Source organism: Sporosarcina sp. YIM B06819 (assembly GCF_033485175.1).
GTDB lineage: Bacteria > Bacillota > Bacilli > Bacillales_A > Planococcaceae > Sporosarcina.
On sequence record NZ_JAWLIQ010000012.1, the window covers coordinates 1 to 57,671 of the forward strand.

Sequence of the window (57,671 nt, forward strand, 5' to 3'; positions counted from 1 at the left end):
ACTTTCTAAGACCGTACGGCAAAGGCGGCTTTTACTTTAAACATGATACCTATAAGGTTTTTGAGTGAACATCATCCTGGAAAGGGTGGTGTTTTTTTGTTGTGAAAAGGGCGTTGTTGTACAAATTCTTCGTGACTAATGCTACTGATTTCTCTCAATACATACACCGCACTCTTATAATATCCACAACAGACAATCTGTCCTCACCAAACGGTCCATCCATCGAAATACCATTAAGCCGATGATCGAGTTCGAATATTTTACCGATGTACGTAAATTCTTTACCATTTCGCCATGTCGTGACGCTAGCTTCGCATTGCCGCTTATATGCCGATTCAATTTCCATCTGAATGGATTCTAATTCCCAATCATCCAGTATGGGACGCTCCATTTGGCCATCCTCATCCAACCAATCCCTTACTGCTTGTGCATGCTCCGGCAGCATCATGCCCTGCCATTTTATATTACCTCGGTCCTTTATCATACTTCTCCACCTATCCCTTGTGTCCGCCCACCAAGTCAGAGCGTTTAATTGCCGTACCTGCATCCGTTAATGAGATTGCCCGCAGTATCGCCGTAGATCCGTAACGATTCCGAATGCTATCCATCACCTGACCAATTTCCCGGCTACGCCAATTGTCCTTTTCAAATAGACTTAGCTGTATAGATTGCTCATCTTCCAACTTTGTTATCGATAAGGATATCTGGCGCACTGGTCGGTTATCATAGTTTTCACTCAGCAGCTCTTTACAGACCGCGTAAATTTTCATCGTTTCGTTAGTCGCTTCAGCAATTGTCCGCGAGCGCTGGAATCCGCCGCCATGCACATTCTTGCTGTATCCAATGCCTAAACTTATTGTTCGTCCTGCTTTCCTTGCATCTCTTGCCCTTTTGGCTACATCTTCGCACATTTCAAGCATGACAACTCTCACCTCGGCCATCGTGTTGTAATCACGCATCAAGATCTGACTTTTCCCGTAGCTAACCTGACCTCCCGATACTGGCGCACCCACTCTAGACAGATCAATCCCCCACGCATGATGGTAAAGTTGGTTACCCATGACTCCAAATTTCTTTTCAAGGCTTTGTAGATTAGCATGGGCCAAGTCACCAATTGAAAATATCCCCATGTCGTTTAGCGACTTCTCTGTCCGCCTGCCAATTCCCCACATTTCACTCAATGGCGAAACAGGCCATAATTTAACTGGCACGTCCGCGAATGTCCATTTCGCAAACCCTGTTTTCTTAGCTTCTACATCAAGGGCAAGTTTTGCCATTAACATGTTTGGCCCCATTCCAGCGGTGCTCGGTAAACTTAGCGTGTCATATATTTCCCTTTGAATTTCTCTAACAGTCTGCGCAGGATCTCCCCAAAGTTTTTCCGTTCCAGTTAAATCGATAAAAGACTCATCGACCGAGTAAACATGTATAGACTCTGCAGGAACATATTTGTGGAGGATACGCGTAATAGCCATCGACATTTCGAGAAAGTACGCCATTTTCGGCTCAAAGAGTCTAATTTCGGGGTGTTTGGGTATTTCATACAACCGATTACCCGTCTTGATTCGAAATTGCTTTTTCATAGCAGGCGATGCGGCAAGCACAACGGATCCTTTCTGTTGAAGGTTCCCAACCACCGCTACCGGCACTTTACAAACGTCCAAATTGTGTAACGAAGCCATGCAACTGGCATAAAAACTCATCATATCTACACAGGCAACTTGTCGATTTGGAATGTGGTCATAGGTTATTTGTTGGCATTCACTCATGAACTAACAGCCCTTCAGTATATTTCACAAAATAAACACCCATCAATTCTTCCGTTCGATTGCGCAACCGGATGTTTAAGTATTTCCGGTGATTTTCATAGCCCTTGTACTGAAACAAATATTCCGTGAACGTTCCATCATTAAGTCTTTTAATCACATTCATATTGTTACGCTTCAAGTAAATAGTCGTTTGCTTCATTTCATTCCTTGCAGCCTTTAGTGCCCCTTCAATCATATCGAGATAAGGCTTTTTCAATTTGAATGAACCAATCTCAATTTCCCCTCGGTCTCTCTCTAAAATTTTAATAATCATTGGCAAATAAATCATATTCTCGAAATGTGGTATTGCCTCTTCTGGAATTATCGACACGTTAAATCACCAGACTTTCTTTCGCTATTACAGGGACAAGTGCGAGCACATTATCGATTAAGAAAGTTCGCTTTGATTGACGAAGGTGACAGTACGCACGGAATGACCCTTCGCCTACCTGAATGACCTTTATTCTTCTTTTGCTGACTGCCCCGTTTTTATCGATATACATCATATCCAATAACTCGGCATATTCCATCGACCTAACCAATCTAATGCGCACACTCGTTCCCTCCTCTTTGTTTATAGTATGCAGAATAAACGTTCGCTATGCAAGCGGCAAATAACAATTATTAAATATTACCAAATAACTTAGGTTAGGCTCATAGCACATGAATCAGATTCATGCGCTATGAGCCTATTTTAAAAGCCTCTTTCATTATTAAAATGAAAGAGGCTTGGGCTTGGCCTACACAACTATCAACTGGTCCGTGTGCTTCCTCTTGACAAGGGCTTGAGTGAGTGATTTCAAAATTAGCAACCACAGCCGCCCACAATCGTCACACTTGCGCTTGCCGCACCTGTCACCATTGCCGCCACATCGCCCGCGGATCCAGACATTGTATATACCATTATCAAACGATCGCCTGCTGCTACAGCTACTGGTGGAACAATCAACTTCGTTCCAGTAAGTGTCGTACCTGCAGGTAAAAGACTTGTTAAAACTGGAGCTAGGTCTACACTTGCGGTAGTAGGACTGAAGACATTGCTTCCTGCTGGCGCGCGGTAAATTGTAGCGGTGACTGTTTCATCTTGTCCTGCAACATCCAGTGGAGTCGTTACTGTAAAATATGCAGTAATAGCTGTTATTTCACCTGCTTTTCGTACGCACTGGGCTACTTTCGCTGAGCATGGCAAGATGATATTGCCATCGGCACCAATGACTCCAGCAACAGCTGTGCGACATCCAATGATACTAGCAGCACCCACCACTCCATTAGCTAGACTAGTCAAAACGACGGGTGTATGACCCGAAGAGAACCGGAAATCACTAATCGCGTGCTGGCTTCCACTATGCCTAAACATACCAGGATAAAACCCTACATGATGATGTCCATCATGATGATGACACACACCAGGATGAATCCTTACATGATGACCTCCTGCATGATGATGATGACCTCCACCACAGCAACCTCCTGTAAAATGAGTAAAATTCATATTAACACCTCCTTTCTCTGCTATTCTATTCAAAACAAGTGCAAGGCGGACGGGCTATCAACTATTTATATAAAACAACTTTTCATTTTTTCATTGGCATACGGATTCTATAGGACAACTGTCTATCTATCGAAACACATGTATGAAATAACTGAATCGCACTCTCCTTCTCATCTATATAATGAATACATTAAAAAACAACCACCCTAATACCAAGTCAGAGTGGCTGTTTTAAATGAGATAATTTGTTATGATTCAAACAAACATGTTTATTTGAACAAACGCATTTTTTTGAGTGACTGGCACCTTACACGTAGTTAAAGAGGCATGTATTGAAACAGGTGAGATTACACCTAACAATAAGGTTTACTCGAATGGTATGCATCTAAGTCCGAGGGGCGCAGAAATTGTGTTAGAAGAGATAGCGAAGTATAGCTGAAGTGGTCGATTCTAAAGTTCCCAACTATTTCATTTGAAAACAAATTACAATTGATGTACACTATATTTAGAAGCTGTGTTGTTCGTATCAACATTAAGTTTTAACCTTTAAGCTGTAAACGGGAGTTTTATCTAGAAATAGGAATGGCACGCTTCGTTCTTTCGATAACGAGGACATACAGGAATATTTCTGCGAACACCCACTTTGAGGAGTGGTGGTTTAAAACTTTCTAAGACCGTACGGCAAAGGCGGCTCATAATACAAACCCTTATGGAACGAGGGTTTATAGACTAACATCATCCTGCAAAGGGTGGTGTTTTTTTGTAATGAAAATCGAATTGATGTAAAACTGATGTAAAAATTCATAGCAACCGACGCTAAATCGAAGTAAACAATTGTTTGAGTGACTGGCACCTTTAAAACTTATTTACAAATGCCCATGAATTGGGTTTCGGGGTAATTTTAATATTAAGTTCTATTGGTGCGTCATCTGTTATACTCATTCTGTTCTTCCTCCTAAACGGAATTGCAAAACTAACCGGAAGAAGTTTATGGGGCTCCACAAAGCCTGATGGCACTTTATTCGAAAAGCATCCTTCTTTAATGATTATCCACATTATACTGATATTCATTTCTCTTATAGGGGCATCGATTCAATTAAGTAACACACATCTCAGTTGGGCTATTGAAGGTTTTTGGTGGGCTCTGCCTGTTCTTTATTTGCTAGTTGGCTGGTTATTTTATAGAGACTTCAAGTGGAAATGGTTTCAAAAATTAAAACTAATAATTATTAAGAAAAAAGTACATGAAGATACAGTGTAATTAGCAGACGACATCTTACATAGAAATTAAAATGGCGACCGCTCAATGAAGAGTAGTCACCTTTTGCATGTGCGTAATAAGGCCACCATCAATATACAATCCCCTTTTGTTCAACTAACCAGCACCTGTTAGTTGAATATGCCACTTAATTTATCTTTGTCTAAGACATCATCAAGTGAGCTAATTTCATAATTCAGAGCCCTTGGGGCTCAAGGGTTTCAATCAAATAAAAATGAGGCACCTCCCCAAATCCGGTATAATGGTAGTGACCAAACAACCAATATCGAATGGAGTGAATGCCTCATGACCATTATAAAACAAATTAGCCTGTTTGACATCCAACAATTATTCGAAATGGAAAGTTCGCACCGTTTTGATACGATCTTCGCCACTTTCGATGTACAACCAATCTTTCATCTCTTTTCTAAAAAAACGCTGCGTGGTGCTCCACGTGAATGTAATTACGGTGCGATGATTCAATCATTGATGATTCGTATTGTCGAACGTATCCCAACCGTAAAGGATTTAAGAAAACGTTTAGTCAACGATTCTTTATTCCGTCTAGATTGCGGGTTTCTTGTCTCAGACTCAGTCCCTTCGGAGGCTACTTATTCACGTATAATCAGTGTGATTAGCCAGTCTGATGTGCTTGATAACATGCAGGATGAACTAATTCAAACTGCCTTTTTAGAAGGCTTTCTTTGTGATGAACACCTTGCCTTCGATGCGACGCATTTCGAAGCACGTGACGCATCAAAACCTTCCGAGAAAAAAGAGGCTAAGCCACCGAAGAAACGTGGACGTAAAACAAAAGAAGAACAGGCAGCTTGGCTCGCTGAACAAGCAGAAATCGAAGCGAATTTAACAACCTACGAAAAGAAATTGGAGGCACAATTGTCGATTTCAGCTGAAACACTTTGGCGGGACATACCGATTGAGCCCAAGTGGGGCATCAAGAAAAATAGCGACGGAAAAAACACGTTCTGGTACGGCTTTAAGGGACATCTGGCTGTTTCATCGAAAAGCCAGTATATTGTAGGTCGCCTCATGTCGTCAGGTAATTTATCTGACAGTAAAGCGGCCATTCCACTGCTAAAAAAGGTAGATACCTTTTTTTCACACCATTTTACGACAGCGTTATTCGATGCAGGTTATGATTATGAAGCGATTTATAAACAAGCATTGGCGCAAACAATGGATGTCGTGATTCCATACAATGTTCGGAATGAAGGCGAATATATTGGATTTGATGACCGTTTTCGCCCAACTTGTGTACGTGAGCACAGCTACTGTTACGATAGCTTCGATGAAAAATACCGTACATTAAAATTTACCCATCCGAAGGAATGTATAACATGTCCATTGCGAGAGGATTCACTCTGTCAAAAGGTGTTTAAAATCAAATGTGAAACAGATATTCGGAAACACACGTATCCAGCACGCGGCTCAGAATTATGGAAGAAACTTTATAAAGAACGTACCGCAGTAGAACGCGTTAACGCCTATTTAAAAGAATACTTTCAATTAAACAACGTCCGTCACCGTACAGGTAAAAAAGCAAAACTGCACTTCAACCTTGTGACATTTATTTACAATTCCTGCAAATTGGCAGTGGATCGAATGAATGCCTTATTACAGATACAAAACAAAGCTGATTTATGAAATTGATTCAAGTATATACTTTTTATCTTCTTTAACTGCATCCTTTGTTATTTTCTTCAGACGCAAAGAATTGAACGAGCAAATCTTCCTTAAGGATTGACCCCTACTGAAAATGGACGAGCTCCGACTGATATCGTAGCAATCACCGTATTGGTTACGCCATTAATCACGGAAACAGTATTATCATCCTGGTTAGTAATATAAATTAAATTGGTTAATGGATTGACTCCAACACCATTTGGATTATCCCCAACTGGAATAGTAGCAATCACTGTATTGGTTGCTCCGTCAATCACGGAAACATTATCACTATCACGATTTGGTACATAAATTTTATTACTAGCTATGTTAACTGCCACTTCACCTGGAGTAGTCCCGACAGGAACAGTAGCAATCACTGTATTGGTTGCTCCATCAATCACGGAAACAGTGTTACTAGTGAAATTTGATACATAAATACGATTAGTATTTGGATTGACCCCTACTCTGAACGGATTAACTCCGACTGGAATCTGAGTAATCACAGCATTAGTAAACCCATCAATTACAGAAACGATATCAAAATTAAAATTGGCTACATAAATAATATTGGTTAATGAATTGACTCCTACTCCGGTTGGAAGAGACAAACCTCCGACAGGAATAATGGTAGCAACCACAGTATTGGTAAAACCGTTAATTACGGAAACCGTGCTATCATTAAAATTGGCTACATATATGACATTGGTAGCGGTATTGACCGCAACCGCACTTGCTCCATCCCCAGCCGGCACAGTAGCAATTATTGTATTAGTTGACCCATCAATTACGGAAACATCATCACTATTTAAATTCCCCACATAAATTCGGTTGGTTAAAGGATTGACTGCTACCCCTGCCGGATTGACTCCAACTGGAATGGTAGCAATTACTGCATTGGTTGCACCGTCAATTACAGAAACAGTATTATCATTAAAATTGGCTACATAAATACGATTTACAGATAATAGTTCCGTGGGTCCGGTAGCTCTGAATGGTCCTATGTGTACTCTAGGTAGTCTGCAAACTTTTTTGCAAGAGCATGCATTGACATTACATTTAAGACATCTACAATTTGAGCAGTAGTTATAAAAATTCATTTTCTCACCTCCATCTGTATTATTCTATTCGAATAATAGCTGGGGGGGACGGGCTATCTCCTATTTGACTTTCATGTTGATTAATCGCGGATTGTATAATTAAGCGAGACGCAAAAAAAAGACAAGACATGATACACTCAATTTATTACTCAACTTTCGCACCCAATAAAACAGCTCATCAAGAAAAAAAGAGAGTTTTCCGGCATTTTTTTGCTAAGTCCGTGTACTACTTTACCTTTCCAATATTTCGTTTCCACAATAAAGATATTTGTAGGAAGCAATACGATATGATGAATCTGTCGAACTTGATCGTGATTATTTTCGATATAAGGAATAAATAGGTTACTAGCTAGTTAAAATGTTGATATATAAGGATTCATAACACTTCCTATTAAACTATAAAAAGCCAGACTTCACATTTGAGGAGTGGTGGTTTAAAACTTTCTTAAACCGTACGGCAAAGGTGGCTCACAATACAAACCCTTATGGAAAAAGGGTTTATAGACTAGCACCACCCTTTAGGGGGTGGTGTTTTTTGTTGTGAAAATGCCTTAGATGTAAAATCGGGCTTGAAATTATTTGTAACTATTTTAATTAATTGCGATTTCCCAATAATCTTGTCATCCACCTATAGCTAATTCGTAAATGGAAAGGTCGTTTTTATTTCCTGTTATCACCGATTCAGTCCTCACCCTCAAATTTATTTTTAATACGTCTATTGAAATCCATGAATTCTTCATTTGCAGCAAGATCAATCTCTGGTTTATTTTTTTAGTAATACAAGTAGTAATTGCCCTTCACTCCCTCTGTTGCTCGAATATGATACTACAGAAGGGGGTGAAAAAATGGATTTTACTAATCAAATCTCTAATCGTAGATGTACTACTTGTAAAAGCAGTACATGCTCTTGCAAAAACGTATGCGGAGTACCAAGAGTACCCATAGGACCAATCATAGCAACCGGACAGGGTGTACCTACTATTCCCCCCGGAGGCACTTGTGGCTTATGCGAATACGGGTATATTTACAACCTAACTCCTCAAACGGTAGCAATAGAAGCAGATGTCTTGTTTGATTCAAATGGAGTAATAACACCTGGAATTACGCATACCCTTGGATCCTCTCAAATTATAGTTAGCGTTCCAGGAGACTACGAGGTTACTTTCTCTGTGTCAGGTACAGAACCCAACCAATTCGCCCTGTTTTTAAATGGCTCGGTGGTTCCGGGAACAATCTACGGCTCAGGTGCTGGCACTCAGCAAAACAACGGTCAGGCTATATTCACCATACCAGCAGGCGGTGTTCTTACACTTCGAAATCATTCTTCTGCTGCAGCAGTTGGCCTTGCCTCTGTGATAGGGGGCACACAAGCAAACGTAAATGCCTCTATTGTCATTAAATTGTTGAGTAGCATTTGATAAGGAAATACTCAGTATAAATCTTCTTGGTTTCACTTGATTTTAATAGAGGCATCAATAATCCGATAATGCAAAACTTCTAAAAAAGAAAACGATAAGGCAGGGATTAATCAACTTTTAATGAAGTAACTCAAATCGAGTAGGAGGCTAATCATTAGTTGATTAGCCTACCTCTGACACCGCAGTGCCTACGGTTCCGTATGCGGCGGTTCAACATTTTTAGTATCATAAGCTCATAAAGTTGGGAGAAGACTTTCAGTCCCCATCTTGTGAGCTTATCTTTTGTTATTCACAAGGCAGAATCTCGCTTCGAGATATACAGTTCCTATTGCCAAGTCTGTAGTGGACTTTCACCACCTAGCGATTACCCATGCCGGGCACACAAGAAGAACGATTGTCGGTGGAACAAGCAATACTAAAAATGGTTCTAAAACAACTTCAAAATTGTTTTAGAACCCATTTTTCACCAAGCATGGTTACTTACTCAATAGTAATACCTGCAGCAGCGTTACCTAAAATGGTAGCGGCCACAGCTGTGCTTGTAGCGGCTGAAAATACCATTAATAAACGGTCGCCTACTGAAACTGGTACAGGAGCGAAAGACGCATTACCAGTCGCAATAGCGCCTATTGCAATTGGACCCGGTATTGGCGGCACTAAATCTACGAATGCATTTGTTGCGGTAAAGACAACACTTCCTTGCGGTGCACGATAGATTTGTGCTCTGATTGTTGTAGCTCCAGTTAATGCCGCTACTGCGGCTGTTGCAACGAAAGTTGCAGAAAGAGCTGTAATGCTTCCATCACGTGGAACTGTAAAGGCTTCGCTTGGCAAAGTTCCTCCTAAGGTAATTGTGTTTCCAACAATGGTAATACCAGGGACGGAAGTACCAAATCCAATTGCACTAGTTGTGCTAACTAACCCGGTAGCAAGAGTAACCAATGATGCAGGTACAATACCAGAACTGAACGGGATAATTGAACCTGTGTTACGCGGTGGGACAATACAAGCCGCGTCAATCGCATTGAACGGTCCAAAATTCTTACAATTAACTGTTTCATTGCTGAGAGCTGGACGACAACAGCCTGCTTGATTAAATCCATGATTAAAATTCATATTAACACCTCCTTTCTCCATTATCCTATTCAAGCCAGTAGCAGGGCGGACGGGCTATCAACTACTTGTGTTTAGTGGTTTTTATTTCGTTGTAGCATAACGCAAATTCCACGGAATATCCGCCTAACTAGCTGAATTTACTATCTATCGTAGCCCCATAATCTTCAAGAAAAAACAACCATCCTGACACTCAGTCAAGTGGTTGTTGAAAATGGAGTAAAACGATTTTTATTTTTGCTACTTTATCTAATTTAAACTTAAGGTTTCCTCCGAAAAAAATTGAACAGTGATAACGTCTCTTTGTTTTTATGTTGTTGACGCTTCATTTCATTAGAAATTTCAATCGAAGCTTCTGGATTCATCTCCCTCTCAATTTTGTCTACGTGCTGTATTTTTTCCTCAATTTTTTCTATATGAGGCACTTTCTCTTCAATTGTAGCTAAATTGGGCAATTCCTCAAGAGATACTGTCACTACCTCATTTTTTTCTGGCTCTGTAGTCGCTTTCGGTATAGAGGGGACCAAATTATCACTTCTGGTTGGACTGGCTTGTTTTGTCGAAATATTATTAAAACGAACGGTGGATTTCATATTTATATTCCTGTTCAGCCCATTATAGATTTGATTTGGATGACTACCAATCGAAGGAAAACTTGGTTTCCCAGCTTTTTGATGGATACTTGCAGTTGGCGTTACAGTACCCGGGACTTCTTGGATATCATGAGGCCTCGCTATAAGACTTTGCAAATATTTATATGAGGGTGGACGATTAGGCTGTTGAATCGAAGATATGGGTATTTTCTCTTCCAATTGGGAAGTTACTTCTATAACATCCCTCTCATCAGCATTATGCTTAGTATTCACTGAATCCTGCATATCGACAGAAGTATTCACGTTTTCTGTACGTTCATTTATTAATTGATCCATAACTACTGAAAGATCCTTGTTCAACTCCTCGACAGTTTGGTTAAGTGAGCCTATCTGTTTTGAAACAGTTTCAATTTGTTGCTCATACTCCTCTATCTGCATACTTCGTTTGTCATTCAGTCGTCCCATTACCTCTTCTAAATGCGAGGCTTGCATTTTAAAGCCGGTCAATTCACTTTTCATGAAAAGATAGTCATCAATTGTATTTCCCGATTTCAATGTCGTTAAGGTATCTCTATAAGTTGCGATTTTCTGTTTTAGATTTTCAATGTCTTGAGCGGAGTATAACTTAGCATCTGCCATCACTATTCCCCCTTTACAGTACATACCTATTCTATTACCGATGTTTTCATTACGTGACAAATTGTCACCTTTAACACTGAATATAAATAAGATAAAGTGCCTGATTCTTAGGAGGCGCTATCTCTCCTGAAATAATGTTTGTACCAATTTCTTTTCTACTGAATGAAATTCGAAAAATATCCTGATAAGTTATTTCTCCGCCCAGACACTCAATTTTCCACATCATATGCTACGGATGAAAGAAAAAAATTTGGAGGTGTCTGCAAAAATGCAAGAAAAAAAGCCGTTTGATGGCAAAGAACTAATTTGTATTAATGTCGATAAGGTATATGATTGGATTGTTAAAGAAAAGTCGTTTGATATTTCTCCAACAGGAGCAATTACTTTTCCAGGAGTTACAGCAGCGACAAGTTTAACCGGTGCAATTGTCACATGTGACGTAGCCCCAGCCGCGACGAATCCAGTCGTTATCCTACATCGCGAAGATCGACCATTCTGCATTGATGGAACAAACGTATGCCTTCAACAGCTTACTATTCAAAAGAATTTCGTCGTGAAAATTATCCTTACTTTTCCAAATGGGACGACGTTAACAAGCGCGAATATCCCGGTTTCCCGTTGTGAACAAGTCACCTTGTGTGCGCCTGAAGGAACAGACGTTGAGGTTAGGTACACTAATTTAGACTGTTTCGTATGTACGACTGGGACACTCACTGCTGGCGCAGGTACAATCACCTTCTCTGCGCTAACCATCTCAGTGGCTACTTGCCAAAGCATCCAATCGACATTCCCAGTTACTGTTGAATTCTTAGCTGATTTCTGCGAACCAAGGGCAGATATAGTATCGGGTTGTGCTCCACCAACACGTCCACAACAATGCTCTGTTGTTTTCCCTGACGCTGGCGGCAATTGCTGCAACTAATATCGGCTGATGGTGATAATGAGTAAACATCAAACATATTATAAAGAGAGGATTTTCCTCTCTTTATTTTTTGTAGAAAAGGGGTAAAAATCATGAACAACGAAGTGGAAGCAAAGATTACGCAGCTTCAGCAGCAAACGCAATCATACATCCATGACATTAAACAGTTGGTCCAAGCACTTCATGACCCTGACAGAATGGCAATTATCAGCTATTTTACATATTCATTAAACATTTCTCACGTTCCTGAACAGGAAAACTTTTGTCTCGGATCTTACCATGTAACAAATACGGGGACTCGCCCCCTCACTAATCCTTATATATGTATAAAACTACCTCCAGAATCACCTTTCTCTTTTTCAGGTAAATATGTCTATGCAAATTTCAAACAGTCCCTGAAGAATGCCGATGGCTGGGAACGTATCAATGAAAAAACGAACCGTGAGGAATTTTGGCTAAAACCTTTAGGTAAATCGTCCATTGAACCGAATGAGACCCTTTCCTTTTCAAATTTCCAGCTCAACTGGTCGCCAACAGAAGCTTATGCGGGCAGTATTATGGCATTTACGTATAGCGATCAATTGAAAGAGGGCGTCGTTGTGCTCAATCCTATTAATCTCAATGGAACTGTGCATGTACAGGGGGATGACAATGAGTGATCAAGATGAAAAAGACTGGTTGATGAAGCATGGTATCCGCCAATTTATGAAGGATCAGCTGAGCGGCCGTAAAGAAGACACACATGACCATGATAATAGCTTTATTTTTTTAGAAAAAAGCACATTGAACATGTTTTTGATGTCGATGTTGGCGAATGGAGAACATCGAACTTCTGAAGACGTGATTGAGATTGATTACAAAGAAATCGTAGAGCAACTTGAACAGGTCATCGCAGCGAACAAAAAGGACTTCGAAGAGCTTATTACGTTACTCAAAAAAGAATAATGGGAGGTGGACGGACTTGATTAGTGACAATGTCAAAAATAATGATACGTTGCAACTGCAACAAATAATTATCTTTTTAAAGGCGGAATTAGCGAAATATAAACACGAAGTACGAAAATATCAAGAGGGCTATCTCCAATCATTGATCGAAAACCTAGAGCACGACAATGTCCAATTGATAGAAGAAAAAAACGAACTTGCTGAGGAGCTATTTAGATTAAATAAAGAATTGGTGAAGCGGACGAGTGATTACAAAGAACGTATCCAGTTCCATGAAACGCAAAGCAAAAAACAGCTTATGTCCATTGATACTTTACAGCAGGCCAAAAATGACTTGTGGACAACGAACCAACAGTTGACCGACGTAATAAAAAAATTAAAAGTCGGACTTGAAACCAAACAATATAATGACCAGCAAGCCTATTCCCTCCATAGTAAGATCGAGGAGTATAAAACAACAATCGAACAGCTCGAATATAAAATTGTGGATCATATGCATGATGCAAACAAACATCTTCAGTCAAAAATAGATAAATTTGCTACGACCTACCAACAACGCAATAAATCCGACAAAGTAAAACAGCTTTTATTAAAAGAACTTGCCAAAAAACAGCATACAATCGATAAGCTACAGCAAGAACTAATTGATGTAAAAGCACAACTTGATAAGCGCGCCTTCGAAATAAGCTTAAAAAAAGATCAGCCCACAACGAGCGCCTCGACACCTGCATTAGATCCTGAAATACTTAGTCAATTAGACCAGCAAATCAGAAAGATACTGGCCCAATCGTTGGACTACGAGGAACAACTAGCTACCAAGCAACTTGTCCTTCATACGTTGGAGCAAAAATTAGATCAGCTTACGGTAGAAGTCGATGACATAAAAATCTTCGGCGTCAGTGGACAGATTGTAAAGGAAAGTTGAAGTGCTATCTGCTACACTAAGGTCAGAGGCACATGCATGAAACGCACATCAAAACCAGTTTCCACTGGAAGCTGGTTTTTTCATACTGTATACAGTTGTCGGAGGTGAAACAACATCGTAAAACGGTTAGTCGTGACAGGCTATAAACAACATGAACTCGGCATATTTGATGACAAACATCCTGGCATTCGATTCATTAAAAAAGCACTAGAAAAACGACTTGTAGCCTTGATTGATGAAGGATTAGAATGGGTCATTATCAGTGGGCAGCTAGGCACTGAAACATGGGCTGCGGAAGTCGTGATCGACCTAAAAAAAGAATACACCGAGTTAAAGTATGCCGTCATCACCCCCTTCCTTGAACAAGAGAAAAACTGGAATGATATGAGAAAAGAAACGTATCATCGGATTGTGGCCCTCGCAGATTTCCATACAAGCCTGACGAAAAGACCCTATGAAGCCCCTTGGCAATTTATCGAAAAAGATAAGTTTTTCATGCGCAATTCGGATGGAATATTGATTGTTTATGACGAAGAAAACGATGGCTCACCAAAGTTTGTTAAGAAAACAGCAGAAAGCTATGCCGAACGTTCCGATTATCAAGTGTTCACCATTACCGCCGATGATTTGCAGGTCATTGCGGAAGATGAACAGCTGAGTGAGTGGCAGTGAATCTCCAAATTAATTGACAGCCCAACCTCTTCATGATATAGTTAATCAGTTAACAAATAGGTAACTGTCAAGACTTGAATATCTGGCATTCTACAAATGTTTTTGAGAATACTTATTCACACTGGCGCGACTAAAGGGTCGCAAGGACGCAAAAGTAGGTAGGGTTTGCGTTGCTTAGGTTAGAGAACACCCAGTGGAACAATGACCGCGGCACTGAAAGCTTATCCTTTCTATGGAAATTATTCCCCGATGATTCGGGATGAAAAATTACATTCAAAACTTTAATGTTACCGACAAAATAAAGGGGTGTTCTCAAATTGAGAGCATCCCTTTTCCAATGGTTATTTGCTTCGATTTCCATTACATATTACAATAAAACAAAAGCAATAAGGTGGTTAATATATGGATATTTACGCGCACCGCGGTTCATCTGGCACACATCCAGAAAATACAATCGCTGCTTTCACAGAAGCCGCGCGCCTCGCTGTACACGGTGTTGAATTTGATGTTCATCTTACAAAAGACGGCGAACTCGTCGTCATCCATGATGAAAAAATCGACCGGACATCAAATGGAACTGGCTTCGTTAAAGACATGACACTAGCGGAGTTACAAGCTTTTGATTTTGGCAGCTGGTTTTCTCCAAACTTTAAAGGACAAAGCATTCCTACGCTACACGAAGTACTTCAAGTGTTTGCCAATACAACGCATCATTTGAATATCGAACTGAAATCCGATATTTTTCCGTATGAAGGCATGGTAGAAAAAGTCGTAGCGATTATAAAGGAAATGGGTCTTGATTCGCGCGTAGTCTTGTCGTCTTTTGATCACGAGGCTATCCGAACGGCAAAACAACTTGCACCACATTTAGAAACAGCGGCTTTGTTCATGGAAGTATTGGTGGAGCCGCTCGATTATATGCGTGCCATTCCTGCGGATGCATTGCATCTATTTTTCCCAACAGCACTTCGCCCATCTATTCGACAAGTGTTAGAAGCTGGTACGATAGTACGGACTTTTACTGTCAATGAAGAGCAATACACCCAAGCATTACAAGATGCCGGTGTTAGTGCAATTTTTACGGACTTTCCGGAGAAAATGCAAACTTATTTGAATGAAAAAAACTGAGCGCACGATGGCTCAGTTTTTTCATTTTACACAGGCGCTCAAAAATCTTTCAAATATCCGCAAAGAAACCGTATCCCCTGTCATTGCCAACCGTTCTGGATGCCACTGTACACCGAGTACAAATTGATGAGTGACACTCTCAATCGACTCTATAATGCCATCACTGGCAACACCAGTAACGTTGAACACAGCAGGTACATCCTTCACCGATTGATGATGAAATGAATTCACTTGAATACGTTCACTACCCGCAATTTCCGCAAGCAAACTCCCCTTTTCCAATTGGACAAAATGGGATGGATGAGCATTCGGTGCTTTTTGTAAATGTTGCAGCATTGGCCCCTCATTTTGTTGATGAAGATCCTGATACAATGTTCCTCCCACCGCAACATTCAACACTTGAAGCCCTCTACAAATGCCCAAAATCGGTTTATCCCCTACTAACATTTGACGCGCCAGTTCGAGTTCAAACAAATCCCTACTTGGTGAAACCTCCCCAAGATGTGTGTGCGGTTCTTCATTGAACAATATCGGATTAATATCATTTCCTCCGGTCAATAAAAGGCCATCCATTATGCCAACTATCTGCGCAATGTCTGCCGCATGACCTATCGGTATAACGAAAGGCAATCCCCCCGCTCGGATAATCGCTTGCACATAATCATTTCGTAGGAAATGATTATCATCTTGCTCCACATCTGGTGTAATCCCAATAATCGGTTTCATTCGCAAATCCCCTTTAGGTTAAGCTGTCAGACTATTAATAAATTCCTCAATCTCCGCCTGCGTTTTGCGATCCTTGCTAACAAATCGGCCTACTTCTACGCCACTATGGAATCCGATGAAGCTTGGAATACCAAAAATATCAAGTTCTCCACATAGATCGATAAACTCATCGCGATCCACATACATAAATGTATATTCCGGATAATCGGCTTCAATGCCTGGTAAAAACGGCTCGATGACGCGGCAATCCGGGCACCAATCTGCAGAAAACATAAAAATAGTGCGCTCCTCATTTTTTAGCTGTTCAAATTGCTCCATTGATTGTAGTTTTTCCATTTAAAATCACTCCTGTTTTTTCAAGTTCATAAAGACAATCTAATTGTATCATTTCCAGAACGATTAGTTCATATTTTCAGTGAACTCGACTTAAAAAAAATCCCATTCATAAAAAATTTTGATTGGGGAATTATATCTAAACGGATTAAAGGAGGTTTTTTCGTGCGTCATTGGGTGTTATTACCGACGTATATCATCATGTTATCGTTACTATTTTACACAGTTGTGGCGGCCAAAGAAGAAACAATGAACGAACAGCGCATGCAGCTTTATTTACAATTTGACAGCATGGCTGTTCCTTGGTATAACTTGGCGGCCATCGATCAGTTTGAGCGCAATATCCAACAAGTGCGCAATGATATTCCTAAAAGGGATGGACCGATTGCCATCCAATATTCTGAAGAGTACTGGGCGGGCGCACTTAATCCCAATAAAATGGATACCTCTCCTACCTCGATTACATTCTTCGAAGGACAAGGGGAGGATGGAGACGGTGACGGCATTGCTGATCCAGATAATCCACAAGACGTGCTGGCTACGATGGAATCTTTTTTAAGCGAATACGGACAATCGGAAGCAGATTTCAAATTAGCGTTATGGGATTATTACCAAAGTGAAGAAACCGTGAACCAAATCATGACCATCGCCAAATTGTATCAACACTTTGAAACGTTGGAGTTGGACGAGCATGCCTTTCCTGTTCCCACGAATTACGATTATAGTTACAGAGGGACCTGGGGAGCGAGCAGGGGCTGGGGTGGCCGTAGAATTCATGAAGGTACAGACATCTTTGCGGGATATAGCACTCCTGTCCGAGCAACATCCTATGGCGTCGTTGAAATAATGGGGTGGAATGAATTCGGCGGCTGGCGCGTCGGCATTCGCGACAATCATAATACGTACCATTACTTTGCCCATTTAGCTTATTTTAATAAGGACATTAAAGTCGGCGATATCGTTGAACCAAGGACCATTATCGGTTTTGTCGGCAGCTCAGGCTATGGTAAAGAAGGTACTTCCGGTCGATTCCCTCCACATCTTCATTACGGTATGTACAAATATAACGGGCGCACAGAATGGGCTTTTGATCCGTATCCATCGCTGAGAATTTGGGAACGACAAGATAGGGCGAGATAAGGGGGAATTTGGGGAGTATGCAACGTTTTTAACAAACTAGACAACAAAATCAGCCAACTATGCGACGTTTCCATGAAACCTAACAACGCCAGCGCAAAACTAGACAACGTTTGTGGAACTAAACAACGTAATCAGATAACTATGCAACGTTTCCATGAATCCTAACAACGCAAGCACAAAACTAGACAACGTTTGTGGAACTAAACAACGAAAGCAGATAACTATGCGACGTTGCCATGAAACCTAACAACGCCAGCGCAAAACTAGACAACGTTTGTAGAACTAAACAACGTAATCGGCCAACTATGCTTCCATAAAATCTAACAACGTCAGCACAAAACTAGACAACGTTTGTAGAACTAAACAACGTAATCAGCCAACTATGCGACGTTTCCATAAATCCTAACAACGCCAGCGCAAGACTAGACAACGTTTGTATAACTAAACAACGTAATCGGCCAACTATGCAACGTTTCCCATAAACTAAACAACGGCCATATGCTTACTAATGAAAAAAACATCCGGCACCCAATCCCTTCAGGTGCCGGACATTGTTTACCCTAATGTTTTAAACAAAAACGAATACATATCCGTTTGTTCTTCAATAATTTTCACAGTCGGTTTGCCCATTCCATGACCTGCATTTTTCTCAACACGCAAAAGAATTGGCTGTTCACCTTGCTGCGCTGCCTGCAATGTTGCCGCAAATTTCATAGCATGCAATGGCACAACTCGGTCATCTGTATCCGCAGTTGTCACAAGCGTCGGCGGATAGGCAACGCCTTCTTTGACGTTATGCAGAGGAGAATACTTGTACATAAACTCAAAATGCTCTGGATTCGCTTCCGCGTTGCCATAATCCGTCACCCAGTAACGGCCAACCGTGAACTTATGATAGCGCAGCATATCCGTAACAGGAACTTGACAAAGTGCCGCTCCATACAGCTCTGGACGCTGTGTTACACAAGTTGCTACAAGCAATCCGCCATTACTGCCTCCCATAATCGCAAGCTTTTTGCTGTTCGTATAGTTTTGTTCAATCAACCATTCCGCCGCTGCAATAAAGTCATCAAAGACATTCTGCTTATGCTCCAGTGTTCCCGCCTTGTACCATTCCTCGCCAAATTCTCCACCTCCACGTAAATTGGCAACGGCATATACGCCACCAGCCTCAATCCACATGCGCTGTGACGGCGAAAACGACGGTGTTAAATTGACATTAAAACCACCATAGCCATACAACAACACGCGGTTATCGCCCGTTAATTCCAACCCTTTACGATGCGTTAAGAACATCGGAATTTGCGTACCATCCTTCGAGGGATAAAATACTTGCTTCGTTTCAAAACCTTCCGTATCAAACAGCACCGACTGCTGGAATACAGGCTCAAGCGTATCCTGCTCAAAATCATAGCGAGCAATCGTCGTCGGTACTAAGTAAGACGTATACCCAATATACATCGTTGTCGCCGTCTTCTTACCAGAACCACCTACTAGCGAAACATAGCTTGGTAGCGGTATTTCTTTAAGGAATGTCCCATCCAAATCGAAGACACTCAACTGATCATGCGCATTATGCAAATGGCAAACGACGAACTGTTTGTTAATGATTTTCGCGAATGTCAACACATCCTCGCGTTCAGCAACGACATCCACCCAATGCTCTTTCCCAGGGTTATCCAACTGTACCGCAATAATTTTCTCTTTCGGTGCCTGATAATTCGTCGTGAAATAAAACAGCCGTCCCTCATTGCCGATAAAGGTATATTCCCCGTCATCATCTGCCAATAAATGTACAAATCCCTCATCAGATTGCTCATCACGATAATAAATACGACTCTTATTTTCTGTCCCTTTCCATACTGATAAAATCAAATAACGATAATCATCAGAGAACAACGGATTGAAAGACAGCTCCTTATCCACAGTGTCTTCATACGTCAACACATCTTCTTGCTGCGCAGTACCCACAGAATGCCAATAAACGCGATTATAATTGCTTTCATCTTCTGGATCCACAGTGCCCGGCTCTGGAAAACGATTATAATAAAAACCGCTTCCTTCTTCATTCCAAGCAATGCTGCTGAATTTACACCACTTAATCACATCTGGCTCATCTTTTCCCGTTTGCAAATCGCGCACACGAATTTCTTGCCAGTCACTGCCATTCAATGAAATTCCATAAGCTAACCGATTGCCATCCTTCGTGAATGCCAAATTGGTAATCGCAGCCGTCCCTTCATCATTCAACGTATTCGGGTCAATAATTACTTCTAATTCATCAGTGTCCAAATCCTTTGTCCGATAAAAAACAGCTTGATTTTGCAAGCCATTATTTTTATGAAAATAGTAATAATCCCCTTCTTGTTGCGGAACAGAGTATTTCGGATAATTCCAAGACTTCGTCAATCTTTCCTTGACAGTTTCGCGCTCTGCATAAGTCGCTATAAAAGCCTGTGTCTTGTCATTTTGTGAATCCACCCAGTTTTTCACTTCTTCTGTCTCTGGATTTTCCAACCAGCGATACGGATCTGCCACATCCGTCCCGTGATAATTGTCAATAACAATTTCTTTTTTTGTCAAAACGCTCATTTCATTTCCCCCTTGTACCAATAGACTTCAACTATATTTTACCACATCACTAACTTACTTAAATAACTTTTCTGAATTAATCACACAAATAAGAACCGCAATTCTACGACGAATTCAGTTCATTCTCTCTTTTTTCGATTAAATTCGCTATAAAGCGCTTACAAAAAACTTTTTTAGTGATTTACCGCACTAAAGGGAAATAGACGCTTGACATTTGTTTTTCATTTGTTATGATAAGTTCTAAATTCAATAACAATTCCAACTGTAATGATGGAGATAGGCTTTAAGTTATGAAATCTTAAGAGAGCTGATGGATGGTGCGAATCAGTGATTTCAACGTAAAGTAGCACTCCGGAATAGAGAGGCTGAAATTCACAGTAGGCCGATCCGACCCATGCGCGTTAAGCATGCTAACGAAGACTGTCGTAATGTAGGCAGTAAATCAGGGTGGTACCGCGTGAGCTAATCTAGCTTTTCGCCCCTTACAATTATTTGTAAGGGACGGAAGGCTTTTTTTGATTTCAATAAAGAATTTATTTAGGAGGAGAAAATTATGTTACAAGACCAACAATTTCTAAGAATTCCAGGACCGAGTCCAATTCCACCAAGCGTGCAGCGGGCAATGAGCCAGCCAATGCTTGGTCACCGTGGGAAAGAAGTATCTGCAATCGTGCAGTCTATCAAACCCGGCCTACAACAAATCTTTGGTACAGCACAAGATGTGGTAGTCATTACAGGCAGTGGAACAGCAGGCTTAGAAGCGGCTGTTGTCAATATCGTCAAACCAGGCGACGAAGTACTAGTCGTTGTCACAGGTGCATTCGGTGATCGCTTTACGAAAATTTGTAACGCTTATAACATTAAAGCCCATCGTTTAGATGTGGAATGGGGTCAAGCACTTCAGCCAACAGCTGTTCAACAATATGTACAAGCGAACCCAGCAATTAAAGCTGTATTCTCTACTTATTGCGAAACATCTACGGGTATTTTGAATCCTATCCATGAGCTAGCAACTGCAGTTCGTGAAGTATCAGATGCACTAATTATCGTCGATGGCGTATCTTGTGTCGGCGGTGTTCAAACGGAAATGGATGCTTGGGGAATCGACATTATGGTGACGGGCTCTCAAAAAGCATTTATGCTACCAGCTGGTCTGACATTTGTCGCAGCAAGTGAACGTGCATGGGCAGTTATTGAAGCCAATACACAACGAGGTTTTTACTTAGACCTGACAAAATACCGTGATAATCTTCAAAAAGACACAACACCATTTACACCGGCAGTTTCTTTATTATTCGGACTGCAACAAGTACTTCAAATGATTGAAGCAGAAGGCTTGGAGCAAGTATACGCACGCCACACATTGATGATGAACATGACACGCGCTGCTTTCAAGGCACTGAATATTCCTTTATTAACAACGGATGCAGATGCTTCTCCTACTGTCACTGCTGTTCAACCCGAGGATTTTGACGCTGAAGCATTCAGAAAAGTCATTAAGCAAGAGTTTGGACTCACAGTAGCAGGCGGACAACAGCATTTAAGCGGCAAAATATTTCGTGTTGGCCATATGGGCTATTGCTCACCAGCAGATGTTCTTCAGACAATTAGTATGATTGAAATTGGCTTACTCAAAGTCGGCAAAAAAATCACGTTAGGCACAGGCGTGGCAGCAGCACAACAAATCTATGTAAACGAAGGAGAATTGGTTTAAATGGCCTTTAACGTACTTATTAGCGATCCACTTAGCGAAGATGGTATTTTCCCTTTACGACAAGCAGAAGGTTTCAACATTGTCATTGATACAACAAATACACCTGAAGAACTTGCTGAAAAAATTAAAGACTTTGACGCATTAATCGTCCGTAGTCAAACACAAGTCACACGTGAAATCATTGAAAAAGCAACGAACTTAAAAATTATTGGACGCGCAGGTGTTGGCGTTGATAATATCGACCTAGATGCTGCAACAGAGAGAGGGATTATCGTCGTCAACGCTCCTGACGGCAATACTAACTCTGCTGCTGAACATACAATTGCTATGCTCATGTCACTCGCTCGTAAAATCCCACAAGCTTTTAATTCATTAAAAAATGGCGAATGGGATCGTAAATCATTCATTGGTGTGGAATTAAAAAATAAAACACTTGGCGTTATTGGTATGGGACGCATTGGTGCAGAAGTAGCAGCGAGAGCAAAAGGACAACGGATGAGCGTCATTGCCTACGATCCATTTTTGTCAGATGAAAAAGCGAAGAAAATGGGCATCACATTAGGGACAGTGGAAGAGGTACTAAAAGCAGCTGATTTCATAACAGTCCATACGCCTTTATTGAAAGAAACAAAGCATATGATTAATAAAGAAGCATTTGCGATCATGAAAGATGGTGTTCAAATTATTAACTGCGCGCGCGGTGGCATTATCGACGAGGATGCTTTGTATGATGCAATTGTATCGAAAAAAGTAGCAGGAGCTGCACTTGACGTCTTTGAAACAGAGCCATTCGTCGGTCACAAACTGCTAACTCTACCAGAAGTCATTGCGACACCACACTTAGGCGCAAGCACGATTGAAGCGCAAGAAAGCGTAGCAATTGATGTTAGTCGCGACGTCGTCAGCTACTTCAGCGGAGGTACGGTTCGTAACCCAGTGAATCTGCCATCTGTATCGAAAGAAGTACTTGCTAAAATCGAACCATTCTTTGATTTAGCGGAGAAACTCGGGATCTTCTTATCACGTTTATCTAATAAAGTGATTGAAGAAGTAAATATTTACTACTCTGGCGATCTTGCAGAGTCAGACGTTCGTCCATTAACACGCAACACGCTTAAAGGATTGCTAACACGCAATCTCGGCAACCATGTCAACGATGTCAATGCCAAGTTTTTGACAGAGCGTTTTGGTATAAAAGTGAATGAACACAAAACGTCTACGACAAAAGGCTTCTCTAATTTAGTGACCGTTGAAGTGACGACAGCAAGCGGAGTTCGTCGTGTCTCTGGAACACTACTCAACGGACTAGGTGCTCGTATCGTCAAAGTCGACGACAATCTAGTAGATATTAGCCCTGCGGGACACTTACTATTCATCAAACATAAAGACCAGCCCGGCGCAATCGGACGCGTTGGCACATTGCTCGCTATTGAAAATATCAACATCGCAACGATGCAAGTGGGCCGGTCAACAGTTGGTGGTAATGCCATTATGATGCTCACTGTCGACCATCATGTAGAAAAGCAAAACGTTGAGCGATTGAAAGAACTTGAAGATATTTATGATGTTATTGCGATTGATCTGTAAGAAGGATTGAACGAACAACCCCACTTCATCCCTGAGATTATTTCGGGTAGTGAAGTGGGGTTTTATTGGATTGAAGTCGGTAATTTGAAAAAAGGTTTGACCGGCGTACTTACAGTTCAATGATTTTTCGTGACAGTCCACCGCCGTACTTACAGTTCCACGATTTTCCATGACAGTTTGGCGAATTGCACTTACAGTTCGCCCCATTGCCATGACAGTCCACCGTCCCGCTTACAGTTTCACAATTTGCCGTGACAGTTTGGCGAATTGCACTTACAGTTCGCCCCATTGCCATGACAGTCCGTCTGTACTTTTACAGTTTTACTACTTACTCCTTCAGTTCCAAAACTTTCTCTTACAGTCCACCAACTTTTCATTCAAAAAAGAAGCCTCCTTACCGGACGGCTTCTTCCTTCGTTAACGTCTCCAAAATCGGGAACAACTTCTCCAAGTTATCAATCTCATAAGTTGGTGTACTACCCTCTGCCAACTCCATACCTTCGCGGTTAATCCAAACCGAACGCATGCCAACGCGTGATGCACCTAAAATATCCGTCATCAAATTATCACCCACCATCAACGCTTCATCTGCCGTAATGCCACAAGTTTCTAGCACATGATGGAAAATCGATACGTCTGGCTTTCCTTTTCCAAATGCACCCGAAATAATAATTTGGTCAAAATAAGGAGCGATTTCAGGCGTGATTTCAAGTTTCGTCTGCTGCAAACTCGGCGATCCATTCGTTAACAAAGCAAGTTTATATGACCCCTTTAACTTGTCCAGCACGCTAAAAGTTTCCTCATATAAGAAAGGATGCTTTTTCCGCTCTGCCGGGAATAATTCTGCCAACTCACTGCCCAACTCAATATCTTCTACCCCAAGCCGTTGCAAACCTTTCGTCCATGCTTCGCGGCGATACCCCGGCACAATCTCCTTCATCTTCTGAAAGGATTCCCCTGCATCATCGAACGTGCCCCAAAGCCCTTCGAATGGATTAATGCCAATCATCTGTGTGTGTGCATATGTTTCATATGTAGCGTAAAGCTCGCGTGCTTCCAATCGAACCGCTTCCTCAAGCTTCTTCGGTTCAATATCATGTACCTGTGCCGCCCGCTCACACGTCTTGCGAAAAGCAGTCGCCACACTTTTTTTATCCCATAATAATGTATCGTCTAAATCGAATATGAGCGTTGTTATCATACGTAATCCTCCCTTTTTTTCATATACAGTCTAGTATACATCATTTTCTGACTCTTTTGCTGGATAAAAAACACCGCCCCAAATACTTACTTGGAGCGGCATTTCATTTAAAATCCGTGACATCCGGAAAAAGCTTTATTAGGGAAGAATTGAACTGAATTCCTCCCTAATAAACCTCCCTACCCCAAAACCGTTGCTGGGCAATCGCCTTGACAAACTCCTGATCAAAATCAGGATTATCAGTTGCAAAAACAATCCCCGGTCCCGCTTTCGCATTCGACGCTTCAAAAAACGGCAAACCTGTTGTCGCAAAGCCAATCGGCTTATAATGCTTGAATGCTTCATCTATAAAGTACCCGATATCATAGTTAAACTTCGCTTGATTCGCTGCTGTTCCGCCAACAACGTACAAAGCATCAAACAACACCGGATCTGTCGTCAGAAACGTCTTATTGACCATTACTTTAATTCCATCTGCCCCTCGTACTGTCCCTAACTTTTCACCAACAATATCAACGGTGACTCCATAATCCCTAAACGTTCTCACGGCCGCCTTCACTTCCGAACCGTTGAAGCCATTACCAATTAATATACCAACCTTCAAGGTTTGCGGAACATGTATCGTATTGGCCTGACTTAGCGCTGGTGATGATGCTGTGACGGTTGATTGTTCACCAGTTGGTGGATTCACCCCAACACCCTCTGCAATGAGCGTTGCCATCTCCTTATCCACATGCGCAAACATATCAACGACCTGCTGTTTCACACTCCTACTGTTCACATGACCGACCTCGAAGATGAACGCATCAATGATATGCTGCTTCTCCCAAAGCGACATACTATTCCAGAAAAGCCTAGCCTGCGAAAAGAAATCCTTGAACGAATCACTACGCGCCTGAATGACACGCCCCTCTACTTTTTCCGCATAATGAACGAAACCGCCTTCTTGTGCAGTTGATGTTGACGGTGTGTTATCCGCCAGTGAATTTTTATGATAGCTGACCTGCCCCACGTTAATCGTCTGGCGACTGTAGCCATTGCGTTGATTGTTATGGAATGGACAAACAGGACGATTGATGGGGATTTCGGCGAAATTCGGACCTCCCAGTCGAATTAATTGCGTATCCAAATACGAAAACAGCCTTCCTTGCAACAGCGGATCATTCGTAAAATCAATGCCAGGAACTACATTCCCCGGATGAAAAGCCACTTGCTCCGTTTCTGCAAACACATTATCTACATTGCGATTCAGCGTCATCTTACCAAATATCTGAACCGGAACAATCTCTTCTGGCCATAGTTTCGTTGCATCCAAAATATCAAAATCAAACATAAATTCGTCTTCTTCATTAATCATCTGGACGCCTAGCTCATACTCGGCAAAATTACCGTGTTCAATGGATTCCCATAAATCCCGTCTTTGGTAGTCAGGATCTTTACCAGATATTTTTTGTGCTTCATCCCATACAAGTGAATGGACACCTAGCAACGGCTTCCAATGAAACTTCACAAATCTGGATATGCCCTGCGCATTGACGAAACGAAATGTATGCACGCCGAATCCTTCCATCATACGAAAATTTTTAGCGATTGCCCGGTCTGACATTTGCCACATGACCATATTGGCTGACTCCTGATTATTCGCCACGAAATCCCAAAACGTATCATGCGCGGAGGAGGCTTGTGGTATTTCATTATGTGGTTCTGGCTTGATTGCATGAATGAGATCGGGAAACTTCACCCCGTCCTGAATAAAAAACACCGGGATATTATTCCCCACAAGATCATAATTCCCTTGTTCCGTATAAAACTTCACCGCAAATCCTTTAACATCTCGCACAGTGTCTGCCGAACCCGAGCTTCCTACAACATTCGAAAATCGAGTAAATACGGGCGTAATCGTTCCAGGTTCCTGTAAAAATCCTGCTGTTGTAAATTCCTTCATCGATTTATACAGTTCAAATTCCCCATGTGCCGCATAGCCTCTAGCATGGACGACGCGCTCTGGAATCCGTTCATGATCAAAATGCGTTACTTTTTCACGGAAATGAAAATCCTCCATCAACGTCGGACCGCGTACCCCTGCTTTTAACGACTCCTCATCATTCGAAACTTTCATCGCCTGATTGGTCGTCATTTTCTTGCCAAAGTTATTTACACGATATTGCTCCAACTGCTGATTCTTACTATTTCCAGCATCAATCTGCCTGTCATTTCTCGGTGATTTGTCCACGCAATCCCCTTCCATTTAGCCTATCTATCAACACATCCTTACTATATGCCATTCATCCAACGACTGGCACAACAAAAGGGTAGCCCCCAATGGGCTACCCTTTTCATTCAATAACTATTGTGCTTTAGCTGGTTCAGTAACTTCAACAACCCAACCAAATGGATCTGCTATTTTGCCGTACTGAATGCCCGTTAACTCATTATATAATTTTTCCGATAAACTACCGATATCGCCGTTATTAACGACCAATTTCTCATCACGCCAATTCAGTTCGCCAATTGGAGAAACAACCGCTGCTGTCCCTGTTCCGAAAGCTTCCTCTAACGTACCCAATCGATGCGCCTCATAAATCTCCTCAACCGAAATTTTACGTTCGACCACTGGGATATCCCAATATTTTAATAATTGGATAATGGACTTCCGTGTAATACCTTCTAAAATACTACCATTTAAAACGGGTGTAATGACTTCGCCATTAATCTTAAAGAAGACGTTCATACTCCCGACTTCTTCAATATACTTTCGTTCCACACCGTCCAACCATAGCACTTGTGAATAGCCTTTACGATCAGCGATTTCTTGAGCACGTAAACCAGCAGCATAGTTACCAGCTGTTTTTGCCATCCCTGTTCCGCCTGCAACCGCCCGTACATATTCATCCTCAACCAAAATTTTAACCGGGTGGATTCCTTCCTTATAATATGATCCAACTGGGGATAATATAATGATGAATTGATATTTTTTCGCAGGTGCAACACCCAAATACGGTTCAGTTGCCATCATAAATGGTCGTATGTATAAAGATGTACCTTCAGCTGTCGGAATCCATTCTTTATCGACAATCAACAGTTCTTCTAATGCTTCGATGGCACTTTGTTCAGTAAATTGAGGCATACATAAGCGATTACATGACTGATTCATACGACGCATATTTTCCTCAGGACGGAACAGTAGCACTTTACCATCCTCACCAATATAAGCTTTCATCCCTTCAAAAACAGATTGGCCGTAGTGAAAAACGGTAGCTGCTGGATTTAATGTAATGGGTGCATAGGGAACAATTCGATGTCCACCCCAGCCTTGCCCTTCCGTATAGTCCGCAATAAACATATGATCTGTAAATACTCTTCCAAATTCCAATTGATCGGATAACGGCTTTTGTTTTTTTGTTTCAGTTAGTGTAATGTCAATTTTGTGTTTACCCATGATGTTGCATCTCCCTTTTCCTATTTTCATTCCGATCAATTGGTACTTAAAAAGGAATATCAAGATAAGCACAATTAGACGGCTTAAATGATATTCCTCCCTAATTGCGCTTTGCGGAATTCATTTTCTAATAATATAGATTATATCAACATATCGAACAATATGCTATCCTATCCTAAAAAAATTTTCAAAATAAAGGAGAATTTCATATGCAACAGCACTATTTTATCGGGATTAATATTCCACCAACTTTCAAAGATACTGTGGAAATGTTTAAACAGAAATACCAACTGGAGACCGCTTATAAAGTCATTCCCCATGTGGAAGATTTACATGTAACTTTGCTCTATGTAGGGACGGTACCAGACGAACAGTTGCCACTAGTCAAAACGGCGCTTTTAGAAATCGCTGCTTGTCATTCGACATTTCCCATGCATGTAGACGGCCTGTCCTATTTCGGTGCTTCTTCCGGGCCACGCGTCGTTTATTTATCAGTTGAAGAGTCTGTGGCTTTATCTTCATTACAAAGAGAGATTGAACACATCGTTGCCAAACAGCTGGATCGACCCATTTCAGAACGCTTCACTCCCCATGTGACCATAGCCAAAAAACGGAAGACGACAGATGACCTTGTCATTCAAAAGGAGAAGGTCCAGCCGATTGAAGTGAGGGTCCTGTCATTTTCGCTTTTTGTAATACATCCGGATAAATCTCCGAAGTATCAAGCGATTGAGACGTTTGAACTTAGCTAAATTAAAGTCATTCTATTAAATTTGCTACTGCCCTAAAGTTCTATCCGACATAAAGCAATGCAGCGAGCAAAAAATAATACCATACTCATACGTCTCCTTCAGTGCAATTGTACTACCTCGATGATTATCTGCTGGATACGGTTATGGGTATATTTTTTTCCAATGACCATCAACAACAATAAAGCATAAATTAATAGGGACATTAGTTTAGTGAGGAGTGGAATCTAATGAAAAATCGGAGAACTAATCACGTGGAATTTAAAGGGGTACGTAAAATTCAACAAACTATATCTATTTCTACAGCACCTCAAAAACTATATAAATCTGCATCTAAAAATAGTAAAAATAATAAACGTGTCGATAATAATAATAATGAATCCAAACAGATGAAGATTGCTCGATCGGTTCAGAAAGTCCAATCCAATAAGATGCATCTTGATTGTGATTCACAAAACGAATGCGAAGCGGAAAAAATAATAGATTCCAACTATATTGAAGGAGATGAGCCCTCCCAGTCTGGGACAATTTATTGTAAGACTATAAAAAGCCCATTTTCTACCTCGGTAGAAATCGATAACTTTTTACATGTACCCATATTTGGTGAGGTCAATCAAAATACATTTGAGTTTTTAGATCCATCTAATACACTGTGTTTCCCATTAGATACAAAGTTCATAAGTACATCCACCTATTACCCAGAATCCCCCTCTTGCCAGTTAGTAAGTTCTACAATTCATGAAGTCGTCTACTTAACCAATATTCCCCATATGCATGAACCGAAAAAATATAATATTTCCAAGTCTACAGTTGTTCCTCTACACCCTTCATCTACAATAGAAAAATCCACCCATGCAAGTACTGATAATTCCATAAAGATTAGGATTCCAGTTGTAGTAGGAGAATACAACATTGAAATATGTATCGAAGAAGAGATTTTGTTTAAAGAAAAGGTAATAGGGATTAAAAAAATCTCTAAAAATATCGTCCTGGCAAATTGTCATTTCACACCTACCCAATTATCCAAACCTTTAGGAGATGGGACTTGTACCGCATCGAATGGCATGCTATCAATAGAAGGTTTTATCTTACAAAGTATCGAGTATAACGCAATGCCTAGAACAAACACCAGCTCCAATGAAGAAACAGAATTGATGATGTTACATGAAAAAATCTCACTGGAATTAGCGATTCAATTATTACAAACACAAAGTATACACGTGAATTATCCGACCTAGTTTACCACTAACAAATTATTTTTCAATCAACGTACTCCATTATTACTTGGACAAATTATTAGTTTGCAGTCGTTTTGCCCTTGCCAGGAAGTAAATCTCACATATTGTACTAGTGTAAGCTTACAAAACAAATCTAGGAGATGATTTTTTATGAGAAATAATTGTGAACCAAACCCTATTCCCCCTGTCTGTCCAGTATCAGCCCAGCAACAAATCCCTTTATTCGATGAAGATATTGTACCTGTAACAAGTCCCGCTACACCAATTCTAAAAGTACCGGTTGTATTAGCGGAGCGAAAACTTCAAATTGTAGTTGAGTCAGACATTTCACTAACTCCAGCTGCAACAGAGATCAAACGAGTAACAAAAAATGCGTTTCTACAACAAGTTAAACTTGTACCTGTTCGATTTGCTCGTATCGGCACGACCGATTTCTTCGAAGTAACAAGAGCCAAATTATTTGTATCAGGTTTTATTCGTAAAGACATTGAATATTCTTCTAGCGCTTGTAATGGGACACTGTATGATCGAATTGCCGATGTACCGTTTTCAGGATTTGCAGAATTGACAGCTGATGATTTCTTAATTAGTCCGATTATCGGAATTTCCAATAGTAGCAAAGCCCATTTTCTAAATGACTGCAACGATCTAAATCCTCGTTTAGATAAGTATTTCTACCAAAATCTTGTAAAATATAATGAACAACCATATGGTGAGCTACTGGGTGCAAACTTCTTTGAACTTGACTTCTCACCGATAAAGGTTGAACCAGAAGGAACATTTAGCACATTAAGAGAAAAAATTGTGATGGATCTTTATTTGAAAGTATTACAAGTTCAACAACATCAGGTTACTTCCGTCAGATACATTCCTACATTTGATGAAGGCACCCTGGGTTAAGTGGTCTATAGCTATTTTTCCCCTACCGGAAGATTCATAACAGTATGTTAGACACAATTCCGTCATAAACCTATATTTAAAATACGTATTTCCACTCTAATTAATAGCTTCCCTAATTGTCAAAATGTTAAACTATTAGTAACAAATCCTCTACTAAAGGAGCGAGTTCCCATGACGAATATGTCAAAAGAAATGGCAACAGAAGCGATTTTACTAGCAAAAAGGGATAAAGGATTAACATTCGATACAATTGCCGAAGCGGTTGGACGCCATCCAGTTTGGACGGCCTCCGCGATTATGGGACAGGCAACGATGAGTGCTGAAGAAGCCGACAAGCTAGTCAACTTACTAGAATTAGATGCATCCATTTCAACTTCACTGCAACAAATTCCGTTAAAAGGTTCTTTGGATGAAAGTGTTCCAGTCGATCCGTTGCTCTACCGTTTCCACGAGATTTTACAAGTATACGGTACAACTATTAAAGGCGTGATTCATGAAAAGTTTGGCGATGGCATTATGAGCGCTATTGACTTTACGATGGATATCGATAAAAAAGAAGATCCTGCTGGCGATCGGGTTGTCGTCACATTAGACGGTAAATTTTTGCCTTATAAAAAGTGGTGATTGCTGCTTGCCCATAGGCACCACTATCTTAAAACGCCATTGCTTCCCAATTGATTTTGAGAAGCAATGGCGTTTATTCTACAGCACTTTATTAAAAAATTGGTTAAGACTTAAAGATTCGCAACCATCCTTTACTTTTAAACAACAACCCCATCACTACACCTATCATAAGCATCACACCAAGGACAATTGCATAACCATAGCGCCAATGCAATTCTGGCATATAATCAAAATTCATCCCATAGACGCCCACTATAAATGTGAGCGGGATAAAGATGGACGAAATGATTGTCAATGTCATCATAATACTGTTCATTCGATTCGAATTGATGGATAGTTGGCTATCCCTTATATCAGCTGTTAGTTCCCGATTCGATTCAATGATTTCTCCTAACCGTAATAAGTGGTCATAAATATCTGTAAAGTATGCATGTTCATGAGAAGTTAGCTGTAATCGCTCCGAATAAAGCATTCGATATAACAGCTCTCGCATAGGGAAAATTGTACGTCGTAAACGCAGCAAGTCACTGCGAACCTCAAAGACATAATCCATCGACAAATGGACGGTCGTTGGCGACAGCTGATCTTCGATTTCATTCAAATGGTCTTCAATTTTATAAAGAATGGGAAAATAGTGATCGACGACCTGATCAATGATTTGATAGGCAGTAAATACATGATCCCGATCCCACTTTTTCGTATTGTGCAAGATCTTTTCGCGTACTTGCTTCAATTCCTGAATATCCTCATAATGAAACGTCACAACAAAGTTTTTGCCAAGAAACAAATTCAACTCTTCAGCTGCTAAATCGTCATGACATAGAGAATGCAGGACAAAAAAAGCATAATCATCATAGTAATCCAGCTTCGGTCGTTGTAATTGATGCAGGCAGTCTTCGATAGCAAGCGGATGAAAATGGAAAACCGAATGCAACATTATTTCTTCATTTGCATCTGGCTGATCAAAATCCACCCAGTACCACTGCCATGAACGGGTCGTTAGTTCAGCCAATGGAAAGTCAAAAATTAGTTCTTCTTTATCTGTCAATCCCATCGTCCGAATCATTATTTAACCTTCTTTCTTTTCCACTCTTGTCGGGAAACCTCGAATCCTACTTATACAATTCAATATCTTTATGTATAGCATAAATTAGCAAGTCATCTTCTCTTCTTGCAATAGTTCTTCTCGAATGTACAGGATGCCATACGTGGCGAAAGTTTTTTTTCACATCAATAATCTATCACTTGGAATCATCTCCCACATTCATCACATAATTATCAGCTTATCGGAAATACTAATAATTGATTGAATTTCAACGATTAGTAAGGATGTGAGGATAGATGGATTTTTTTATAGACAAGAAACGCTGACAGCTATCCAATGGATTTCGCGAGCAATCATTTCGTTTTTATTCCTCGTCATTGCAACCAAAATGATGGGAGCACGTTCGATTTCGCAGTTACGACTCATCGATTTCACCATTGCTTTAATACTCGGCAATATTCTCGCGCAACCATTATCTGACGAGCGATTAGGAATGAAAGGCTCCTTAATCACTACGACGACACTGATTATTTTATATATTGCTTTCGTTTTTTCTAGTTTAAAATGGAACACATTCAGAAATTGGTTTGATCATTCCCCTTATCCGTTAATCATAAATGGGAAAATTATTTATGGGAATTTAGCAAAGGCAAGGATCACCATCGATCATGTGTTATCAGAACTACGCAAAGAGAAAATCGAGGCCGTTCATCAGGTTGCTCTTGCACAATGGGAACCCGATGGCACCATCTCATTTTTCCTATCGCCTCAACTCCAAGCATTGACCCCGGAGGATATGCAATTGGTCAAAAAACCATTTTCATTTCCAACAACAATTATTAAAGAAGGCAAAATTGACTACAATGCATTACAACAGTCGGGCAAAGACCCTGCATGGTTGGAAAACCAATTTTTAATTTTCAACGTGGATGCACGGGATATTTTACTCGCCACACTCGATAGCAATGATGATATGAAGATTTACTTATATCACTAATCAAGTGCATTGGTCTGTACTATGACGTAAAAAAGCCATTCCACCCCAGATAGAATGGCTTTTGTTAATTACATTACTTTAGTTGTCACTTTCAGCAACCATTTTTACGCGTTGTACAAATTCAACCACGACTTTATCAGTGCCAAACAGTAAAAATAATTTCACAAACCATTTTAATGGGCGATTTGTCGTTGTATACGTAAACGCTGTTCTGAACTCGTCGATTTTGACCAATTGATAGCTCGCTGTAATATCAAACATATTGGCCAGTGTAAAACCAACCTTCATCTTTTTCACATCTAACGAATTACCATATTCCAACGTTTCTACCTCGTATTTCATCACACGTTTACCTTCTTTATATTCTTGCAAATATATACTGCCAACCACTTCATCTGTTATTGATATCGGTTTATTTCCAACGACTTGCGGCATAATTTTTTGCATATTTTCTAAAGACCCGTCAAACAACTGCCATACCTTCTCAATCGGTGCATTAATTTCAACTTCGCTCGTCCATTTTTTCATCCCAGCAACCACCCTGCATTATTTATATCCTTTAATAGTACCATACCCATACTTACACACCATCTATCGTCTTGTTTGTCCTTATATCTCCAGATAAACAACAAAAGCCATCCCATCTCAAATCACTTTGAAATAGTATGGCTTTTGCAATTCACAGTACCTTGCTCAAAAATGCTTTCGTCCGCTCATTTTTCGGTGCATTAAACACTTGGTCGGGCGTTCCTTCTTCTACTAAATAACCACCGTCCATGAATAACACGCGGTCACCCATCTCTTTGGCAAAGCCCATTTCATGCGTGACAACAACCATCGTCATACCTTCATGCGCCAGCTGCTTCATCACATCTAACACTTCATTAACCATCTCTGGATCAAGTGCTGATGTTGGCTCATCGAACAGCATAATCTTTGGCTGCATCGCCAATGCCCTGGCAATCGCAACTCGCTGCATTTGACCACCCGATAATTGCTCAGGATAGGCATTTGCTTTATCCGCAAGCCCTACTTTCTCCAGTAACTGATGCGCCAAATTCTCCGCATCCGCCGCAGCCATTTTCCGTATTTTTTTCGGGGCAATCGTAATATTATCTATGACGCGCATATGTGGAAATAGGTTAAACTGCTGAAACACCATCCCCACTTCTTTGCGAATCTCATTAATATCTGTTTTGGGATCATTGACCTTCACGCCGTCAATAAAAACTTCCCCAGCCGTAATCTCTTCCAACAGATTAATGCAGCGTAAAAAAGTACTTTTCCCTGAACCACTTGGCCCAATAACACAAATAATTTCCTTTTCCTTCACTTCATAATCAATGCCCTTTAAGACTTCCAACTTGCCAAATGATTTCACTAACCCTTGGACCTTGATCATCTATTCACCTTCCTACTTTAAGAACGCCGCAACGAGAAGAAAAGGAGGCTTCTTCGTTGCATCGGAATATAACTATTACTGAATCGTCTTTCCACATACGAAATAACTTTTCCTAGTATAAATGTTAGACATAAATAAAGAATTGCTACCATAATATACGGCTCCCAAAATCGCAGCGTAGCTCCAGCAACAACTTTACCTGCAAACAATATATCATTTGCAGCGATGACCATCAATAATGATGAGTCTTTTAACAAGGCAATCAGTTCATTGCCCAGTGGTGGAACCATTCGTCGAAAAGCTTGTGGCAAAATAATATTTTTCATCGCAATCACTGTTGTCATCCCAAGTGATCTCGCAGCTTCCATTTGGCCTTTTTCAATCGACTGAATACCGGCACGAATAATTTCCGCATTATAAGCAGCACTATTTAGACTAAGCGCAATAACACCAGATGTAAAATACCCTAAGGAATGGCCGAAAATCCCCGGAATCAACGCTGTATGAATTAATAAGATTTGCACTAACAGCGGCGTCCCACGGAAGAAGTCTACATAGTATTTACAAGGGTAGTAAATCCACTTTCTCTTCGACAGCTTCCCCATACCGACGAATAACCCTAAGATAAGCCCTAATAGGTAACTAATTAGTGTGAGTGATACTGTAATACCAATCCCGCGAATAAATAATTCACGATAGTTCCAAATTATCCCCCACATATCCCAGCGTATATCTAAGAAATCCAAATCGACCACTCCCCTATCACAGCTTGATGTAGAGAGTTCTTTACTCTATATCAAAGCCAGTGATTTCTTTCAATTTCCCATTATCTTTTATGATTTGAATTCCTTTATTTAATAAGTCGACAACTTCTTTATTCCCTTTTTTGACCATTAGGCCATAAAACTCTTTTTCAAAACTTGCATCTTCAATTGTTTTCAATTGTACTTTCGGATTATTAGCTTTGTAGTCGATAATTACGGCATTATCCCCTACAGCAGCATCCGCATTACCGTTAATCATTTCACTAATCGCCAATGGCATCGTTTCTGCTGCCACAATTTTAGAGCTTGTATCCCCCAATAAGCCCTTTGTGACGATATGGCCTGTTGTATTAATTTGAACAGCTACACGCTTATCCTTTAAATCCGCAAAATTCTCAATTGAAGAATCTTCTGGCACAAGAATAAGTTGATTCGCACTAAAATAAGGATTTGTAAAGTCATATGTTTTCTTTCGATCTTCCGTAATCGTAATAGAAGAAACCGCAAAATCCACTTCACTATTGTCTACTGCTGGAAATAATGGTTCCCATCCTATGTTTTTAAACTCCACTTCAAAGCCTGCCGCCTCTGCAATCGCTTTCACAATATCAATGTCAATCCCGACAATATTACCTTTTTCATCCATCGATTCCATAGGCGCATACGTTGCGTCAGTGCCGACTACTAGTTTACGAGCTCCTTCATTTTTGCCTTCCCCTACATCCGTTGACGAACCTGAATTCTTTGTCCCACATCCAAATAAGATAACACTTAAACTGACGAAAAGAACTCCGAGTAACAAAAAACGACCTGTTTTCTTCACAATAATTCCCCCTCGCATAGTGTTCTTACAATTACACCACTGACTAATCCTAATTATCCGAATATTTAAGATAGTTATTTTTATTATATACGAGCAGAACAACCTATTCAATAGAAAGTTAACTTGATTCAACACAAGCTCATCGCAAAAAAACTGATCGCCCAAGACAATCAGCTTCTTCCTATTCGCTATACTTCCTGCGCAGGTTTATCCGTAAAACGGAAATAGAATAAGTAAATAATCATACAAAAGGCTGTCGTTAAAAATCCCCAGCCAAGTGCAATTTGTTCAATGAGTAAATAATTATTACATAATTGAATAGGCGCCATAATATACAACATCCCCATGCCTAAAAAAATCACAGTAAAGCTAATAAAAAAGATCTTTTTTAGCAGCAAACTAATTTTTTTCCAACTATCTCGTAATGGGATACCCGCCAAAAACGGCAGACTGATAAACTTAAATAACTCGACATGCTGCACAGTCAATGCCTCATCCATTGTTCTGGGCATCATCCAATACAGCCAAATGATTGAAAATAATAGGATACCTGGCACGCCATTACCATTCCATTTATCAAAAAAGCGCGGGAATTTTTGTTGCAAAAACTTGGCCATTAGAAATCCCGTCACTACTAACAAAGGCATTTGCATATGCATATGAATAATCATGATGGACTCCAAGACATTTGCGACAGGCGGAAGAACTAAGAAAATATAGAGTACGAATCCATATATAAATTGTTTCATACCTATACACCCGCTTCTTCATCGAGAATACTAATAACAGTATTAGCCGCTTCATCAATCTTCTTATAATCCAAAACCTCCACTAAAGTACCTTGTCTATCTACTAAGTAAAACGCTGAATTATGTGCAAAATTTCCATACTCGTCAGGAATAACGATGACACCAAACTCATCCAATAGGAATTCTAGCTCCTCCTGATTTTCTATTCTTGCCATCCTCCATAGTTCCCCATCACCGTTTGTAAACATATTTTTGTAATCGTCCAATCTTTCCGGATCATCCCGTTCTGGATCGAAACTAATACTCAAAAATTGAATGTCTTTTCCCATATACTCCTTTGGGATTAAATCATAGACCTGATCCATATTCATCTCCAAATCAATACAAACCGTCGTACACATGGAATAGATAAATGTAATGAAAACATATTTCCCCTCAAACTCATCAATCGAATACTTGCGTTTTTGACTATCCTCAAACGTCACTTTAGGAAATTGCGGCTTTTCCTCTACCAACTTATTCACCCTTGCCGTTTCCGCAGTAAATGCACTGAACTGATCGGTCCCTACATAAAATAGCACAAAGCCAAAGAGTAGAACGATAATTGTTGCTAATAAATTATGTCGTTTGTTCTTCACAAGTCATCACTTCCTCATGATTTTATAGACAGAAAGAGATAGCCTTTACTATAGGCTATCTCTCCGTTTAGTTCGTTACCACGTTTTAATTGGCGGCGAACCTGGTGGTGCATTTACAATTAAGTCCACTAACGGAACGACATAACCCATTGATACGACTAATAGCATGATGATAATCCATAATCCCCAACGATCTGTCCAAAGTGGTGTTTTTGTTTCGTTTTCCTCTGGGTCAGCAATAGGGAATTCTGTTACGCCTTTTGGTGCCAGGAACATCATATGGAAAACTGCGTACACTTGGATGACAACACCGACGATTAATAGTGTTCCACCGATAGCAAGTAAGAACATGTATGGGTCCCAACCTAGTGCTGTCGCATTGTCTCCATACGTTGTGTAAGAAGTTCGACGTGGTGAGCCTAGTAAGCCAACCCAGTGCATGGAACCTGACATGAACAACATACCCACTGTCCAAATGATCGTCTGGATAACCCCTACTTTGTTCATCTTCGGTGTTAACACACGTTTGGATAAGTAAGGAACTAACCAATAACTAATTCCGAAGAATGTTAGAATGACCGATGTTCCAACTGTTAAGTGGAAGTGTCCAACTACCCATAATGTATTGTGAACAACTTGGTTCAATTGGTTCGTTGTTTGAGCGATACCACCCGCTCCTGCTGGAATGAAAGCAATCATCGCAATCATCGGTGCGAGGAAGCGAACATCGCCCCATGGTAATTTTTTATACCAACCGAGTAGCCCTTTGCCACCTTTTCTTCTACCTGTGCGTTCAAACACTGAAAACATCGCGAACGCTGTCATAAGAGATGGTAAACCGATTGATAAACTCATAAAGACGTGTAAGAATTTCAATGTTTCTGCCATTCCCGGGTCAACAATTTGGTGGTGAAATCCACCAGGGATGTTTGTAATCACCAGCATAATGACGACGATACGTGTTAACGTATCACTAAAGCGTCTACCACCAATTACTTTCGGCACTATGACATACCAAGCAGATACAGCTGTCATATACCAAATGTTTACTAGCGTATGACCGAAAGCCCAAAACAGTGTACGGCTGACCATGACGTTAATTGTTTCCAGGAAGCCAGCTGACCAGAAAATCAGCATGACGACTTCAATTGTGACACCGATACTTCCGAAGAATAATAGTACGAATACACCTGTTGCGAAGAATGCCAGAATTGGAATACTTTGTCCTGGATTGTTCTTTCGCCAAGTCGCTACGTTGATAAATGCTCCAAATGCACAAACCCAGACACCCAATACAATGAACGCTAGCCCAATATAGAAGAATGGTGAAGCAGCCATTGGCGGATAGAAAGTATAGAGCACTGTTGCTTTATTTAGCAGAATCGGTATAACTGCAATGACAAATCCCACGATTTTCATCCAGAAGCCAATCCAACCCATTGTTCTCACTTTTGGAAGAAGTCCCCCCATCGTATGGGACAGCCCTGCATAAAAGTAACCAATTGTAAAGAACGCTGTTAGTACTAGAACAAGTAGCACACCGTGTGCTGTCAGCACTTGGTAATAAGTAAACCATGATGGTAATTGGATAACCCCTCCGCGTTCGAGGCCTTGTAACAATCCCAAAAATCCACCTATTAGTAATGCTAAAAACGCTACAACCATATATGATTTCGATAACTTTGCATCCTGAGCATTAACGCCCAATATCTTATTCGTTTTTTGTTTTAGTAATTGTGCAGTTGCCATTTTCCTTCCCTCCTTTATTTCACCGTAATTGTTGTACTCATCATCTGGTGACCGATTCCGCAATACTCATTACATAACACTAAATATTCGCCAGGCTTATCAAATTTTTGTGTGATTTTTTGAACATATCCTGGCATAACCATTGCATTCAAGTTGGTGCCCACTACTTGGAACCCGTGAACAACATCTTTTGAAGTCATTGTGAAGGTTACATTTGCACCCGCAGGTACTTCGATATTACTTGGTGTAAAGCCGAATGTTTGTAGCGTCATGATTACTTCATATTCATTGTTGCCTCGATCGAAAACACCAGGGTTATCGAATGGCGCTGTTTGGTCAACTTTTTGTGGATCTAGCGTTTCTTTATGGCTGGGTGGCCCCATGCCTAGTGCGAATGTTTGATATCCCGTGATTAACATGAAGATAACCAACATGCCGCCACTTATGATGAGCCATAATTCTTCATAACGGTGCATTTTCATGTCTTTTCCCTCCCTATACTCTTCCCATGTATAATACGAATAGCAAAACCCACATAGCGAGAATAACCGCACCTACAACACCAACGGAAAATACTGTACCTTTTAGTGAATGTTCTTGTTCATGCTTTTCCTTTTCTTCGATGTTCACTTTTTGAGCTCCCATCCAACTTCACCTCCTGTGTTTTTCCTTATCTCCACTCTAGTTGATAACGCTTCTCACTTTTGTGATTAAAATCACACCCCTCTTGGGAACCCTCAAGAGATACATGATTTCAGTGGCTAGGGACGAAGTACAAAACCATTACAAACTGCATAGGTATCGCATTTTTCATGTGAAATATAAGCGAATAACTAGGCGTTTTGAAATAGTGACAACTTATCGAACACCGTCATTTTATCTGTCTAATCCCTTATCTTCATTCTCAATTAGAAAAAGCTATCTCCACTTCGGCCTTTGCGGACCAAGTGAAGATAGCTTCTAAACATTACAGCGACAATTCTTCTTGTATTCTGTCAGGATAAATAAAGTAGCTTCCTTCGACTAACTTAATCGCTTCTTCTTTTCTCAAATGAGAAATCATGCGATTGACGGACTCACGTGTCGTCCCAATCATATTGGCTAAATCAGAATTCGTAAATTTTGTGTTTAGTTTAATCCAGCCATCTGCTTGCTTTTCTCGATGTGTCTCGCTAAGTCGCAAAAGGAGTAACAGAATTCTTTCGTTCGTACTGCGTAGCGCCATTTCCTCCAGTCGTTGCTGAACATCTACAATCTGATCGCCCAACACACTAAATAACTTGATCGCCAAATGGGGATTCTCCATGAGCACTTCTTCAAAATCATGAATCGAAATGAAATACAGTTCTGCATCCTCGATCACTTGTGCATGGGCAGGATAATTCCCTTTGCGGAAAAATCCGACATGCGGAAACATATCTCCCGGCTGTTTTACACAAACAATCTGTTCTTTGCCAGCCATGTCATTGCGAAATACCTTTACTTTGCCGGTAGCAACAAAATAGACGTGCGTGATTGGATTATCATGCATGAATACCATGCTTTTATCAGCACATTTCTTCTTTTTTATGATCTTAAGGAAGGGATTAATTTCTTTATCGCATAAATCTTTAAAAATCCGAAACTGTCTGATGGTCTCTTTTAGCTGTTCCAAAGAAACACGCTCCTTAGAAATACTTAATATGTATTATATATATATCTTATCATATAGTACGTACATTTATGCGATTATATCTTTCTAAAATGTAAAATTCGGTAGGCGATTTCTGATAGTGGTTGACATGAAATATTCAGCAGCCGAATTTTTGTGAGTCAAAGGTCCTGAAATGACAATAACTCTGTTGAATTGATCGATAACTGCTGGCAAATGATTGATAATGGCTTGGAATTGATCGATAACTTGCTGCAAATGATCGATAACTCCTTTGAATTGATCGATATTCTAAACGAGCTAAAATAATATTCAATTATCAGACTCTTGCGGTAAAATAATGATAAGAAATTTTATGGAGGCGATGTTAATTGATTATGAAGGAAAAAACAAGTTCTTTAAAGGCGGTCGGACTGGAAGCACTGCTGCAAAGGTTACCGGAGAATCACCCACGTTATGCGGATATAAAAAACGAGCTGAGAAAAAACCGAGCAGGTGACAACGGCGAAAGAATACTTGCGAATGTTTTTCAGAAGTACCAGTTCCCATTTGAACATTACATCTTCCATGATTTGAATCTACAATCAACCGGCAAGTTCCAAATAGATACGCTTTTTCTTTTTAAACAAGGTGCGGCTATCTTGGAAATGAAAAATATTGCCGGCCGAATTAATTTCCCCGAAGAGTATAATCAAATTACACGAACCCTTGAAAATGGACAAGTTGACTATTTTGAATGTCCATCGGTCCAGCTAGAGCGCAATAAAATGATGTTAGAAGATTGGTTTCATGCGCATCACGTGGCTATTCCCATTTATCAAACAGTGGTTTTCCCCAGGCCACAGCAGCAATTTGAAAACCTTCGAAAGGATCTGACTCTCCTTTTCCCCCTCGAGATCCCTACTTATCTTCGAAGACTCAGTTCACTTCACTCAACTATCGATTTTCTTCAACTACAAGACATTGCACAAAAACTGATGGCTGCTCATCGTGAGTACGATCCATTTCCACTTACAAATAAGTACGGGATTCATCCGTCTGAATTGCTTACGGGCGTTCGTTGTAGTCAATGCGGCTCATATGGCATGCAGTCTATCTACAATGGATGGGGTTGTCAACAATGCGGCTATGTTGATCCTCATGCTCATATTCAAGCTTTGGCAGAATACTTCATGTTGATAGATTACCGTATTTCAAATAAAGAATGTCGGCGTTTTCTACGACTAGATTGCCACCAAAAAGCTAAACGGATTTTAGGACAACTAGGGATTCCTTGCATAGGAGAAAAAAGGGGAAGATTCTATGTGGCGGATCAAAAAGTGATTAGAGAGCTTCACCAACTTGGTAAGTCAAAGGTCCCAAAATGACAATAACTCTGCTGAATTGATCGATAACTGTTGGCAAATGATCGATAATAGCTTCGAATTGATCGATAACTTGCTGCAAATGATTGATAATAGCTTCGAATTGATCGATAACTCTCCGGCGTGGCAATATTGTTGGTAATTTCAATAAAACCGCTACAGTCATGTTTGACTGTAGCGGTTGTTATAGCTCCAACAACTCCCGGATATCATCGTCGGTAAGCAATGTACTGGCAACAGCTTTCGGATCAATAATTTCTTCGATTAAATCTCTTTTCTTATCCTGCAATTCATTCATTTTATCTTCAATCGTTCCACGGGCAACGAGTTTGATGACATGGACAACCTGCTTTTGCCCGATGCGATGGGCGCGATCCGCGGCTTGTTCCTCCACTGCTGGATTCCACCAAAGATCGTACAGGATGACCGTGTCAGCCCCTGTCAAATTAAGCCCAGCGCCACCCGCTTTCAATGAAATCAAAAACAAATCTCGCTCTCCCGCATTGAACCGATTGCATATTTCCAGCCGGTCCTCTGCAGGTGTTTGACCATCCAAATAGAAGAAAGGGGATCCGTTCATCGCTAACTGCTTGCCAATAATTCCAAGCATCTTTGTGAATTGCGAAAAGATCAATACTCTTCTGCCCGCAAGCTTCGATTCTTCCAATAGCTGTTTCAACTGCTCAAACTTTGCCGAACTGCCTTGATAGCCGTCCACGAACAATGCGGGGTGGCAACAAATTTGCCGTAATCGGGTCAGTCCAGCAAGGATTTTAATTTTATTCTTTGCGATTGTGTTCTTATCCAAATGCTTTAACGTATCGTGACGTAGCTTTGCCAAATAAGCGGCGTAGAGTTCTTTCTGTTCAGGAAGTAGCTCTGTCGTCTCCATTGACTCGATTTTTCCCGGCAACTCTGCAAGGACATCTTCTTTCAGCCGCCGCAGCAAAAAGGGTCGGATACGGCGGGCTATAGCTTTCGGTGTGAGTTCACTATATTCCCGCAACCCCATGAATAGTTCGGGAAATACGACGTGAAAGATGGACCACAGTTCTTCCACTGAATTTTCGACAGGTGTTCCCGTCAACGCAAACCGATTGTCCGCCTGCAATTTCTTTACTGCTCGTGCTGTTTGCGTGAATGGGTTTTTAAATGCCTGCGCCTCGTCAAAAAAGATCGACAGGAAGTCTTGTTTCTCGAACCATTGACTATCCCGGCGAATCAATGGATAGGAGGTAATCAACACATCTTTGCCTTCCAGTTCATTCTGCAGCTTCGTCCTCACCTTTTTTGGCCCGTCCATGACCACCGCATTGATTTCAGGTGTGAATTTCTGAAACTCACTCAGCCAGTTATACGTTAAAGAAGAGGGACAAACAATTAACACTCGACGTTTTTTCTCACGAATTTCAGGAAGCACGGACAAGACGAATGCAATGCTTTGAAGCGTTTTACCGAGCCCCATATCATCCGCCAGCACGCCCCCTAAGCCATGAGACGCTAGCGTTTTCATCCACTGATAACCCTGTTTTTGATAATCGCGCAGAACCGTTACCAATTGCTTCGGTACTTCAATTCCTGTGCTCTCGGGGTTACGAAGATGTTCAAAAAACTGGCGCGCCGATGCTTCTACAGAAAACATGCCATCCTCGTCTGCACCGGCTAGGAAGCGCATTCCACGCCCTATTGGCACGGACAAACCTTTTTCCAAGTCATCCAGCCCTTCAGGAACTTCATTCAGAAAGCGTTGGATTTCTTCAAATTCCTTTGTTTCCAATGACAGAAGGGCTCCATCCCGCAAACGGTAATACTTCCGTTTTTCCTCCAAGGCCTCAAGGACTTCACGTATTTGCTTGTCTGGAATACCGTCCAACTCAAATTTGAATTCGAGCCAGTTTGTGCGCTCTTCTTGTGACTTTACGCGAATCCTAGGACGAGCATGTCCTCTAAAAATTCGATTCTTAATCGCAGTCGTCGCATATACCTTCACGAGCTTTTGCAATTTTGGCAGGATATGCTGTAGAAATTCATATTCCAATTGTTCATTGTGCAATAAATAGCCTTCATCGTATTCCGTAAACGAACTGTCTTTCATGAACGAAAGGATATTTTCTTCTCTTTCTAAGTCACGAACGAGTACAGAACCCGTCGGCAAATCCCCTTCTGTTAAAGGATTAATGACAAGGTGGTCATAGTGAAATTCTAGGCTAGCCAGCAGACGATTATTGACACGATCGATATACAGCATGGCTTGCAATGGGGATTTCACCAGTTTGTCCAAAACCGTTTCAGTAAGTTGAACTTCACCGATTCTCCGTAATCCTGGGACGACCTTTTCTAGAAAAAAGCCAATTTGTTCATTGGCAATCGGCAGTTGGCGGGCTCCCGAGGTTTCGACCATCTGCTTGAGATCAGTAAGACGTTTGCAATCCTCTCTGTCCAGCTGAAACAATTGCCCGTTGCATAGGACCAAATGATAATCCCCGAGGATAAGAACATAAGCCAATCCATCGATTTCCAAATAATGCCCTTTACCTTCGAGCCTGTCAAAACGGAACTTTACAGGCAATGCCTCATTTGAGAGAGGCAAGCCTGACATGCACTTTCCATCGTGCCCCAACCTTACTAACGGTGCAAGGTTCAAAAACGGCAGTAGCCTGTCCCAAGATGTAGGCGGGATGAGTAATGTCTGTGGACTGATTGAGTGATCAGCTATGTACTCCTCCTGATTCATTCGAATGAGCTGTTGAAGAACAGCATCCGCTTCATTTGGGAAACAATAGCGGTTCGCATCAAACGTAAAAGTTGGCGAAAGGACAGTTGGTTTTCCTTCATTCACCTGACTCAAAAAGCTCCGGATATGCTCCACGGGAACTGAACCGATTTGAATTTCGATGCCAAGCATATGCCCACTTTTGACGGCAACAGGCATCCATGTAAACAGTAGGTCCAGCACTTCTCGGTCCTCAAAATGAAGCTGGTGCCCAGTTGACCTAATTGGCTTGTCATTGAAAAGGGATAACAAATTATCAGTTACAGAAGGTTCGTCAAGTCTAGAGATGGCATGCATAACCGCGGCGACATGCTGGCATTTGTACGGATAAAAAGGCAACGATGGGCAACTGCATTCCGTCCGAATACCACCTTCCCCATCATCGTCGATTGTGACATAAAATTTTTCCGTTCCCACCACTGTCGCTTGACAATACATGTCGGTATATTGTTCAATCGTCACTTTCCCCGAACGATAGAAGGCTTCGCCTCTTTTAAACGAACTGTTTCCGCACATGTCTAGGATTTGCTTTTGGGTGATCACAACGTCCAACCCCCTTTCTAAATGAAATGAATTATGTAATCATTTTATCGAACGAAAGTTCTCTATGTATCACTAATCATCTATGTAAGCGACTGTCATATACTATCTTATCACTTTTGCGATTGGCTCCCCTTGTTAAAGCACCAAGGATTTTACTTCTAGCACAATCAATGTTTACCTTTTAACGAAAAGGGAATTTTAGTATGATAAAAGAAAATGGGGAGATGCGCTATGCATTCATCAAAACAAACAAGCCGACACTTATCTCCACCCATTGTCATTGCAGGAAGTTTCCTTCTGCTTATAATCATTGGGACTTTACTATTAAAATTACCGGTGGCAACGACGCAGCCCATCACATGGACGGATGCTTTATTTACAGCTACATCGGCTACGACTGTGACAGGTCTTAGTGTCTTTGATATCGGGACTACACTCACATTGTTTGGGCAAATCGTTATGCTCTTCCTCATTCAATTCGGCGGTATCGGCCTGATGACTTTTGCGGTTGCCGTCCTGATTATGTTTGGAAGAAAAGTAGGCATGCAACATCGCATATATATTCAAGAATCGTTCAATGAACAATCGATTGGTGGCATGGTGAAGCTCGTTAAGCGGATTTTACTTTTCGTCGTCATTGCCGAAGGGGTTGCGATTGTTTTATTATCTGTCTACTGGGCAGCTGATTTTGGTTGGGTGAAAGGAATTTATTATAGTATTTTTCATGTGATTTCCGCCTTTAACAATGCCGGTTTTGCACTATTTCCAGATAATCTAATCCAGTTTGCAGGAGATCCGGTTGTGCTCTTTACTTTGTCTTCCTTATTTATTGTAGGGGGTATTGGTTTTGTTGTTGTGACGGATATCTTTACAAAGAAATCCTTTCGTAAGTGGTCGTTACATACGAAGTTGATGATTAGTGGGACATTACTCATCAATGCGGTTGCAACTCTTGTGTTGTTCATTCTTGAATATCACAATCCGCATACCATCGGGGATTTTTCATGGGCTAAAAAGCTACTTGTCTCTTATTTTCAAGCTGTGTCCCCACGAACGGCTGGATTTAATGCAGTTTCAATGGGGGAAATGGAGGATTCTTCTTTACTATTTACGATGTTTTTAATGTTCATAGGCGGTGGGAGTGCTTCGACAGCCTCTGGCATTAAGCTGACAACATTTATCGTCGTTATTTTTGCTACCATGCATTATGTAAGAGGTATTCCAGAGCCTCATCTATTTGGCAGGTCTATAAAAATCGATGTGCTCATTCGATCACTAGCCATCACAACTTTAAGTATTTTTGTAGTGATGGGCTCACTGTTTTTATTGACTATTACAGAAAATCTTTCACTATTAGCACTAGCTGTTGAAGTGTTTTCTGCTTTCGGAACCGTTGGATTATCAGTTGGTATCACGGCAGAACTAAGTAATGTCGGTAAAGTATTACTATGTATCGTCATGTTTATCGGAAGAATTGGCCCTTTAACTTTATTCTTTTTACTATTGAAAAAAAGAAGAGAATCCTATCATCTTCCCTATGATCAAGTTCATACGGGGTGACCAACAAGCCGATTGCATTGTGCAGTCGGCTTGTTTTCTTATCTACTTGCTTATAATCCAGCTTGTTCATGTCAATGATAAACGGTATAAACATATGATAGAGGGGTTTCATTATGAAACATGCCAATTCAATCAGCATGCTACACGTAATATTTCTAGCGATGACTGTTATCGGATTGAAAAATCATGTCACGATTATTCCGCCGCTTTTAACAGATGCCGGAAGGGATGGCTGGCTATCTGTATTATTAGCAACAGTTGTTTTGTTGCCGTGGTTACTAGTGCTTATATATATTCATAAAAAATCCAATCAAGAGCCGTTAAAAGATTGGCTAAAACAGAAGCTTGGTAAAGTCGGTTCATCTATTTTCATATTCATGTTAGTCATTTGTCTTCTATTGCAATCAGCGTTCACAATTATTGAAACATTACAGTGGGTAAATGCTTCTTTTTTACCCGAAACTCCCATCTTGTTACTGATGCTTCTTTTTACGATACTTTGTGTTCTGCTTATCACAACGTCTATACAGACAATTGTTATGGCAAACGCAGTAGTTTTGGTAGGTGTTGTTAGTTTTGGATTTTTTGCCGCATTTACGAATTTACAAGTAAAAAATTACGATTTGTTGCAGCCTTTTTTTGAACACGGATTCGAGCCTGTACTAAAAGGGATGGTATACCCAGCCTCAGGTATTGTCGAACTTACTTTTTTTCTCTTTATCCAACATGAGATAAAAGATCGAATTCGCTTTAAACATTATGTTACGATAATCTTTATTTTAACGGTTTTAACACTAGGGCCGTTAGTCGGATCGATTACCGAGTTTGGGCCCACTGAAGCCACTAAACAACGCTTCCCGGCTTATGAAGAATGGGGACTAGTAGCGATCGGGCGCTTCATCGAACATCTTGACTTTTTCTCGATTTATCAATGGCTTACGGGTGCGTTTATCAGAATTGGATTGATGTTATATATCATCGTCGATTTATTCAATTTGAACGGGAAAAAGAAAGAAATATGGAATTATATTGCCCCTCCTTTCTTCCTTATCAGCTTATCTTTACTCCTTATAAGTGGAAGTACTTTTGATGAGATTAAAGGGAAATATGTGTTGCCGATTACTCTTATTACTTATTTTGTTTTTTCGTTGTTTCTAGCGATGGTTGCCTTTATTTCAGGAAGAACTTCAAGGAGGAGCAAGCATGAGATGTAAGCCGAAGAGGGTGAGGAAATATGCAACCTGTTGATAATAGTATTGATGCTGAGACATTGAAACAGTTATTTCAGAAATCTGCCGATGTTCAGTTTCAGGACTATACGTTCAATCAGCGGAAAGTGATGTTTATTACCTGCGAAGCAATGATTGATCAACACTTATTGAATGACGTCATTGTTGAACGAGTTCAGTTGTTCTTTAATGCCTTCTATGGGATATCATTTGAAAATGCAGTGATAAGTCACTTACATATTCCTGCATTAAAAAAAGTGGAAACGTTAAATGAGATTCTATCTGACGTATACGCTGGCAATGTTGTTCTTTATTTTGAAGATTATCATACCATCTACTCAAGTAATATTTCGAAAAAGCCAAACCGCAATCCCGAAGAAACGAAAACGGAAGTAAGTGTGAAAGGACCCAGGGACAACTTCATTGAAGACATTGCTACCAATATCGCTTTAATTAGAAAGCGACTCCCCACAAATTCGCTATGTGTTGAAAAATTTGAGGTCGGGAAAAGGACAAAAACAACTGTCGCTCTACTTTATTTTGATGATATTGCTGATAAAGATATTCTGAATAGGATAAAGGAAGAAATAAATAAAGTTGATATTGATATCATGTATAGCGGTAACATATTAATGGAACATATTGATAAACATCCAACTTTACTTCCAAAGCATGACTATACGGGAAGACCTGATTATGCCATTCAGACCCTTGCACGAGGAAGATTTGTCATCCTAATTGATGGTGTCTCGTATGCGGTTATTATTCCGGTAAGTTTATTTCAACTTTTTAAAACGGGTGAGGATAATGAAAACTCAATTTTCTTTAGCTCGTTTGAACGCTTGATAAGGCTGACCGGTCTTCTCGTAGGGACGTTACTGCCGGCATTTTGGCTAGCTTTGACGACGTTTCACCAAAACCAGTTACCCTTGCAATTGTTAGCTACCATTGTGCAATCCAATACAGGGCTTCCATTTCCAACAGCACTTGAAATGAGTCTCATGATTTTTATGTTTGAGTTATTCCGTGAGTTCGGTTTGCGTCTTCCAGCAGCGATTGGCGGAACAATAAGTGTTGTCGGTGGTTTAATAATCGGTGATGCCTCCATCCGGGCGGGAATTACAAGTCCGGCTATGATTGTAGTCATCGCTACTTCAATGATTGCATCTTACACTTTGGTAAATCAATCACTGGTTTCAGCTGTGAGTATATTAAGATTTTCTTACATCTTATTAGCAGCTTTTTTCGGGCTGTTTGGATTTTTCGTAGCGCTTTACTTTACAATTCTTTATGTAGCCAATATGAGAACGTTCGGCGTTCCGTATTTGATTCTTACGGAAGATTTAAACTGGTCAACAATCCTCAGATCACTAATTCGACCACCAGGGAAATACTATGCAAAGCGTCCAGATGAATTACATCCTACAGATAAAACGAGGAAGAAAAATGAAGAGAATTAAGACGATATTTTTCATCATACTCCTTGTGATTATACTTTCTGGATGTTGGGGCATGAATGAACCTGAGCGAATGCTTTACATTCATGGTTTTGGCGTTGATTTTGAAGATGGCGAATACAAAATATATGGACAAATTATTAACTTTAAAAATGTAGCGAAATCAGATCAAATCAGTAGTGAATCTGACCAATCAGAAGTAGGCTATGCCTCTGGTAGAACAGTAGATGAAGCCATCTTTAAGTTATATAATTCGGCAGATGAAAAAATCTTTTGGGGCCACCTCACGTACATTATTTTCTCTGAAGAAGCATTGAAAAATGATGCAATGAAGGGTGTCATTGACACGCTTATCCGTTATAGGGAAACTAGGTATCAAGTTTGGCTGTACAGTACGGATGATCCTGTGAAAGATGTATTGTTAACTGTCCCAATCATAAATAAGGCCATTCCGTTGTCAAAGTTAGGAGATCCAATGAATTCGTATCAACAAGGGTCATTGGTTGAACCAGTTGATATACGCAGGATGATTATCGGATTAAATGAACCGAATCACGAAATGGTTATTCCATACTTCTCCATCTCTGAAAACTGGGAGACAGTCAAAGCGAAGGATAAAATCGCACAGTTGTCAGGGGTTGGATTAATTACACCAACAGCGTTCAAGGGGTTCATAAAACAAGAAAAGATATATGGATTGAGATGGCTGAACGACAAGACAAAAAGGGGGGAAGTTACGTTTTCGTTAAACTCAGACGCTGAAGATGTCATGTCCGTTATCCTTCAGAGTCCAAAAGTAAAAGTAAAACCTGTCGTCGAGGGCGATTCCGTGAAGTTTGATATTGACATTAAACTGCAAGGAGACGTAAGTGCTATGCCCCGAAAAATAAAGAAGAATGAAATTAAAAAAAATGCAGAACAAGAAGTTAAACGACAAATTGAAGAAACCTATAAAGAAGCATTAAAGAAAGATGTTGATATCTATCGGTTATCAGAATATTTATATCGGAAAGATGTGAAAGCGTGGAAACGCCTTCAGCAAAATGGAAAAGTGGAATTAGCAGAGGATTCGATACGTACATTGACTGTTGAAATCACTGAACTTAGTTCGGGTAGAAAATCATTTACGGAAACAATTAGGTAGGAACAATAGCGCAGAGCGTTGAGGCATTTTGGATACGAGTACTAGCATCTTCCCTATGATCAAGTTCATACGGGGTGACCAACAAGCCGATTGCATTGTGCAGTCGGCTTGTTTTCATCTCTATCTTCCTCTACTATTATAGCTAACGATAGGGAAATATTTCTAATGTCATTTTAGAGAATTAAGTAAATGGAGGAATTATGAAGAAACTCACACTCTTATTAGTAGGACCCACAATCATGATTTACATAGGTTTAATCATCTGCAAAAGCGTCCTCATTACTTTTGCACTCTTTTATGGCTGGCTATTATTCGTTCCACTGTTTAGCTCGATTAGAAATAAACAACAAAAATCCAATTTTCAAAATCGATTCGATCGTCAATCTATTGTAGTTGGCTTGATTAGCGGGGTTATTTTTTTATTAGCTATTTATGGTGCGGTGACCTTACTAAAAGATACTGTATTCGACCTTGCTGCACTGCGGCAATTATTAATGGATTGGAATTTCACAGGCGATAAAGTCATTTGGCTAGTCTTCGTTCTTATTTTTATCAATCCTTTTTTAGAAGAGCTCTACTGGAGAAACTTCATGTACAGGCGCCTGGAAAGTAAAGTTAGTATTGCAAAAACTGTTGTCATTACTTCCTTTTTTTATAGCTTATATCACTTAGTTTCCCTCATTTACATTTTCACATTCCCATTCAATCTTATCGCAGTCATTCCTGTATTTCTTGCAGGTCTCTTATGGGGCTATTTCAAGTACAAATTACAGTCCATTACAGCCCCCATTATCAGCCACATCCTTGCTGATTTAGGAATTATGTTGGTGTATTTGAGTTATATTTTGTAGTATAGAAAAACTAGTATAAGCTTGTTATCGCTTATACTAGTTTTTTCTCATAACATACAATGGTCATTCGCTCATTCATTTTCGTGACTTTCCCCGTCTTGCTATACCCTAACTTCTCGTACAACCCACACAATTTTTGTTCTTCTAAAATCGTATCTAGTTCCCAAGTCACAGCATCCTCATAGAAACTTTCAACTACTTGCATGGTTGCCGACGCAATTCCTTTTCCTTGATGTTCAGGGAGAATGAAAATTGGAGACACTCGATAACGATGATTGTCTTTCCTAACAATTCGTATCGCACCAACCGTAATCTCGTCATAGACAATGAGATAATAATCCGTTTGTTTTTGTTGTAAACGATCTATGGTCCGCTGAATCGTTTCGTTTGCCGGACTTGTATCAAAGTCTTGATACTTATCTAACAACGGCTTAAACGCTTCCACTTGTATTGAATGGATTAAAGTCGCATCCTCGATAGTCGCCTTCTGAATAACTAGCTGTTCCAACTAAACACCCCTAAACTCTACACACGCACACCCGCCATATGCAATTCATGCATCGGCCTTGTCATAGCCACATATAACAACTTTCTGTCAATCGGATGATCTCGGAATGGATCATCAACCGCCACAACAATGACTGCATCAAATTCCAATCCTTTGGCTAGATGGCTTGGAACAATTAGTAGGCACGCCCCACTCATATCCGATTGTTCGCCTAATAATTGCACGGGTATATCAAATTCTCGTAGTCTTTCATGAATTCTTGTGGCTTCTGCTGTCGTTTTGCAAATTAACGCTACTGATTTATGGCCACGTCCTGTGATTTCTTTATAAATTTGGGCAATTGTATGTTCATCAAACGCTGGCATTTCGTAAAAATCCGGTTCCCTGCCATGACGAACGACTGGCTCTACAAGCGGTAGATCCTCGTCCATCTGTGCCAGCACCTGATTAGCTAAGTCCATTATTTCAATGGTCGTTCGGTAACTTTTTTGAAGGGTTGTATAGGTCGCTCTTGGAAACAATTCTTTGATTGGCTCCCAAGACGTTAACGCCCGATAGCTATGAATTCCTTGCGCCAAATCACCAACCATTGTAAACATATCCGTCTCCAGTCCATCTTGTAGTGCAGCCAACTGAAATTCGCTGTAATCCTGCACTTCATCAATGAAAACCACACGCATTTTCCAGTCATCTGCAATCCCCTTTAGCTTAGCCTGTAAATAATAAATGGCTGCTAAATCCTCGATTTCCCAAGCTTCCTTCAGATGAGCCTCCCAAAAAGCAGTTCTTTCCTTATCAGACCAATGACTAGCAAGTGCTGCTTGGAGTTGTTCGTTCGCTAACCACTCGCGATAGATTTTCTTGACATTAAATTTTTTAAACCTACGCATATAGACCGACGCCGTCGACTTTCCTTCCTTTTCAATGATTGGCATCCTATCATCACGTTCATCCAAAATTCTCGTTAGCTTGGCTTTCCGTCGTTCATCATCCCGAATACCATATAATGCTTTATCAAGCGCTTCCTCGTACTTAGTCGTTAAGGTGGCAAGCAATTTTTTATGCTTGCGCTTCACATCACTTTGCACGATGATTTTAATGCGCTCAAGTCTTTTTTCAACTGGCATATAGGCAAACTCCTGCAAAAAAAGCTTCTTCAATTGGGAAGCTTTCATAATCCGATACTTTTCAATGAAGACATCTTCAAATAACTCCGCCATGTTTTGCTCCAATTTATTCACATAGCGTTGCATGATTTCACGATAGTCGAGGGTCCCTTTGACACGCGTCACAAAAAGCTTGTCCGCGTCTAATGTTGCCGATTGTGCTAACTGCGCCAACTTCGCATCAGGATCAGCCAGCTTCAATTTCAACCCTGTCGCATTCAAAACATATTCCGCATATGTCGTCTGACAAATTTGCCCCACACCCAGCTCGGGTAGTACGTCTGCAATATAGTCCATAAACAATTTACTCGGTGCTAAAATCATCAATTTATTGGCCGGAAAATGTTCTCCCATCGTATATAAAAAATACGAGATACGATGCAGCGCAATCGTCGTCTTACCACTGCCCGCTGCCCCCTGCACAATAATCGGCTGCTTTAAATTAGCTCGAATGATAGCATTCTGTTCAGCCTGAATGGTCGATACAATTTCAGTTAAACGAGTGTCTGCTTTACCAGCTAATGCTTCCTGAAGTAACTCATCATTCGTTGTCAGGTCAATATCGCGAATATCCAAAAGCTCTCCATCTTCAATTCGATATTGCCGCTTGGAATAGAGATGCCCTTGAAACTCATCCTCCCGCACTCGATAGGTTAAATCACCAAGTCTCCCATCATAGTAAACATTGGCCACAGGCGAACGCCAATCGACAATGATCGGTTCCTGTGTTTCCCGGTGGAATAAGGAGGTCTTGCCGATATAGAGCAATTCCGCCTCCTCATCTTCCTTTTGAAAATGAATCCGAGCAAAATACGGCTTCAATTGAATGGCTTCCAGGCCTTCCTTTTGAGAACGGGCCATCTCAAAAAAACGGGCATTGGTTAAAATATTTATGTAGCTCAAACTGGAATCTAAATACTCCAAGTCTGCCATCGATTTACGAATCTCATCTTGGGAGGATTTTACGTCACGTCGTGATTCTTCTAATAATTGCTGCATGTAGTGTTTGGTGTAGTCAAGGCGCTCTAATTCAAACTCAAAATCAGGATGTTGCTGCATGAGACAAGTCCTCCATTTATCGTATTTTGCGTCCTATGTAACTGTAAAGGAGATGTTGGGGTTTTTTTAGACAGAATTGTATTCTACCATTTGAAAGTGAGGGAATCAATACCATTTCGCATAATGGTGAAATAATTCTGATTAAAGGAATGATTCGGCGTAGTAATCTATCAATCAGAAAGATTCATCTCCCCTAATATGGATAGGAGCCAATATAATCGTAAAAAACCACGTGTGTTGATTAACCATTTACTTGCATAAATCACAAGTAAGCAAGGCTTGAAAACCATGTTTTTCTCCAAATCATTTCCGGTTCGCTTTCTACGAAATATTCATGACATAATTACCAAGGAGAGATTGTACCTATAATGCTTAAGTGAAAAATGCAGTTGCTTGGAAAGAAAAGAATAGAGGACTTTCTATAAAGACTGTAAGTTCCCGAAGATACAATTTTGGGCACTCTTTTAATATGTACAAGGTGTTCCAACTTTATTTTTGCAAGCTTTATTAAAATGTGACACTTCTCAAAATAAAAATAGAGAAGACCATGATAAAAGATTCGGCCGCCAAAATTGTATCTTTGGCGGCCCTCTCTAGTTCAGAAACCCTCTATTCCCTCTTCCCCAAAAACATTAGCATTTCGTGTATCTACGTTTTTGGAGCGCGGCGGGTGAACGTCCACCATACGATTACCGAAAAAAATGCATAGGGATGCGGCGCAGTAGCATCCCTATGCAAAAAATAGCACGGTTATTGTATAGAAATCGTTCAACCCTAAGCGATCCAGAAGCAACTGTACAAGTAGCGCCAAGTAGTTAATTAAGTTGTTTTTTGGTTAATCAACACGCGTGGTAAAAATCAATTCTCATCAAACTCTCATCTTCGTCACATATCTCTCTAATTTAGAAACGTTATTCTAAGTAAGCAGTACAAGTTGAATTCATTTTATCAATAATTTCTAGCATGATTAATACGAAGTAATCAACCATAAAATGTCGTTCTACAAAATACAAAAAAATGGAGGCCACCACTATGATAGCTAAACTTCAAAAACAAATTCATAAATGGATATTATCAAATTTCCAAGGGTATGATTTTTCAAGTCTCTCCCTCAATATAGTCACCAACTGGTTTAACCCGAATCCATTAAGTAAACATGAAATACAGCAATTACAAATCGCTAAAATCAAAGCAAATGCCAAATTGCACAACTTTATTTAACAACATTGGTCACTACACTAAAACAACCACTCTTTAAAGTTCAACCTATAAAAATTGGAGGAGAAAACTATGTTCACACAAATTCAAAAACAAATTCATAAATGGATATTATCAAACTTCCAAGGGTATGATTTTTCAAATCTCTCCCTCAATATAGTCACCAACTGGTTTAACCCCAATCCATTAAGCAAACATGAAATACAGCAATTACAAATTGCTAAAATCAATGCAAACGCTAAATTACACAACTTTATTTAACAACATTGGCGGCCATACTAAAATAACCACTCTTTAAAGATTAACCTATATAAAAATTGGAGGAGAAAACTATGTTCAATCAATTTCAAATTACAAAAACTTTATTTCAGAACTGTATTCATGAACGTTTTTCCTTTTCATTAAACTTCCAAGGAAATGATTATCAAGGCATCTATCACGATGGAGTTATCAACTGGTTCAATCCCCAACCAATAAATAAAATTGGCGTACAACAATTAGGTAAAGTTGAATCCAATGTGACTACTAAAATGCACCAGTTATTTGTCTCCATGCAAAAAAGTATAGTACACAAAACAAGCTGAATGCACAAAGGCAAACAGCTTGTTTCTTGCGTTGAAATAGTTCAACTTTCCATAAATAAGTAATTGCTACCAATCAACTGCTTACATTGTTTCTTCACTTCACTTACTTTCTTCGCCAAATCAGAAGTGGACTGAACATGCTGATTTATAATTCCTGCAATCGAAATCGTTAATATTGGAAACAACTCATCTTTACCATGTCTATTCTTTGAAGCAATCCAACCATTCTCCACATCCCGCTTCGTATAAAACTGTTCAATAGTAGCATCAAACTTTTCAATGATTTGTTGACAATACAAAACACTTTGTTCAGACGATGCAATGATAATAAAATCATCTCCGCCAATATGACCAATAAAATCATCCTGAGATACTATCCCTTTTAGCAGGTCCGCAAGGTGGATTAGAACTTGATCACCCTTTTCAAAACCATATACATCATTATAAGGCTTGAAATT

56 protein-coding genes, 1 other RNA gene and 1 other annotated feature (1 of these 58 running past the window's edge) are annotated in these 57,671 nt (G+C 40.3%); of the genes, 27 read left to right on the forward strand and 30 right to left on the reverse strand.

From position 1 onward, the window contains the following. Nucleotides 1-154: 154 nt before the first annotated feature. The 5 genes from R2B72_RS09470 to R2B72_RS09490 all read right to left on the reverse strand — a co-directional run bounded on the left by R2B72_RS09470 (nt 155) and on the right by R2B72_RS09490 (nt 3,300). A complete protein-coding gene (locus tag R2B72_RS09470) occupies nt 155-484 on the reverse strand; it encodes a YolD-like family protein (protein WP_318616250.1) in 330 nt (109 codons plus the stop codon). Nucleotides 485-494: 10 nt separating this feature from the next. Next, nucleotides 495-1,769 (reverse strand): DNA polymerase thumb domain-containing protein, encoded by a 1,275-nt coding sequence (locus tag R2B72_RS09475; RefSeq protein WP_318616251.1) that lies wholly within the window; start codon nt 1,767-1,769, stop codon nt 495-497. Further along, nucleotides 1,762-2,139, reverse strand: coding sequence for a hypothetical protein (locus tag R2B72_RS09480; protein ID WP_318616252.1), 378 nt, complete (start codon nt 2,137-2,139; stop codon nt 1,762-1,764). Before R2B72_RS09480 ends, R2B72_RS09475 begins: the two co-directional genes overlap by 8 nt. Before the next feature lies 1 nt (nt 2,140). Further along, nucleotides 2,141-2,362, reverse strand: a complete 222-nt coding sequence (locus tag R2B72_RS09485) for a transcriptional regulator (RefSeq protein ID WP_318616253.1) — start codon at nt 2,360-2,362, stop codon at nt 2,141-2,143. A gap of 251 nt (nt 2,363-2,613) precedes the next feature. Next, nucleotides 2,614-3,300 (reverse strand): hypothetical protein, encoded by a 687-nt coding sequence (locus R2B72_RS09490; RefSeq protein ID WP_318616255.1) that lies wholly within the window; start codon nt 3,298-3,300, stop codon nt 2,614-2,616. 295 nt (nt 3,301-3,595) lie between these two features. Between R2B72_RS09490 and R2B72_RS18630 the strand changes: the two genes are divergently transcribed. The 3 genes from R2B72_RS18630 to R2B72_RS09500 all read left to right on the forward strand — a co-directional run bounded on the left by R2B72_RS18630 (nt 3,596) and on the right by R2B72_RS09500 (nt 6,223). Beyond that, nucleotides 3,596-3,739, forward strand: coding sequence for a hypothetical protein (locus R2B72_RS18630; RefSeq protein WP_412177819.1), 144 nt, complete (start codon nt 3,596-3,598; stop codon nt 3,737-3,739). A gap of 67 nt (nt 3,740-3,806) precedes the next feature. Beyond that, a non-coding RNA gene (gene ssrS / locus R2B72_RS09495) (6S RNA) lies at nt 3,807-3,998 on the forward strand. An 866-nt stretch (nt 3,999-4,864) separates the two neighbouring features. Next, nucleotides 4,865-6,223, forward strand: a complete 1,359-nt coding sequence (locus R2B72_RS09500) for a transposase (protein WP_318616256.1) — start codon at nt 4,865-4,867, stop codon at nt 6,221-6,223. Nucleotides 6,224-6,312: 89 nt separating this feature from the next. Here the strand turns inward: R2B72_RS09500 and R2B72_RS09505 are convergent, their stop codons facing one another. Then, complete coding sequence (locus R2B72_RS09505; protein ID WP_318616257.1) at nt 6,313-7,341, reverse strand: YVTN family beta-propeller repeat-containing protein; 1,029 nt, start codon at nt 7,339-7,341, stop codon at nt 6,313-6,315. A 149-nt stretch (nt 7,342-7,490) separates the two neighbouring features. Further along, on the reverse strand, nt 7,491-7,676 hold the full coding sequence (locus R2B72_RS18635) for a nuclease-related domain-containing protein (RefSeq protein WP_412177821.1): 186 nt from the start codon (nt 7,674-7,676) through the stop codon (nt 7,491-7,493). A 510-nt stretch (nt 7,677-8,186) separates the two neighbouring features. Here R2B72_RS18635 and R2B72_RS09510 point away from each other — a divergent pair. Further along, nucleotides 8,187-8,759 carry a BclA C-terminal domain-containing protein gene (locus tag R2B72_RS09510; protein WP_318616258.1) on the forward strand — a complete coding sequence of 191 codons (573 nt, stop codon included), beginning with the start codon at nt 8,187-8,189 and terminating at the stop codon, nt 8,757-8,759. Nucleotides 8,760-9,239: 480 nt separating this feature from the next. On the opposite strand, the gene R2B72_RS09515 is transcribed toward R2B72_RS09510, so the two are convergent. Next, on the reverse strand, nt 9,240-9,875 hold the full coding sequence (locus R2B72_RS09515) for an exosporium glycoprotein BclB-related protein (RefSeq protein WP_318616259.1): 636 nt from the start codon (nt 9,873-9,875) through the stop codon (nt 9,240-9,242). Nucleotides 9,876-10,132: 257 nt separating this feature from the next. After that, complete coding sequence (locus R2B72_RS09520; RefSeq protein ID WP_318616260.1) at nt 10,133-11,104, reverse strand: hypothetical protein; 972 nt, start codon at nt 11,102-11,104, stop codon at nt 10,133-10,135. Nucleotides 11,105-11,372: 268 nt separating this feature from the next. On the opposite strand from R2B72_RS09520, the gene R2B72_RS09525 reads away from it, so the two are divergent. From R2B72_RS09525 to R2B72_RS09550, 6 genes are all read left to right on the forward strand, one after another. After that, on the forward strand, nt 11,373-12,026 hold the full coding sequence (locus R2B72_RS09525; RefSeq protein WP_318616262.1) for a hypothetical protein: 654 nt from the start codon (nt 11,373-11,375) through the stop codon (nt 12,024-12,026). 92 nt (nt 12,027-12,118) lie between these two features. Then, nucleotides 12,119-12,685, forward strand: a complete 567-nt coding sequence (locus R2B72_RS09530) for a hypothetical protein (RefSeq protein ID WP_318616263.1) — start codon at nt 12,119-12,121, stop codon at nt 12,683-12,685. Further along, entirely contained in the window at nt 12,678-12,971 is a 294-nt protein-coding gene (locus tag R2B72_RS09535) for a hypothetical protein (RefSeq protein ID WP_318616264.1), read from the forward strand. Before R2B72_RS09530 ends, R2B72_RS09535 begins: the two co-directional genes overlap by 8 nt. Before the next feature lie 16 nt (nt 12,972-12,987). After that, entirely contained in the window at nt 12,988-13,896 is a 909-nt protein-coding gene (locus R2B72_RS09540; protein WP_318616265.1) for a hypothetical protein, read from the forward strand. Between the two features lie 114 nt (nt 13,897-14,010). Further along, a complete protein-coding gene (locus tag R2B72_RS09545; RefSeq protein WP_318616378.1) occupies nt 14,011-14,568 on the forward strand; it encodes a DUF1273 domain-containing protein in 558 nt (185 codons plus the stop codon). A 402-nt stretch (nt 14,569-14,970) separates the two neighbouring features. Further along, nucleotides 14,971-15,696: a glycerophosphodiester phosphodiesterase gene (locus R2B72_RS09550; protein WP_318616266.1), complete on the forward strand. Its 726-nt coding sequence runs from the start codon at nt 14,971-14,973 to the stop codon at nt 15,694-15,696. 21 nt (nt 15,697-15,717) lie between these two features. On the opposite strand, the gene R2B72_RS09555 is transcribed toward R2B72_RS09550, so the two are convergent. Next, nucleotides 15,718-16,422 carry a gamma-glutamyl-gamma-aminobutyrate hydrolase family protein gene (locus tag R2B72_RS09555; protein ID WP_318616267.1) on the reverse strand — a complete coding sequence of 235 codons (705 nt, stop codon included), beginning with the start codon at nt 16,420-16,422 and terminating at the stop codon, nt 15,718-15,720. An 18-nt stretch (nt 16,423-16,440) separates the two neighbouring features. Continuing rightward, the gene (locus tag R2B72_RS09560; RefSeq protein ID WP_318616268.1) at nt 16,441-16,758 is read right to left on the reverse strand and encodes a thioredoxin family protein; all 318 of its coding nucleotides are present in this window, start codon (nt 16,756-16,758) and stop codon (nt 16,441-16,443) included. 198 nt (nt 16,759-16,956) lie between these two features. On the opposite strand from R2B72_RS09560, the gene R2B72_RS09565 reads away from it, so the two are divergent. Beyond that, nucleotides 16,957-17,895, forward strand: a complete 939-nt coding sequence (locus tag R2B72_RS09565) for a M23 family metallopeptidase (RefSeq protein ID WP_318616380.1) — start codon at nt 16,957-16,959, stop codon at nt 17,893-17,895. Nucleotides 17,896-18,450: 555 nt separating this feature from the next. On the opposite strand, the gene R2B72_RS09570 is transcribed toward R2B72_RS09565, so the two are convergent. Beyond that, the gene (locus R2B72_RS09570) at nt 18,451-20,487 is read right to left on the reverse strand and encodes a prolyl oligopeptidase family serine peptidase (protein ID WP_318616269.1); all 2,037 of its coding nucleotides are present in this window, start codon (nt 20,485-20,487) and stop codon (nt 18,451-18,453) included. Between the two features lie 258 nt (nt 20,488-20,745). Continuing rightward, nucleotides 20,746-20,973: a binding site (T-box leader), on the forward strand. Between the two features lie 67 nt (nt 20,974-21,040). Between R2B72_RS09570 and R2B72_RS09575 the strand changes: the two genes are divergently transcribed. Continuing rightward, nucleotides 21,041-22,201, forward strand: coding sequence for an alanine--glyoxylate aminotransferase family protein (locus R2B72_RS09575; protein WP_318616270.1), 1,161 nt, complete (start codon nt 21,041-21,043; stop codon nt 22,199-22,201). After that, nucleotides 22,202-23,788: a phosphoglycerate dehydrogenase gene (gene serA / locus R2B72_RS09580; protein WP_318616271.1), complete on the forward strand. Its 1,587-nt coding sequence runs from the start codon at nt 22,202-22,204 to the stop codon at nt 23,786-23,788. It begins immediately after the preceding gene. A 394-nt stretch (nt 23,789-24,182) separates the two neighbouring features. Here the strand turns inward: serA and R2B72_RS09585 are convergent, their stop codons facing one another. From R2B72_RS09585 to R2B72_RS09595, 3 genes are all read right to left on the reverse strand, one after another. Next, nucleotides 24,183-24,989, reverse strand: a complete 807-nt coding sequence (locus R2B72_RS09585) for an HAD family hydrolase (RefSeq protein WP_318616272.1) — start codon at nt 24,987-24,989, stop codon at nt 24,183-24,185. A 166-nt stretch (nt 24,990-25,155) separates the two neighbouring features. Then, complete coding sequence (locus tag R2B72_RS09590) at nt 25,156-27,237, reverse strand: catalase (protein ID WP_318616273.1); 2,082 nt, start codon at nt 27,235-27,237, stop codon at nt 25,156-25,158. A 99-nt stretch (nt 27,238-27,336) separates the two neighbouring features. Further along, the gene (locus R2B72_RS09595) at nt 27,337-28,428 is read right to left on the reverse strand and encodes a branched-chain amino acid aminotransferase (RefSeq protein ID WP_318616275.1); all 1,092 of its coding nucleotides are present in this window, start codon (nt 28,426-28,428) and stop codon (nt 27,337-27,339) included. 209 nt (nt 28,429-28,637) lie between these two features. Here R2B72_RS09595 and thpR point away from each other — a divergent pair, with 209 nt between their 5' ends. From thpR to cynS, 4 genes are all read left to right on the forward strand, one after another. After that, a complete protein-coding gene (gene thpR / locus R2B72_RS09600; RefSeq protein WP_318616276.1) occupies nt 28,638-29,180 on the forward strand; it encodes an RNA 2',3'-cyclic phosphodiesterase in 543 nt (180 codons plus the stop codon). A 227-nt stretch (nt 29,181-29,407) separates the two neighbouring features. Next, nucleotides 29,408-30,415: a BC_2427 family protein gene (locus R2B72_RS09605; protein WP_318616277.1), complete on the forward strand. Its 1,008-nt coding sequence runs from the start codon at nt 29,408-29,410 to the stop codon at nt 30,413-30,415. 150 nt (nt 30,416-30,565) lie between these two features. Then, nucleotides 30,566-31,315, forward strand: a complete 750-nt coding sequence (locus R2B72_RS09610; protein ID WP_318616278.1) for a CsxC family protein — start codon at nt 30,566-30,568, stop codon at nt 31,313-31,315. Between the two features lie 171 nt (nt 31,316-31,486). Beyond that, nucleotides 31,487-31,939, forward strand: coding sequence for a cyanase (gene cynS, locus R2B72_RS09615; RefSeq protein WP_318616279.1), 453 nt, complete (start codon nt 31,487-31,489; stop codon nt 31,937-31,939). A 103-nt stretch (nt 31,940-32,042) separates the two neighbouring features. On the opposite strand, the gene corA is transcribed toward cynS, so the two are convergent. Next, a complete protein-coding gene (gene corA, locus R2B72_RS09620; protein ID WP_318616281.1) occupies nt 32,043-33,005 on the reverse strand; it encodes a magnesium/cobalt transporter CorA in 963 nt (320 codons plus the stop codon). A gap of 265 nt (nt 33,006-33,270) precedes the next feature. Here corA and R2B72_RS09625 point away from each other — a divergent pair, with 265 nt between their 5' ends. After that, entirely contained in the window at nt 33,271-33,981 is a 711-nt protein-coding gene (locus R2B72_RS09625) for a DUF421 domain-containing protein (RefSeq protein WP_318616282.1), read from the forward strand. 78 nt (nt 33,982-34,059) lie between these two features. Here the strand turns inward: R2B72_RS09625 and R2B72_RS09630 are convergent, their stop codons facing one another. From R2B72_RS09630 to R2B72_RS09675, 10 genes are all read right to left on the reverse strand, one after another. Further along, a complete protein-coding gene (locus R2B72_RS09630; protein ID WP_318616283.1) occupies nt 34,060-34,509 on the reverse strand; it encodes an SRPBCC family protein in 450 nt (149 codons plus the stop codon). Between the two features lie 151 nt (nt 34,510-34,660). After that, a complete protein-coding gene (locus tag R2B72_RS09635) occupies nt 34,661-35,383 on the reverse strand; it encodes an amino acid ABC transporter ATP-binding protein (RefSeq protein WP_318616284.1) in 723 nt (240 codons plus the stop codon). Between the two features lie 17 nt (nt 35,384-35,400). Next, complete coding sequence (locus R2B72_RS09640; protein WP_318616285.1) at nt 35,401-36,129, reverse strand: amino acid ABC transporter permease; 729 nt, start codon at nt 36,127-36,129, stop codon at nt 35,401-35,403. Between the two features lie 40 nt (nt 36,130-36,169). Continuing rightward, nucleotides 36,170-36,970, reverse strand: a complete 801-nt coding sequence (locus tag R2B72_RS09645; protein ID WP_318616286.1) for a basic amino acid ABC transporter substrate-binding protein — start codon at nt 36,968-36,970, stop codon at nt 36,170-36,172. Nucleotides 36,971-37,158: 188 nt separating this feature from the next. After that, nucleotides 37,159-37,719, reverse strand: a complete 561-nt coding sequence (locus tag R2B72_RS09650; protein WP_318616287.1) for a hypothetical protein — start codon at nt 37,717-37,719, stop codon at nt 37,159-37,161. Between the two features lie 2 nt (nt 37,720-37,721). Beyond that, complete coding sequence (locus tag R2B72_RS09655) at nt 37,722-38,357, reverse strand: SCO family protein (RefSeq protein ID WP_318616288.1); 636 nt, start codon at nt 38,355-38,357, stop codon at nt 37,722-37,724. Between the two features lie 75 nt (nt 38,358-38,432). After that, nucleotides 38,433-40,106 (reverse strand): cbb3-type cytochrome c oxidase subunit I, encoded by a 1,674-nt coding sequence (locus tag R2B72_RS09660; protein WP_318616289.1) that lies wholly within the window; start codon nt 40,104-40,106, stop codon nt 38,433-38,435. Nucleotides 40,107-40,120: 14 nt separating this feature from the next. Continuing rightward, complete coding sequence (locus tag R2B72_RS09665; RefSeq protein WP_318616291.1) at nt 40,121-40,588, reverse strand: cytochrome c oxidase subunit II; 468 nt, start codon at nt 40,586-40,588, stop codon at nt 40,121-40,123. Between the two features lie 13 nt (nt 40,589-40,601). Further along, nucleotides 40,602-40,751, reverse strand: coding sequence for a cytochrome C oxidase subunit II (locus R2B72_RS09670; RefSeq protein WP_318616292.1), 150 nt, complete (start codon nt 40,749-40,751; stop codon nt 40,602-40,604). Between the two features lie 322 nt (nt 40,752-41,073). Then, nucleotides 41,074-41,760 carry a Crp/Fnr family transcriptional regulator gene (locus R2B72_RS09675; RefSeq protein WP_318616293.1) on the reverse strand — a complete coding sequence of 229 codons (687 nt, stop codon included), beginning with the start codon at nt 41,758-41,760 and terminating at the stop codon, nt 41,074-41,076. Between the two features lie 374 nt (nt 41,761-42,134). On the opposite strand from R2B72_RS09675, the gene R2B72_RS09680 reads away from it, so the two are divergent. Further along, nucleotides 42,135-43,124, forward strand: coding sequence for a nuclease-related domain-containing protein (locus tag R2B72_RS09680; protein ID WP_318616381.1), 990 nt, complete (start codon nt 42,135-42,137; stop codon nt 43,122-43,124). Nucleotides 43,125-43,305: 181 nt separating this feature from the next. Here R2B72_RS09680 and R2B72_RS09685 read toward each other — a convergent pair whose 3' ends face one another. Further along, nucleotides 43,306-46,446, reverse strand: a complete 3,141-nt coding sequence (locus tag R2B72_RS09685; RefSeq protein WP_318616294.1) for a DEAD/DEAH box helicase — start codon at nt 46,444-46,446, stop codon at nt 43,306-43,308. A 222-nt stretch (nt 46,447-46,668) separates the two neighbouring features. Between R2B72_RS09685 and R2B72_RS09690 the strand changes: the two genes are divergently transcribed. From R2B72_RS09690 to R2B72_RS09710, 5 genes are all read left to right on the forward strand, one after another. Further along, entirely contained in the window at nt 46,669-47,997 is a 1,329-nt protein-coding gene (locus tag R2B72_RS09690; protein WP_318616295.1) for a TrkH family potassium uptake protein, read from the forward strand. Between the two features lie 113 nt (nt 47,998-48,110). Beyond that, the gene (locus R2B72_RS09695; protein WP_318616296.1) at nt 48,111-49,211 is read left to right on the forward strand and encodes an endospore germination permease; all 1,101 of its coding nucleotides are present in this window, start codon (nt 48,111-48,113) and stop codon (nt 49,209-49,211) included. 20 nt (nt 49,212-49,231) lie between these two features. Beyond that, a complete protein-coding gene (locus R2B72_RS09700) occupies nt 49,232-50,686 on the forward strand; it encodes a spore germination protein (protein ID WP_318616297.1) in 1,455 nt (484 codons plus the stop codon). Further along, complete coding sequence (locus R2B72_RS09705; protein WP_318616298.1) at nt 50,673-51,827, forward strand: Ger(x)C family spore germination protein; 1,155 nt, start codon at nt 50,673-50,675, stop codon at nt 51,825-51,827. The genes R2B72_RS09700 and R2B72_RS09705 overlap by 14 nt, the downstream gene beginning before the upstream one ends. 200 nt (nt 51,828-52,027) lie before the next feature. Continuing rightward, entirely contained in the window at nt 52,028-52,678 is a 651-nt protein-coding gene (locus R2B72_RS09710) for a type II CAAX endopeptidase family protein (RefSeq protein WP_318616299.1), read from the forward strand. Nucleotides 52,679-52,709: 31 nt separating this feature from the next. Here the strand turns inward: R2B72_RS09710 and R2B72_RS09715 are convergent, their stop codons facing one another. After that, nucleotides 52,710-53,186 carry a GNAT family N-acetyltransferase gene (locus R2B72_RS09715; RefSeq protein ID WP_318616300.1) on the reverse strand — a complete coding sequence of 159 codons (477 nt, stop codon included), beginning with the start codon at nt 53,184-53,186 and terminating at the stop codon, nt 52,710-52,712. A gap of 17 nt (nt 53,187-53,203) precedes the next feature. Continuing rightward, nucleotides 53,204-55,411 (reverse strand): RNA polymerase recycling motor HelD, encoded by a 2,208-nt coding sequence (gene helD / locus R2B72_RS09720; RefSeq protein WP_318616301.1) that lies wholly within the window; start codon nt 55,409-55,411, stop codon nt 53,204-53,206. 1,032 nt (nt 55,412-56,443) lie between these two features. Here helD and R2B72_RS09725 point away from each other — a divergent pair. The 3 genes from R2B72_RS09725 to R2B72_RS09735 all read left to right on the forward strand — a co-directional run bounded on the left by R2B72_RS09725 (nt 56,444) and on the right by R2B72_RS09735 (nt 57,213). Next, nucleotides 56,444-56,632 (forward strand): hypothetical protein, encoded by a 189-nt coding sequence (locus R2B72_RS09725; protein ID WP_318616302.1) that lies wholly within the window; start codon nt 56,444-56,446, stop codon nt 56,630-56,632. Between the two features lie 69 nt (nt 56,633-56,701). Continuing rightward, the gene (locus tag R2B72_RS09730) at nt 56,702-56,890 is read left to right on the forward strand and encodes a hypothetical protein (protein ID WP_318616303.1); all 189 of its coding nucleotides are present in this window, start codon (nt 56,702-56,704) and stop codon (nt 56,888-56,890) included. 71 nt (nt 56,891-56,961) lie between these two features. Then, nucleotides 56,962-57,213: a hypothetical protein gene (locus R2B72_RS09735; protein ID WP_318616305.1), complete on the forward strand. Its 252-nt coding sequence runs from the start codon at nt 56,962-56,964 to the stop codon at nt 57,211-57,213. A 41-nt stretch (nt 57,214-57,254) separates the two neighbouring features. Here R2B72_RS09735 and R2B72_RS09740 read toward each other — a convergent pair whose 3' ends face one another. Beyond that, nucleotides 57,255-57,671, reverse strand: the 3' portion of a protein-coding gene (locus R2B72_RS09740; RefSeq protein ID WP_318616382.1) for a bifunctional diguanylate cyclase/phosphodiesterase. 1,332 nt of this gene lie beyond the right edge of the window; the window shows 417 of its 1,749 coding nt (coding positions 1,333-1,749); the start codon falls outside the window, past its right edge — the gene reads right to left on this strand; its stop codon occupies nt 57,255-57,257.

What these genes read in the sequence shown, in the direction of transcription:
- R2B72_RS09585 (WP_318616272.1), bottom strand. Translation starts at nt 24,989, where the DNA reads ATGATAACAACGCTCATATTCGATTTAGACGATACATTATTATGGGAT.
- R2B72_RS09695 (WP_318616296.1), top strand. Translation starts at nt 48,111, where the DNA reads ATGAAACATGCCAATTCAATCAGCATGCTACACGTAATATTTCTAGCG.
- R2B72_RS09500 (WP_318616256.1), top strand. Translation starts at nt 4,865, where the DNA reads ATGACCATTATAAAACAAATTAGCCTGTTTGACATCCAACAATTATTC.
- R2B72_RS09680 (WP_318616381.1), top strand. Translation starts at nt 42,135, where the DNA reads ATGAAGGAAAAAACAAGTTCTTTAAAGGCGGTCGGACTGGAAGCACTG.
- R2B72_RS09670 (WP_318616292.1), bottom strand. Translation starts at nt 40,751, where the DNA reads ATGGGAGCTCAAAAAGTGAACATCGAAGAAAAGGAAAAGCATGAACAA.
- corA (WP_318616281.1), bottom strand. Translation starts at nt 33,005, where the DNA reads ATGATTCGGACGATGGGATTGACAGATAAAGAAGAACTAATTTTTGAC.
- R2B72_RS09700 (WP_318616297.1), top strand. Translation starts at nt 49,232, where the DNA reads ATGCAACCTGTTGATAATAGTATTGATGCTGAGACATTGAAACAGTTA.
- helD (WP_318616301.1), bottom strand. Translation starts at nt 55,411, where the DNA reads ATGCAGCAACATCCTGATTTTGAGTTTGAATTAGAGCGCCTTGACTAC.
- R2B72_RS09630 (WP_318616283.1), bottom strand. Translation starts at nt 34,509, where the DNA reads ATGAAAAAATGGACGAGCGAAGTTGAAATTAATGCACCGATTGAGAAG.
- R2B72_RS09525 (WP_318616262.1), top strand. Translation starts at nt 11,373, where the DNA reads ATGCAAGAAAAAAAGCCGTTTGATGGCAAAGAACTAATTTGTATTAAT.
- R2B72_RS09475 (WP_318616251.1), bottom strand. Translation starts at nt 1,769, where the DNA reads ATGAGTGAATGCCAACAAATAACCTATGACCACATTCCAAATCGACAA.
- R2B72_RS09550 (WP_318616266.1), top strand. Translation starts at nt 14,971, where the DNA reads ATGGATATTTACGCGCACCGCGGTTCATCTGGCACACATCCAGAAAAT.
- R2B72_RS09560 (WP_318616268.1), bottom strand. Translation starts at nt 16,758, where the DNA reads ATGGAAAAACTACAATCAATGGAGCAATTTGAACAGCTAAAAAATGAG.
- R2B72_RS09610 (WP_318616278.1), top strand. Translation starts at nt 30,566, where the DNA reads ATGAGAAATAATTGTGAACCAAACCCTATTCCCCCTGTCTGTCCAGTA.
- R2B72_RS09515 (WP_318616259.1), bottom strand. Translation starts at nt 9,875, where the DNA reads ATGAATTTTAATCATGGATTTAATCAAGCAGGCTGTTGTCGTCCAGCT.
- R2B72_RS09575 (WP_318616270.1), top strand. Translation starts at nt 21,041, where the DNA reads ATGTTACAAGACCAACAATTTCTAAGAATTCCAGGACCGAGTCCAATT.
- R2B72_RS09520 (WP_318616260.1), bottom strand. Translation starts at nt 11,104, where the DNA reads ATGGCAGATGCTAAGTTATACTCCGCTCAAGACATTGAAAATCTAAAA.
- R2B72_RS09490 (WP_318616255.1), bottom strand. Translation starts at nt 3,300, where the DNA reads ATGAATTTTACTCATTTTACAGGAGGTTGCTGTGGTGGAGGTCATCAT.
- R2B72_RS09530 (WP_318616263.1), top strand. Translation starts at nt 12,119, where the DNA reads ATGAACAACGAAGTGGAAGCAAAGATTACGCAGCTTCAGCAGCAAACG.
- R2B72_RS09555 (WP_318616267.1), bottom strand. Translation starts at nt 16,422, where the DNA reads ATGAAACCGATTATTGGGATTACACCAGATGTGGAGCAAGATGATAAT.
- R2B72_RS09660 (WP_318616289.1), bottom strand. Translation starts at nt 40,106, where the DNA reads ATGGCAACTGCACAATTACTAAAACAAAAAACGAATAAGATATTGGGC.
- R2B72_RS09535 (WP_318616264.1), top strand. Translation starts at nt 12,678, where the DNA reads ATGAGTGATCAAGATGAAAAAGACTGGTTGATGAAGCATGGTATCCGC.
- R2B72_RS09595 (WP_318616275.1), bottom strand. Translation starts at nt 28,428, where the DNA reads ATGGGTAAACACAAAATTGACATTACACTAACTGAAACAAAAAAACAA.
- R2B72_RS09605 (WP_318616277.1), top strand. Translation starts at nt 29,408, where the DNA reads ATGAAAAATCGGAGAACTAATCACGTGGAATTTAAAGGGGTACGTAAA.
- R2B72_RS09650 (WP_318616287.1), bottom strand. Translation starts at nt 37,719, where the DNA reads ATGAAACAATTTATATATGGATTCGTACTCTATATTTTCTTAGTTCTT.
- R2B72_RS09590 (WP_318616273.1), bottom strand. Translation starts at nt 27,237, where the DNA reads ATGGAAGGGGATTGCGTGGACAAATCACCGAGAAATGACAGGCAGATT.
- R2B72_RS09735 (WP_318616305.1), top strand. Translation starts at nt 56,962, where the DNA reads ATGTTCAATCAATTTCAAATTACAAAAACTTTATTTCAGAACTGTATT.
- R2B72_RS09635 (WP_318616284.1), bottom strand. Translation starts at nt 35,383, where the DNA reads ATGATCAAGGTCCAAGGGTTAGTGAAATCATTTGGCAAGTTGGAAGTC.
- R2B72_RS09730 (WP_318616303.1), top strand. Translation starts at nt 56,702, where the DNA reads ATGTTCACACAAATTCAAAAACAAATTCATAAATGGATATTATCAAAC.
- serA (WP_318616271.1), top strand. Translation starts at nt 22,202, where the DNA reads ATGGCCTTTAACGTACTTATTAGCGATCCACTTAGCGAAGATGGTATT.
- R2B72_RS09570 (WP_318616269.1), bottom strand. Translation starts at nt 20,487, where the DNA reads ATGAGCGTTTTGACAAAAAAAGAAATTGTTATTGACAATTATCACGGG.
- cynS (WP_318616279.1), top strand. Translation starts at nt 31,487, where the DNA reads ATGACGAATATGTCAAAAGAAATGGCAACAGAAGCGATTTTACTAGCA.
- R2B72_RS09710 (WP_318616299.1), top strand. Translation starts at nt 52,028, where the DNA reads ATGAAGAAACTCACACTCTTATTAGTAGGACCCACAATCATGATTTAC.
- R2B72_RS09565 (WP_318616380.1), top strand. Translation starts at nt 16,957, where the DNA reads ATGTTATCGTTACTATTTTACACAGTTGTGGCGGCCAAAGAAGAAACA.
- thpR (WP_318616276.1), top strand. Translation starts at nt 28,638, where the DNA reads ATGCAACAGCACTATTTTATCGGGATTAATATTCCACCAACTTTCAAA.
- R2B72_RS09725 (WP_318616302.1), top strand. Translation starts at nt 56,444, where the DNA reads ATGATAGCTAAACTTCAAAAACAAATTCATAAATGGATATTATCAAAT.
- R2B72_RS09510 (WP_318616258.1), top strand. Translation starts at nt 8,187, where the DNA reads ATGGATTTTACTAATCAAATCTCTAATCGTAGATGTACTACTTGTAAA.
- R2B72_RS09705 (WP_318616298.1), top strand. Translation starts at nt 50,673, where the DNA reads ATGAAGAGAATTAAGACGATATTTTTCATCATACTCCTTGTGATTATA.
- R2B72_RS09690 (WP_318616295.1), top strand. Translation starts at nt 46,669, where the DNA reads ATGCATTCATCAAAACAAACAAGCCGACACTTATCTCCACCCATTGTC.
- R2B72_RS09665 (WP_318616291.1), bottom strand. Translation starts at nt 40,588, where the DNA reads ATGAAAATGCACCGTTATGAAGAATTATGGCTCATCATAAGTGGCGGC.
- R2B72_RS09470 (WP_318616250.1), bottom strand. Translation starts at nt 484, where the DNA reads ATGATAAAGGACCGAGGTAATATAAAATGGCAGGGCATGATGCTGCCG.
- R2B72_RS09505 (WP_318616257.1), bottom strand. Translation starts at nt 7,341, where the DNA reads ATGAATTTTTATAACTACTGCTCAAATTGTAGATGTCTTAAATGTAAT.